This is a genomic window from Acinetobacter sp. AG1, from assembly GCF_001005525.1.
GTDB lineage: Bacteria > Pseudomonadota > Gammaproteobacteria > Pseudomonadales > Moraxellaceae > Acinetobacter > Acinetobacter modestus.
The window spans coordinates 57,672-115,342 of the sequence record NZ_LBMZ01000120.1; the positions used below are offsets into that span (position 1 = coordinate 57,672).

Annotated in this window: 49 protein-coding genes (2 of these 49 cut by a window edge); 27 read left to right on the forward strand and 22 right to left on the reverse strand. The window is 37.9% G+C overall.

Translation table 11 applies throughout. From position 1 onward, the window contains the following. A protein-coding gene (locus AAV96_RS13995) for a DUF3144 domain-containing protein (RefSeq protein WP_046739744.1) crosses the window boundary here: on the forward strand, positions 1-170 show its 3' portion. 217 nt of this gene lie to the left of the window's left edge; the window shows 170 of its 387 coding nt (coding positions 218-387); its start codon lies off the left edge, out of view; its stop codon occupies positions 168-170. A 48-nt stretch (positions 171-218) separates the two neighbouring features. Here the strand turns inward: AAV96_RS13995 and AAV96_RS14000 are convergent, their stop codons facing one another. The 3 genes from AAV96_RS14000 to icd all read right to left on the reverse strand — a co-directional run bounded on the left by AAV96_RS14000 (position 219) and on the right by icd (position 5,427). Next, a complete protein-coding gene (locus AAV96_RS14000) occupies positions 219-2,987 on the reverse strand; it encodes a M16 family metallopeptidase (RefSeq protein WP_046739745.1) in 2,769 nt (922 codons plus the stop codon). Between the two features lie 144 nt (positions 2,988-3,131). Continuing rightward, positions 3,132-3,950 carry a PhzF family phenazine biosynthesis protein gene (locus AAV96_RS14005; protein ID WP_046739746.1) on the reverse strand — a complete coding sequence of 273 codons (819 nt, stop codon included), beginning with the start codon at positions 3,948-3,950 and terminating at the stop codon, positions 3,132-3,134. 220 nt (positions 3,951-4,170) lie between these two features. Next, on the reverse strand, positions 4,171-5,427 hold the full coding sequence (icd, locus tag AAV96_RS14010; protein WP_046739747.1) for an NADP-dependent isocitrate dehydrogenase: 1,257 nt from the start codon (positions 5,425-5,427) through the stop codon (positions 4,171-4,173). A gap of 192 nt (positions 5,428-5,619) precedes the next feature. Between icd and AAV96_RS14015 the strand changes: the two genes are divergently transcribed. After that, complete coding sequence (locus tag AAV96_RS14015) at positions 5,620-6,423, forward strand: pseudouridine synthase (protein WP_046739748.1); 804 nt, start codon at positions 5,620-5,622, stop codon at positions 6,421-6,423. Between the two features lie 78 nt (positions 6,424-6,501). Here AAV96_RS14015 and AAV96_RS14020 read toward each other — a convergent pair whose 3' ends face one another. Then, positions 6,502-7,152 (reverse strand): hypothetical protein, encoded by a 651-nt coding sequence (locus tag AAV96_RS14020; RefSeq protein WP_046739749.1) that lies wholly within the window; start codon positions 7,150-7,152, stop codon positions 6,502-6,504. 192 nt (positions 7,153-7,344) lie between these two features. Next, entirely contained in the window at positions 7,345-9,576 is a 2,232-nt protein-coding gene (locus AAV96_RS14025) for an NADP-dependent isocitrate dehydrogenase (RefSeq protein WP_046739750.1), read from the reverse strand. A gap of 502 nt (positions 9,577-10,078) precedes the next feature. Here AAV96_RS14025 and uraH point away from each other — a divergent pair. Further along, a complete protein-coding gene (gene uraH / locus AAV96_RS14030) occupies positions 10,079-10,465 on the forward strand; it encodes a hydroxyisourate hydrolase (RefSeq protein WP_046739751.1) in 387 nt (128 codons plus the stop codon). Positions 10,466-10,579: 114 nt separating this feature from the next. On the opposite strand, the gene AAV96_RS14035 is transcribed toward uraH, so the two are convergent. Next, the gene (locus AAV96_RS14035) at positions 10,580-12,283 is read right to left on the reverse strand and encodes a M61 family metallopeptidase (RefSeq protein WP_046739752.1); all 1,704 of its coding nucleotides are present in this window, start codon (positions 12,281-12,283) and stop codon (positions 10,580-10,582) included. Positions 12,284-12,453: 170 nt separating this feature from the next. On the opposite strand from AAV96_RS14035, the gene AAV96_RS14040 reads away from it, so the two are divergent. From AAV96_RS14040 to AAV96_RS14080, 9 genes are all read left to right on the forward strand, one after another. Next, positions 12,454-13,773 carry a D-alanyl-D-alanine carboxypeptidase PBP6B gene (locus AAV96_RS14040; RefSeq protein ID WP_046739753.1) on the forward strand — a complete coding sequence of 440 codons (1,320 nt, stop codon included), beginning with the start codon at positions 12,454-12,456 and terminating at the stop codon, positions 13,771-13,773. Between the two features lie 93 nt (positions 13,774-13,866). Then, complete coding sequence (locus AAV96_RS14045) at positions 13,867-15,153, forward strand: NAD(P)/FAD-dependent oxidoreductase (RefSeq protein ID WP_046739754.1); 1,287 nt, start codon at positions 13,867-13,869, stop codon at positions 15,151-15,153. A gap of 122 nt (positions 15,154-15,275) precedes the next feature. Continuing rightward, positions 15,276-15,758: an FKBP-type peptidyl-prolyl cis-trans isomerase gene (locus AAV96_RS14050; RefSeq protein WP_004663295.1), complete on the forward strand. Its 483-nt coding sequence runs from the start codon at positions 15,276-15,278 to the stop codon at positions 15,756-15,758. A 120-nt stretch (positions 15,759-15,878) separates the two neighbouring features. Then, positions 15,879-17,321, forward strand: a complete 1,443-nt coding sequence (locus AAV96_RS14055) for a cryptochrome/photolyase family protein (protein ID WP_046739755.1) — start codon at positions 15,879-15,881, stop codon at positions 17,319-17,321. A 179-nt stretch (positions 17,322-17,500) separates the two neighbouring features. Beyond that, on the forward strand, positions 17,501-18,250 hold the full coding sequence (locus tag AAV96_RS14060) for a hypothetical protein (RefSeq protein ID WP_046739756.1): 750 nt from the start codon (positions 17,501-17,503) through the stop codon (positions 18,248-18,250). Next, on the forward strand, positions 18,250-19,155 hold the full coding sequence (locus AAV96_RS14065; RefSeq protein ID WP_046739757.1) for a hypothetical protein: 906 nt from the start codon (positions 18,250-18,252) through the stop codon (positions 19,153-19,155). Before AAV96_RS14060 ends, AAV96_RS14065 begins: the two co-directional genes overlap by 1 nt. Next, positions 19,142-20,392, forward strand: coding sequence for a glycosyltransferase family 2 protein (locus AAV96_RS14070; RefSeq protein WP_004663300.1), 1,251 nt, complete (start codon positions 19,142-19,144; stop codon positions 20,390-20,392). Before AAV96_RS14065 ends, AAV96_RS14070 begins: the two co-directional genes overlap by 14 nt. After that, complete coding sequence (locus AAV96_RS14075) at positions 20,393-22,240, forward strand: hypothetical protein (protein ID WP_046739758.1); 1,848 nt, start codon at positions 20,393-20,395, stop codon at positions 22,238-22,240. Next, positions 22,218-23,126 carry a hypothetical protein gene (locus AAV96_RS14080; RefSeq protein WP_046739759.1) on the forward strand — a complete coding sequence of 303 codons (909 nt, stop codon included), beginning with the start codon at positions 22,218-22,220 and terminating at the stop codon, positions 23,124-23,126. The genes AAV96_RS14075 and AAV96_RS14080 overlap by 23 nt, the downstream gene beginning before the upstream one ends. A 34-nt stretch (positions 23,127-23,160) precedes the next feature. Here AAV96_RS14080 and wecB read toward each other — a convergent pair whose 3' ends face one another. Beyond that, positions 23,161-24,288, reverse strand: coding sequence for a non-hydrolyzing UDP-N-acetylglucosamine 2-epimerase (wecB, locus tag AAV96_RS14085; RefSeq protein ID WP_046739760.1), 1,128 nt, complete (start codon positions 24,286-24,288; stop codon positions 23,161-23,163). A gap of 2 nt (positions 24,289-24,290) precedes the next feature. Further along, on the reverse strand, positions 24,291-25,505 hold the full coding sequence (locus AAV96_RS14090) for a tetratricopeptide repeat protein (RefSeq protein WP_034601831.1): 1,215 nt from the start codon (positions 25,503-25,505) through the stop codon (positions 24,291-24,293). Positions 25,506-25,733: 228 nt separating this feature from the next. Here AAV96_RS14090 and AAV96_RS14095 point away from each other — a divergent pair, with 228 nt between their 5' ends. Beyond that, on the forward strand, positions 25,734-26,435 hold the full coding sequence (locus AAV96_RS14095) for a VIT family protein (protein WP_046739761.1): 702 nt from the start codon (positions 25,734-25,736) through the stop codon (positions 26,433-26,435). A 118-nt stretch (positions 26,436-26,553) separates the two neighbouring features. After that, positions 26,554-27,597, forward strand: a complete 1,044-nt coding sequence (locus AAV96_RS14100) for an NAD(P)H-dependent flavin oxidoreductase (protein WP_046739762.1) — start codon at positions 26,554-26,556, stop codon at positions 27,595-27,597. 42 nt (positions 27,598-27,639) lie between these two features. Here AAV96_RS14100 and ppk1 read toward each other — a convergent pair whose 3' ends face one another. Both ppk1 and mtgA read right to left on the reverse strand, forming a co-directional pair. Further along, positions 27,640-29,718 (reverse strand): polyphosphate kinase 1, encoded by a 2,079-nt coding sequence (gene ppk1, locus AAV96_RS14105; protein WP_046739763.1) that lies wholly within the window; start codon positions 29,716-29,718, stop codon positions 27,640-27,642. 112 nt (positions 29,719-29,830) lie between these two features. Then, complete coding sequence (gene mtgA / locus AAV96_RS14110) at positions 29,831-30,505, reverse strand: monofunctional biosynthetic peptidoglycan transglycosylase (protein ID WP_004663315.1); 675 nt, start codon at positions 30,503-30,505, stop codon at positions 29,831-29,833. 72 nt (positions 30,506-30,577) lie between these two features. Here mtgA and AAV96_RS14115 point away from each other — a divergent pair, with 72 nt between their 5' ends. Beyond that, complete coding sequence (locus tag AAV96_RS14115) at positions 30,578-31,384, forward strand: rhomboid family intramembrane serine protease (RefSeq protein WP_046739764.1); 807 nt, start codon at positions 30,578-30,580, stop codon at positions 31,382-31,384. Here the strand turns inward: AAV96_RS14115 and AAV96_RS14120 are convergent. Beyond that, on the reverse strand, positions 31,381-33,858 hold the full coding sequence (locus AAV96_RS14120; protein ID WP_046739765.1) for an ABC transporter permease: 2,478 nt from the start codon (positions 33,856-33,858) through the stop codon (positions 31,381-31,383). The genes AAV96_RS14115 and AAV96_RS14120 overlap by 4 nt on opposite strands. Then, complete coding sequence (locus tag AAV96_RS14125) at positions 33,855-34,559, reverse strand: ABC transporter ATP-binding protein (protein WP_046739766.1); 705 nt, start codon at positions 34,557-34,559, stop codon at positions 33,855-33,857. Before AAV96_RS14125 ends, AAV96_RS14120 begins: the two co-directional genes overlap by 4 nt. A 36-nt stretch (positions 34,560-34,595) precedes the next feature. Between AAV96_RS14125 and AAV96_RS14130 the strand changes: the two genes are divergently transcribed. Both AAV96_RS14130 and AAV96_RS14135 read left to right on the forward strand, forming a co-directional pair. Beyond that, positions 34,596-35,225, forward strand: a complete 630-nt coding sequence (locus tag AAV96_RS14130; protein ID WP_046739767.1) for an arylesterase — start codon at positions 34,596-34,598, stop codon at positions 35,223-35,225. A 135-nt stretch (positions 35,226-35,360) separates the two neighbouring features. Next, on the forward strand, positions 35,361-36,203 hold the full coding sequence (locus AAV96_RS14135; RefSeq protein ID WP_046739768.1) for a hypothetical protein: 843 nt from the start codon (positions 35,361-35,363) through the stop codon (positions 36,201-36,203). A gap of 95 nt (positions 36,204-36,298) precedes the next feature. On the opposite strand, the gene AAV96_RS14140 is transcribed toward AAV96_RS14135, so the two are convergent. After that, the gene (locus tag AAV96_RS14140; protein ID WP_046739769.1) at positions 36,299-36,913 is read right to left on the reverse strand and encodes a carbonic anhydrase; all 615 of its coding nucleotides are present in this window, start codon (positions 36,911-36,913) and stop codon (positions 36,299-36,301) included. 236 nt (positions 36,914-37,149) lie between these two features. Here AAV96_RS14140 and AAV96_RS14145 point away from each other — a divergent pair, with 236 nt between their 5' ends. Beyond that, positions 37,150-38,163 carry an alpha/beta fold hydrolase gene (locus tag AAV96_RS14145; RefSeq protein ID WP_046739770.1) on the forward strand — a complete coding sequence of 338 codons (1,014 nt, stop codon included), beginning with the start codon at positions 37,150-37,152 and terminating at the stop codon, positions 38,161-38,163. A 23-nt stretch (positions 38,164-38,186) separates the two neighbouring features. Then, the gene (locus AAV96_RS14150) at positions 38,187-39,197 is read left to right on the forward strand and encodes a hypothetical protein (protein ID WP_046739771.1); all 1,011 of its coding nucleotides are present in this window, start codon (positions 38,187-38,189) and stop codon (positions 39,195-39,197) included. A gap of 25 nt (positions 39,198-39,222) precedes the next feature. On the opposite strand, the gene AAV96_RS14155 is transcribed toward AAV96_RS14150, so the two are convergent. Beyond that, positions 39,223-41,490, reverse strand: a complete 2,268-nt coding sequence (locus AAV96_RS14155; protein WP_046739772.1) for a TonB-dependent siderophore receptor — start codon at positions 41,488-41,490, stop codon at positions 39,223-39,225. Between the two features lie 227 nt (positions 41,491-41,717). After that, complete coding sequence (nfuA, locus tag AAV96_RS14160) at positions 41,718-42,356, reverse strand: Fe-S biogenesis protein NfuA (RefSeq protein WP_046739773.1); 639 nt, start codon at positions 42,354-42,356, stop codon at positions 41,718-41,720. A gap of 154 nt (positions 42,357-42,510) precedes the next feature. Between nfuA and AAV96_RS14165 the strand changes: the two genes are divergently transcribed. From AAV96_RS14165 to AAV96_RS14180, 5 genes are all read left to right on the forward strand, one after another. After that, on the forward strand, positions 42,511-43,128 hold the full coding sequence (locus AAV96_RS14165) for a rhomboid family intramembrane serine protease (protein ID WP_004663327.1): 618 nt from the start codon (positions 42,511-42,513) through the stop codon (positions 43,126-43,128). A gap of 132 nt (positions 43,129-43,260) precedes the next feature. Next, positions 43,261-44,940, forward strand: coding sequence for an arylsulfatase (locus AAV96_RS14170; protein WP_046739774.1), 1,680 nt, complete (start codon positions 43,261-43,263; stop codon positions 44,938-44,940). Next, positions 44,937-45,938: an SUMF1/EgtB/PvdO family nonheme iron enzyme gene (locus AAV96_RS14175; protein ID WP_046739775.1), complete on the forward strand. Its 1,002-nt coding sequence runs from the start codon at positions 44,937-44,939 to the stop codon at positions 45,936-45,938. The genes AAV96_RS14170 and AAV96_RS14175 overlap by 4 nt, the downstream gene beginning before the upstream one ends. A 95-nt stretch (positions 45,939-46,033) precedes the next feature. Continuing rightward, positions 46,034-46,195, forward strand: coding sequence for a hypothetical protein (locus tag AAV96_RS18305; protein ID WP_171249162.1), 162 nt, complete (start codon positions 46,034-46,036; stop codon positions 46,193-46,195). A gap of 202 nt (positions 46,196-46,397) precedes the next feature. Next, entirely contained in the window at positions 46,398-47,525 is a 1,128-nt protein-coding gene (locus AAV96_RS14180) for a helix-turn-helix transcriptional regulator (protein ID WP_046739776.1), read from the forward strand. A gap of 20 nt (positions 47,526-47,545) precedes the next feature. Here the strand turns inward: AAV96_RS14180 and epmA are convergent, their stop codons facing one another. Both epmA and AAV96_RS14190 read right to left on the reverse strand, forming a co-directional pair. After that, positions 47,546-48,529: an EF-P lysine aminoacylase EpmA gene (gene epmA, locus AAV96_RS14185; protein WP_046739777.1), complete on the reverse strand. Its 984-nt coding sequence runs from the start codon at positions 48,527-48,529 to the stop codon at positions 47,546-47,548. Then, positions 48,526-49,593, reverse strand: a complete 1,068-nt coding sequence (locus AAV96_RS14190; protein WP_046739778.1) for a 4-phosphoerythronate dehydrogenase — start codon at positions 49,591-49,593, stop codon at positions 48,526-48,528. Before AAV96_RS14190 ends, epmA begins: the two co-directional genes overlap by 4 nt. 191 nt (positions 49,594-49,784) lie before the next feature. On the opposite strand from AAV96_RS14190, the gene AAV96_RS14195 reads away from it, so the two are divergent. Beyond that, positions 49,785-50,159, forward strand: coding sequence for a diacylglycerol kinase (locus AAV96_RS14195; RefSeq protein ID WP_046739779.1), 375 nt, complete (start codon positions 49,785-49,787; stop codon positions 50,157-50,159). A 61-nt stretch (positions 50,160-50,220) separates the two neighbouring features. Here the strand turns inward: AAV96_RS14195 and AAV96_RS14200 are convergent, their stop codons facing one another. The 5 genes from AAV96_RS14200 to AAV96_RS14220 form a co-directional block, all read right to left on the reverse strand. Then, positions 50,221-50,958, reverse strand: coding sequence for an outer membrane beta-barrel protein (locus tag AAV96_RS14200; RefSeq protein ID WP_046739780.1), 738 nt, complete (start codon positions 50,956-50,958; stop codon positions 50,221-50,223). Positions 50,959-51,111: 153 nt separating this feature from the next. Next, positions 51,112-52,746 (reverse strand): chaperonin GroEL, encoded by a 1,635-nt coding sequence (gene groL / locus AAV96_RS14205; RefSeq protein ID WP_004663351.1) that lies wholly within the window; start codon positions 52,744-52,746, stop codon positions 51,112-51,114. Between the two features lie 60 nt (positions 52,747-52,806). Further along, the gene (groES, locus tag AAV96_RS14210) at positions 52,807-53,097 is read right to left on the reverse strand and encodes a co-chaperone GroES (RefSeq protein ID WP_005144860.1); all 291 of its coding nucleotides are present in this window, start codon (positions 53,095-53,097) and stop codon (positions 52,807-52,809) included. A gap of 189 nt (positions 53,098-53,286) precedes the next feature. Further along, positions 53,287-54,042, reverse strand: a complete 756-nt coding sequence (locus AAV96_RS14215) for a metallophosphoesterase family protein (protein WP_046739781.1) — start codon at positions 54,040-54,042, stop codon at positions 53,287-53,289. Further along, complete coding sequence (locus tag AAV96_RS14220; RefSeq protein ID WP_046739782.1) at positions 54,023-54,961, reverse strand: diacylglycerol/lipid kinase family protein; 939 nt, start codon at positions 54,959-54,961, stop codon at positions 54,023-54,025. Before AAV96_RS14220 ends, AAV96_RS14215 begins: the two co-directional genes overlap by 20 nt. 395 nt (positions 54,962-55,356) lie before the next feature. Between AAV96_RS14220 and AAV96_RS14225 the strand changes: the two genes are divergently transcribed. Both AAV96_RS14225 and AAV96_RS14230 read left to right on the forward strand, forming a co-directional pair. Then, positions 55,357-57,186 (forward strand): phosphoenolpyruvate carboxykinase (GTP), encoded by a 1,830-nt coding sequence (locus tag AAV96_RS14225; protein ID WP_046739783.1) that lies wholly within the window; start codon positions 55,357-55,359, stop codon positions 57,184-57,186. A 466-nt stretch (positions 57,187-57,652) separates the two neighbouring features. Continuing rightward, a protein-coding gene (locus tag AAV96_RS14230) for a tetratricopeptide repeat protein (protein ID WP_046739784.1) crosses the window boundary here: on the forward strand, positions 57,653-57,671 show its 5' portion. 362 nt of this gene lie beyond the right edge of the window; 19 of the gene's 381 nt are visible here — the first part of the coding sequence; the start codon lies at positions 57,653-57,655; its stop codon lies beyond the right edge, outside the window.

Genomic DNA, 57,671 nt, shown 5'->3' on the forward strand with positions numbered 1-57,671 from the left:
AAGATGGCAATGAAATGCGTGATGCCAAAGAGCAAGTCATGTCTTATTTATTGCAACAATTTCAAATGATGTTAGAAGATAACTTTGACGAATATTGCGAGCAGTTTGAAAATTACTTACGCTTCCGTAAAAATGAAGATTTTCATACGCATAAACACGATCACAAATAATCTAAACGTAAAAAGAAAGCCACCTAATGGTGGCTTTCTTTTGGTCTGTTATTTTAAGTCTTGGGCTTTACCATATTGGTCAGCCATCACTTCCACAAACTGATCCAATTTGATGTATTTTTTAATTACAGCATCTACATCTGATTTACTCAACTTTGCAAGTGCTTGATCTCGTTCAGCACGATCCATCAATGTCTTATTTCGCTCTAATTGACCCGTAAGCATACTATGAATATTTCGTTCATCTTCTAATGAAGTCACACGCTTCTTCATAATATCGGATTTGGCTGCTTCAACCTCTTGTTCAGTCACGCCTTTACTTAGCAAATCAGTTAATACTTTATGAACAGATTGAGAAACCTGATCAGAACGACCAGCTGTATAATTCGCAGTAATACTAATTGATCCACTATCTGTATCAGAATCTAGATCAAGATTGCTTCCAAATCCATAAACAAGTGCATTTTTCTCACGTAATTCCTGCGCCAAGCGAGAAGACAATTGCGAGTTACCCATAATATGGCTAAGGATAATGAGTGCAGGAGCATCTTGATGATAAGCACCTACAGGAATAGTCAGGATACTTTGATAACTACCAAACTCACGTTGCTCGGATAGTGCATGGACTTTTTCAGCTTTGAAAGCAACATAAGGAGAAGTAATTTTTTGGTACGGCTGTTTCGTTTTCCATTGTCCAAATGCTTTCTGTAGTGTGTTTTGCATTTTTTTCGGATCGAAATCACCTGTCACAGCAATTTGACCATGATCTGTCACAAAGAATTGATCATAGAATTGCTTCACCTGTGCTTGCGTAGCCGCATTTAACTGCTTCTTCGCAAACTCTGGTTCAAAGTGATAACGCAAATCACCTGGTTGATAGGTTTCAAGTAATCTTGCCAAAGTCATAGATGCGACTACAGCAGGTTCAGTATAAGGTCGATCTAAAGCAGATAAGCTTTGATTTTTTGCCAAATCAAATTCCGATTGTGCAAATTTAGGTTGCTTCATCACATCGACAATAAAGTTTAAAAAATCTTCAAATTTATCTTTTTTTGCCTGAATCCCAATTGTTAAACCATTACCATTTGAAGTGATAGATGCTCCACCACTTGCAGCAATCGCTTTATCTGTAATTTCTTGCAGTGTATGTTTTTCGGAACCACGCAACATCAAATAACTGGTTAAATCTAAGGTCACCCCTTTACCAAACAGTGATTTTTCCGTACCAAAATCTAGGCTAATCGTGGCATAGGTTTTGTCATCGCGTGTTGTGGTTGGGAATAAAGCATAGCGAATACCATTCTTTAATTCGCCACGTTGAATTTTTTGCTCATTTTTTTGCAGTTGCTGCGCAGACTGTGCAACAAATTGAGTTACTTCTTGTTGATAAATAGCAACATCTTTCAAAGGTTCAGGTTTTTCGGCACTTTGATCTAAGGTTTTAGGTTTATCTTGTGCCTTGAGCGTCATCGCTTTCTTTTGATCTTCAGGCGTAGGTAGAATATCTCCCGAAATACGATGAGATGACACTAAAAACTGTTTTAATGTTTGATTGGCATCATTCAATTTTAAATCTTGAATAGCTTGCAAATCTTTGAAGTACTGATCCCATTGTCCGTGTGAAGACACTGCATAATCACTAAGGCGAGAACCCAAAGCAACGGCATCATTTGCAATCGTATCAGCGGTATTTTGAGTAATAGTTTTGATACGTTGTAATTCTGCGTCGGTAAATGCTTGAATATTCTCAACACCATCAATCAACGCATCATCAACTTTCTTTGCATCATGATTCGGCGCATACACCGCACCCATAAAGACCATATTAAAATCTTGGTCCAGCCATGTCGTCGATTGAACAGCTGTACTCACTCCTGTTTCTACCATGCTCTTATACAGCGTACCACTAGGCTGCATGGTATAAAGTGCTGGTGCAAGTGCTAATGCTGGCTGTAGTTGCGTATTTTTTCCATTCATATATATGTGGAATTTAGCAAGATCACTGCCCTTTTGCACAGTGAATTTTCGCTGCTCAACCTTACTAGAATCTAAGACTGGAACTTGAACAGGTGCAGGCACAGTACGTGCAGGAATCGGACTAAAATATTGATCAATTTTATTTAGTACTTCTGATTTATCAAATTTTCCAGAAATGACCATTACGGCATTATTTGGTGCATACCATGTTCTATAAAACTGATTTAGTTCATTCATTTTTATAGACTTCAATTCAGGCAAATCACCAATCGGCAATCGACCTAAATATTGATTGCCATAAGCCGCTTTCCACATCTGGTCCATCAATACTGCAAACGGTTGATCCATACGAATTTCACGTTCACGTTTTACGATTTCGATTTCAGATGGAACAAATTTTTCTTGTAGCACTAATTTATCCATACGCTCAGACTCAAGGTATAGAATTTCATTCAGTGCATTTTTTTCAGGACGAACAATATTTAAATATTTAGTTGAGTAATAATCGGTACTGGCATTGGTCATTAACGTGAATTGGTCCAAACGACGCTGGAACTCTTCACCTTTTACATTTTGTGTGCCTTTAAATGCCAAATGTTCGAGCAAATGAGCAAGACCACTTTTCCCTTTAGGATCGTTAAGAGAGCCTGTTAAATACACTGTATTTACATAGACTTTATTTTCTTTATCATTTGGTGCAAGAATAACTCTGAAACCATTATCTAATTTGTATTCTTCAATATTTTTTTCACTTTTTACGAGTACTGTCTGAGACCAAGACGTTGCACTCAACCCGATCAAACAAAGTGAGAGAGTAAGCTGCTTAAACCGCATTAACATAGATTATCCGAGTTTTTTTGGTGATTTAAATAAAAACAACAAGCTATACTAGATAATGGTTTATATTTTTAATAGTTATGTTTTGAAAAAAGCTGTGTATTTAAACAGCTTTTTTCTATGTTTTTATAGCGGTTTAGTTAAAATTTAGATCGTCAGTTCAGCCTGCATATACAGTTTTGCATAACCTGAAATTTCAATACGATCTTCAGACTCAATAACACACTCTAAAACCCCACCTCGAACTGATGCCTGATATGCGATAAGCTGAGTTTGATCAAGTTTTTCAGCCCATAAAGGTGCAATTGCAGTATGAATCGAACCCGTAACAGGATCTTCATTAATCCCAATCGCAGGAGCAAAATAGCGAGATACACAATCAAACTGACCTTCGCCTCTCGCTGTAATAGCAACATCAGGTTGAGATGCAGTAATTGCAGTACGCAATGCGCCTAATTGCTTTAATTTTTCAAAATCAGGCTGCTCGTTTAATACATCAGCGACTGTTTCATATTCAACAATATACGCCTGACCATTCAGATAAACCGCTTTAAATGGCTTGGTTAAACCATCTCGAAGTTCCTGAGGATACTCAGATATAAGTTCAGCTTTTCGAATAGGGAAATTCATTTTAATCTTGCCGTCTGCTGCTTGGCTAACGATAAAAATCCCCAACTCACGCACATGAAGTTGAATGGTTTTTAATCTTGTAAAATCTTTAAATAATACGAATGCACTTGCCAGTGTCGCATGTCCACAAAAAGCGACCTCATCCGTTGGCGAAAACCAACGAATTTCATAATTTGTCTCATCAATCTTTTTAACAAAAGCCGTTTCAGAAAGATTATTCTCTAATGCAATATTTTGCATGAGATACTCATCCAACCATTCATCTAAGACAATGACTGCTGCTGGATTGCCTTTAAATAATACTTGGGTAAAAGCATCAACTTGATACATTTTCATAGCAACAGACTCTAAATATTTTCAATTATTTTGAACTTTTAGCCGATAAAACATAGATACAGATTTATCTAAATTTACGATACAGTGCATATTTATATGGTTAAAAATCATGTGAAATACACTATGAAAGAACGATATTAACAAACAATACAATAGAACTAAAAAAATGCCGACAAAAAAGGGCGTTACTTAAACACCCTTCTCTTTAGCTCAGCTTTGTTTAATCTTCCATATGATGAATAATGGCTTGACCAAATTCCGAACAGCGCAATAGGGTTGCATTCGGCATTAGTCGTTCAAAGTCATACGTTACTGTTTTCGCTTCAATTGCACCAGAAACACCTTTGATAATCAAATCAGCAGCTTCGCCCCACCCCATATCACGTAACATCATTTCAGCAGAAAGAATAATTGAACCAGGATTAACCTTATCCTGCCCCGCATACTTTGGTGCTGTTCCATGCGTTGCCTCGTAAACTGCTATCGCACCGCCAATATTAGCGCCAGGTGCAATGCCAATTCCCCCTACTTCTGCTGCCAACGCATCAGAAATATAGTCACCATTTAAATTTAGCGTCGCAATAACAGAATAGTCTGCTGGACGCATTAAGATTTGCTGTAAAAAGGCATCAGCAATCACATCTTTAATAATGATGTCTTTACCATTTTTAGGGTTCTTGATTTTAACCCATGGCCCACCATCAAGTAGTTCACCACCAAAGCGCTCTATTGCAAGTTCATAGCCCCACTCTTTGAATGCACCTTCGGTGTATTTCATAATGTTACCTTTGTGAACCAACGTCACAGAAGGTTTATCATTATCTATCGCAAACTGAATGGCTTTACGTACTAAACGTTGTGTCCCTTCTTTAGAAACAGGTTTGATCCCAATTCCACAGCCTTCATCAAAACGGATTTTTGTTACACCCATTTCTTCTTTTAGAAATTTAATAACTTTTTTAGCTTCTTCTGAATCTGCTTTCCACTCAATCCCTGCATAAATATCTTCTGAGTTTTCGCGGAAAATTACCATATCCGTGAGTTCAGGATGTTGCACAGGCGAAGGAACGCCCTCAAACCAACGTACTGGCCGCACACAAACATATAAATCAAGTTCTTGACGCAACGCAACGTTCAGTGAACGAATACCACCACCCACAGGTGTGGTTAAAGGGCCTTTAATTGAAACAATAAATTCTCGTAAAGCTTCGAAGGTTTCTTCAGGCATATAAGTGCCATAAATTTTATCTGCTTTTTCACCGCAATAGACTTCCATCCATTCGATCGAACGTTTGCCACCGTAAGCTTTTAACACCGCAGCATCTACTACTGCTTTCATAGCTGGTGTAATATCCACACCAATACCATCACCTTCAATAAAAGGGATGATTGGATGATTTGGAACATTCAGTGACAGGTCTGCGTTTACTGTGATTTTGTCACCATCAGCAGGAACCACGATCTTCTGATAACCCATTTTGCAGGTTCTCCCTCATGTATTTAGCGATTATAACTATGCCTTCTATGGCATACTTTCGTTTTTATTGCATGAAACAGTTTAGTTCAAAACAGGTTTTTTTGAGATTTATACGGGAAATAACAACATTTTCCCATTAAATAGAAACCTTTATTGTTATGATGCCGCCCATAGCCAAAGCAGTATACTCATATGAAAATAGTTGTATTCAACAAACCTTTCGACGTTTTGTCACAGTTCCGTGAGGATGAAGCTCACCTTACACTTTCTCACTTTATTCATGATCCAGATTTGCGTCTGGCAGGCAGACTTGATCTTGACTCAGAAGGACTTATGTTCCTTACCGATCATGGTGGTCTGAATCAATACATTACGAATCCTGCAAATAAAAAATTTAAAACCTACCTTGCTCAAGTCGATGGTGATGTAACTGAGGAAGCATTAGAACAATTGCGTAAAGGCGTTGAACTTGCTGATGGCATGACGTTACCTGCTAACGCAATGAAAGTAGATGCACCAGAATGGTTATGGGACCGAGATCCACCAGTACGTTATCGCGCCAACATCCCAACAAGTTGGATTGAGCTACAAATTTGTGAAGGTCGTAATCGCCAAGTACGTCGTATGACAGCGGCGGTTGGCTTTCCAACTTTACGCTTAATTCGTACTAAAATTGGTGTAATTGATTTGGTTCGTTTAGGTTTACAACCAGGTGAGCAAACTGAAATCGAGCCTTTGCTTTATCCTGATTTTAAAGATTTACCTGAAGATCAACCTTATCGCTCTCGCTCGTATGTGAAAAAACCAGGCGGCACAGGCGGTAAACCAATGCACCAGAAAAAGAAAGAAGGCGATAAAAAAGATCCCAACAAGAAAAAGTCAGGTACAAAGCGTATTTGGCAAATGGATGAAAGTGAGAAACCACGTCGCAAGACCAATGGTACAACTCGTCCAAATACTAAAGCACCACGTGGGCGTAGCCGTAATGGTCGTTAATATCTTTTAAAGTATTAAGGAGCTATAAAATAGCTCCTTAATAACTTATTTATTTTTCCAAATTTTTATATTTAAGCCTTAAATAGACTGAAATTCATTAAAAAACAAGATAAAAGCCACAACCATATTCACTGGCAATCCAATTTTAACTACCCAATACTCCAATTGATTCACCTCACTAAAATCCTTTCTCCTCGTTAAAAACCATTTCCTTACAATCCAAATATGTGCAGCCAAACATAGTAAAAGAGCAATTATTATAAAAAAAATATTATTTCCCTTTTTAGGATTAGTATCTACCAAAGAATAATCAATTTTTTTATTTTCTCCATTATTTATTATCTCAAAAGACTGAACATAATAAATAACATCTTGATTAGATCTCCCCATGCCTTCCTTATATTTTAAGTTTTGAATTGGTAGGCCTCCTCTTTCAAGTATAGATTTACAATAATTCTCTAAAGATAAGGCACATTCATCTGTATAAAAAAGTTGATCTCCTTTATATATTTTTAAATAATAAGTCTTAAAAAGGCTTTTTCTTTTTACTTTATAATAACTATATATTTTAAATGAAGAATCTTCACGAATAAATTTCTCAGTCCATTTGTAATTAAAGTTTTTATGATAAATACCAACTTGCATTGCCAAGATACCGTAAGTAATTACAAGCAAAGTACAACTTATTAAGATTTCATTCCAGCTCTTACTTTTAACCATTATTTTCATCAAAACAATCTTCTATAATTTTAATTAGTGTTTGAAGTTTTCATCTTTACAACATCATATCCTATTAAATTAATTTCCTTGGTATTTGGGTCTATTTTAATTCAACCATTTGATATTATAAATAAAAAAATACCGATGCTTTCGCATCGGTATTTTACATTACCAACAGGTTTGTTAGTTCTGCATTAAAACTTAAATAGTTTCAAGCGTCGTATTAAGCGTTGAACTTGGACGCATCACTGCATTTACTTTCACTGGATCGACAGCGTAGTAACCACCAATATCAGCAGCTTTGCCCTGTACTTCACTTAATTCAGCAAGAATTTTTTGTTCATTTTCAACCAAGGCTTTTGCAAGAGGAGCAAACTTCGCTTTTAATTCAGCATCTTCATTTTGAGCAGCAAGCGCTTCAGCCCAATACATTGCTAAGTAGAAGTGGCTACCACGGTTATCTAGCTCACCAGTACGACGTGATGGAGACTTATCATTATCAAGCAATTTACCCGTTGCTTGATCAAGAGTTTCTGCAAGTAACTTCGCACGTGCATTATCTTCTTTAAGACCAAGCTCTTCTAAAGAAACTGCAAGCGCAAGGAACTCACCAAGCGAATCCCAACGCAAGTGGTTTTCTTCAACTAATTGCTGAACATGCTTCGGTGCTGAACCACCTGCACCTGTTTCATACATACCACCGCCCGCCATTAACGGAACGATTGATAACATTTTCGCTGAAGTGCCCAATTCCATGATCGGGAACAAGTCAGTTAAATAATCACGTAAGATGTTACCAGTCACAGAGATTGTGTCTAAACCACGTGCTACACGTTCAAGCGTATAACGCATTGCACGTACTTGTGACATGATTTGGATATCAAGCCCCTCTGTATCATGTTCTTCTAGATACTTTTCAACTTTCTTGATCAACTCATTTTCATGTGGGCGATATGGGTCAAGCCAGAAAATCGCAGGCATACCAGAGTTACGAGCACGACTTACGGCAAGTTTTACCCAGTCACGAATCGGTGCATCTTTCACCTGACACATACGCCAGATATCGCCTTCTTCTACATTCTGAGACATCAACACTTCACCAGTGTCTAAATCAGTAATGTTCGCAATACCCGCTTCAGGAATTTCAAAAGTTTTGTCGTGTGAACCGTATTCTTCAGCTTTTTGCGCCATCAAACCAACGTTCGGTACTGTACCCATCGTACGTGGGTCAAAATTACCATTCCACTTACAGAAATTGATCATTTCTTGGTAGATACGTGCGAAAGTTGATTCAGGCATGACAGCTTTACAATCGTAAGGTTTACCATCGGCACCCCACATTTTACCGCCACCACGAATCATTGCAGGCATTGAGGCATCTACAATCACGTCGTTTGGAGAATGGAAGTTATCAATCCCTTTCGCCGAATCAACCATAGCTAATGCTGGGCGATGTTCTTGGCAAGCATGTAAATCTTCAATGATTTCTTCACGGAGTGAAGTTGGTAAAGTTGCGATCTTTTCATAAAGACCTGCCATACCATTATTGACATTAATACCTAACTGATCAAATAACTTACCGTGTTTTTCAAAAGCATCCTTATAGTAAATTTTCACACAGTGACCGAAAACGATCGGGTGTGAAACTTTCATCATGGTCGCTTTTACGTGTAATGAGAATAAAATACCAGCTTCACGGCAGTCATCAAGTTGCTTCTCATAGAAGTCACACAATGCTTTTTTGCTCATGAACATTGAGTCAATCACTTCGCCATCTTGAAGCGCAACTTTAGGCTTGAGAACGATTGTCTCACCGCCTTTCGTGATTAACTCCATCTTCACATTACGTGCACGATCAAGTGTCATTGATTTCTCGCCATGGTAGAAGTCACCTTCTTCCATATGAGAAACGTGCGTTTGTGACCACTGTTTCCACTCACTCATTGAATGAGGATGCTTTTTCGCATAATTTTTTACAGCAGCAGGCGCACGACGATCTGAGTTACCTTCACGTAATACAGGGTTTACAGCAGAACCAAGACATTTACCGTAACGCGTCTTAAGTTCTTTCTCTTCATCCGTTGTTGGATTTTCTGGATAATCAGGAATTGCATATCCTTTAGACTGCAATTCTTTGATACATGCTGTTAACTGAGCAACTGAAGCACTGATATTTGGTAATTTAATGATATTTGTATCTGGATCTTGAGTCAGGCGACCAAGCTCAGCAAGGTTATTGGTTACCTTCTGCTCATCGCTTAAGTATTCCGAAAATTCCGCAAGCACACGTGCTGCAACAGAAATGTCACTCTTGACAATTTCTATGCCAGCTGGCTTAGTAAAGGTCTCAATGATCGGCAGTAGCGAATAGGTCGCCAACAATGGCGCCTCATCAGTCAGTGTATAAATGATTTTTGACTTTCCACCAGCCATATATAGCCCCTTGTGTTTGGTTGAGTTTTTCATGAACGAGCTTTTGGCCCAGTCCATTAAAACCGGTTTGCTTGATTAAGGTCTGAGAGTATCAGTCCTCAACGTATCTCAGTCAACGCAATATCTTGTGATATTGACATTTCGCTACGAAATAATGGTATAAAGCTTACGCTTTGTGACCAAGGAACCGGTTAGCTTAAATAAAACATGAGAGTATCAGCGTTGATTACTTCTCAGTCAATGTAATATATCGTGATATTGACATTTCGCTACGAAATACCAATGCTTGAGTACTTCTGTACGATTAAACCCTACATTTTTTAAAATTCTATTTGCCGACTCATTTCTGCCAAATATTTTATAAAATGCTTAACTATAATAAATTGTTTAAGTCCGTACGAATATTCGACTCAAGTTTCATTTACACTTTTTAAACCTATATTTTGAACAAATGATTAAAATCATTTTTTATTTTTTAGGATTGGTCAGATGTTAAAAAGTTTTGATTCCTTGCGTAGCCATTTTTCTTTCATCTTTTAGCTTTGCGCAAAACCCTTTAAGTGTGCATGTGCTTAACTTAGAAAATGGACTTCCTTCAGCGGGTGTAAAAGTTATTTTAGAAAAACAAGAAAATAACCAATGGAAAGAGCTTAACCAAAGTACAACCAATCAACAAGGTCGGATCACAGCGTTATATCCTGAAGATACTGCCCTTCAAAAAGGTATTTACAAAGTTACTTTTAAAACAGGTGAATGGTTCCAAAAGAATAAGCAAAGCTCATTTTTCCCAGAAGTTCCTGTAATTTTCTCTGTGGATGGCAATCTTGAACATTATCATATTCCACTTTTGATTAGTCCTTATGGATACTCAACTTATCGTGGTAACTAATTATTTTCAAAAAATCTTAATTAAAATTTTGATATACAAATGAGGGAAACTGAATCTGTTCCCTCATTCACACAACGATTTATGCTAACGGTGCGTACAACGCTATCAATTGCATCAACCTTTCAACCAAACCTCTAATTTGGTTTGATCCTCAACTTTTAACTCAACCGAATTCAGAGGATTCTCTCCAGCATGAAGTTCAAACTGTAGGAGCTCATCGCGACGGAATGCATAAACTATAAATGAGCCTTTTTGTTTTGCATACTTCGCCAGCAACTTTTCTGATACTTTAATACCATCAATCGCAATAATGACATCGTTAGCAGACAAACCAGTTTGTGCAGCAGCACTATCACGGCGAACATTTTGCACGATAACACCGTCAGCTTTATCTACCACTTTTAAGCCAAAAGGTAATGCTTTGTCATTTTTAACGATATAGCTCAAACCAAACTCAGGGAATAGTTGATCCAATGGCAATTCATCAGTGGTATTGATCAAATGATTAATTTGTTCAATCCAGTTATCCCCTGTCAATTCATTACACAATTCAAAAATCGTGCGTTCATTGACCTGAATGCCATTTTGGGTATTTTCATACAAACGGCGCATCAAGGCATCTAAGTTTGAACCACGTAAACGTAAGCCCAAGTCTAAACAAAGCGCAACTAAGCTACCTTTGTTGTAATAACTGGTTCCTGCATTATTTGAATTTTCATCCTGACGATAGAATTTAACCCATGCATCAAAACTAGATTCTGAAACAGACTGAATAAAGCGCCCTGGATTTTGCAAATAACGCTCAATCTGTGCTTTAAGCAAATCTAGATAAGATTTTTGAGAAATAACGCCGCTGCGTAATAAAATTAAATCATCGTAATAAGAAGTAAAACCTTCAAAAATCCACAATAAGCTCGTATAGCCTTCTTTGTGTAGATCATAATTCGTAAAATTTTCAGGACGGATAAATTTAACTAACCATGAATGAAAGTATTCATGGCTACATAAGCCTAAGAAACGCTGATAATCTTTAGAGGGTTCTTCAGCTTCATCTATTTTCGGTAAATCATCACGTGGTGTGATCAAACTGGTGCTATTACAATGCTCTAAACCACCATAACTATTGCCCGTTGCCATAGTCATAAAGGTATAGTTTTGAAACGGTGCAGAACCGAACATCTTAATTTCAGTCTGACAGATTTGCTGAATATCAGTTTGTAACCGCTCTAGATTTGTATTGTGTTTACCTGAAATCACAAATTCATGCGGAATACCATTTGCTTCGAAGCTAAAACGGCTTTGCTCTGCCAACTCAAATGGACTATCAATCAACTGATCGTAGTTATCTGTCTTTAAAGTATAGCGTCCTTTCACCAAACTCTTAGCAGTTAAACCTGTTGCAATTTGAAAATGTTTTAATTCATGCGGTAAGAAAATTTCAACTTCACATGGTGATTGTTCTTGATCAAGTAAACCTAAACAAACACAAGCAGGGTTTACATATAGGCGAGTTTGATCAACATAAGCACCTCTTACCGATAAATCATAAGCATACACATCGTATTCAACCGTAATCAACTCATGATCTGTATTGAATAATCGCCAACGGTTCTTTTCCGTTTTCTTAATACTAAGTAACCGCCCTGCTTCATCAGATGCTTTTACTGATTCAATATGTTTTGAAAACTCTCGAATCAAATAACTGCCAGGAATCCATGTCGGTAACCAAAGTTCTTGGTTAGGATTAGCAAGGAAACGAAGTGTGACATGAATAAGATGTTGGCGATAATCGTCAAACTCAATTTGATAGTGCAACATAGTTTTAGATCATAAAAATAGGAACGGTTTCACACAGCTTAGCATTTTTTTACAAAGTCATGCGTAGATGTCTTAATTGTTGGTAAAAGTTGCTGGATTCTGCAACAAAAAAGTCATAGCATGCTTTTTTCGCTTTCCATGCCATTGGATCGGCTGCACTAGGTGTTCTCGTGAAATTTCTCCTCTCGCTCTTTACGTTGTTTAGTCTGTTATGTGCCAATTTAGTACATGCTAATTTACTCAATATCGCTCCTGAAACGGTTGAAGCGCAAGCTTGGTCGATCGTAGATGCTCAATCAGGTCAAATCATTGCTGAACATAATAGTCATGTTCAACGTTCGCCTGCATCGCTCACCAAAATGATGGTGGCTTATATTGCTTTGAAAGAAATCGAAGTAGGTAAATTACGTAAGGAAGAGGTATTAACCGCAACACCTGTGGTGAGCACGGTCATGTGGGATGAATCCCAAATGTATTTAAAAGCTGGTGAACAAATTTCTGTTGATCAACTTTTAGCAGGACTGATTGTCATGTCTGCCAATGATGCCGCGGTTACGCTTGCTGAAAAAATTTCAGGTGGTGTTCCACAGTTCGTTGCGCGAATGAATAAAGAAGCCCAAGCCTTAGGAATGAAAGATACCCATTTTAGTAATCCTGCTGGTATCACCATGACAGATCATTACTCAACTTCAGCAGATTTAAGTCTATTAGCAAAAGCTATCGTAAAAGAGACACCTGAATATTTACATTATTCAAAAATGCCAAGCTTTAGCTATAACCAACGCTTTCACCGTGCAACGAATCTTGCATTAAAAATGGATCCAACAGCAGATGGTTTAAAAACAGGTTATACCAAGGCGGCAGGTTACAACTTGGCTTTAACCGCTGAGCGCCCGACTCTAAATCCACATGTTGATAAGCGTCGTTTGATTGTAGTGGTACTTGGAACACCAAGTGCGGTAAAACGTGCTGAAGTCGCGCATAAATTAATGAATTTAGCTTATACATACACACGCGATGAAGAAGTGATTCCAAAGCAAAAGCTAATTGCTGAACTTCCTGTAATCAAATCGACTTTGAAAATTTTCAAAGTTGAAACTCAACAACCCACTATCGTAACAACATCTTTATACGATCAAGCGACACCAATTGATCTAAATAGTTTTGATTTACTCACACAGCGTATACATTTGCTTGATACAAACCAGCAAATCAAAACCATTGAACCACTTGAAACGACAAAAACACACGTCAATATCAAACTCAATGAACAGCATTTAACAGCGCCATTGACGCAAGTCATGAATTTGGCCACAGTGACGGTTTATCAAAATAATCAGTTAATTCGTAGCCTACAAATTGAAAATAACGTGGAAATTGAAGAAGCGAATATTTTTCAAAAAATTATGATTTGGTTTGCAAACTTATTCTCGTTTTTTTCAACAAATGATGTCAAAGCTGCCAAACTTTATCCTTTAAATCAAGGATAAAAAACCTACTATTTTTATCAAGATTAACCATACAATGTTGAAAAAAGGATGGCATAATCCAACCATCCTTTCACAAAAATAATTAGGTTAATCATGAGCAAAACCTTACATCATATCGTGATTGTGGGTGGTGGCGCAGGTGGTTTAGAGCTTGCAACACAATTAGGTGAACGTTTTGGCAGGAAAAAGAAAGCCAAAATTACCCTAATCGATCAAAATCTCACGCATATATGGAAGCCTCTCCTACACGAAATTGCCGCTGGCTCGCTAAATCCTCACGAAGAACAAACCAATTATTTTGCTCACGCAGAAAAACATGATTTTGAGTTCATCCTTGGAACCTTAATTAACGTAAATAAAGATCAAAAACAAATTACGATTTCACCGCCTCAACTTTCTAAAGAACATACTCCTGTTATTCAGAGTCTCAGCTACGATACGTTGATATTAGCTGTTGGTTCAGTTTCAAATGACTTCGGAACTGAAGGTGTACGTGAAAATTGTCATTTCTTAGATAGTCGCAAACAAGCCGATATTTTCCAACAGGACTTATTCCATCTTTATATTGAAGCGCAAAACCAAGCAACTGAACGTGCCTTGAATATTGGTATCGTGGGTGCGGGTGCGACAGGTGTTGAATTAGCGGCTGAACTAATTGAAACCACGAAGAATTTTTATCGTTATGGGTTAAAGAAAATTAATCCAAAGCAAGTTAAAATTACCTTGATCGAAGCCTCAGATCGTATCTTGCCTGCGCTCAATGAAAAAACAGCTACACATAGCGCGAAACAATTACAAAAAATGGGCATCGACATTCTGACGCAACATAAAGTGCAAAAAGTCGATGAATCAAATGTCTATTTTAGCAACGGTCATGTTTTGCATTCGGACATTACCGTATGGGCGGCAGGTGTCAAAGCACCTAAAGTTTTAGAGTCATTTACAGATTTTAAACGCGATAAAATTAATCGTTTAATGGTCTATGCGACATTACAAACTTATTCAGATCCAAATGTATTCGCCTTTGGGGATTGTGCAAATTGTCAGCTTGATGCACGTCAACCTCCATTAGGACCACGTGCACAGGTCGCAAGCCAACAAGCGACATTCTTGGTAGATGCCATGGCCGCTCGTTTATCTGGCTCACCTCAACCTATGTTTAATTTCAGTGATAAAGGTTCTTTGGTTTCATTAAGCCGTAATCAGGCTGTTGGAGAATTACTCGGTGATGTAAGCGTACAAGGTTTTATTGCAAAAACAATGTATGTGTCTTTGTATCGATTACATCAAGCCAATATTCATGGTTATACCCAAGCAGGAATGCTGACCATGAAAGATTTTCTGACACGTCGTGTACGTCCAAAAATTAAACTTTATTGAGTTGAAATTTTCTATTTCGTTCCCATTTATAACGAAATAGTTTCAAAAAGTGGAAAATAGTCAACAAAATCTATTTTTCACTTTATGATGTACACCTAAATTGATTGAATGGATCAAACAACATGACTGCTATTGCAAATAACCACGTGGTTTCATTCCACTACACTTTAACAAACGCTGAGGGTGAAACACTTGATCAATCTCAAGGTGAACCACTTGCATATTTGCACGGCGCGGGCAACATCATTCCAGGTTTAGAAAATGCACTTCTTGGTAAAACAGTAGGCGAAAAATTTACTGTAACTGTTCCAGCTGCTGAAGGTTATGGCGAATATAATCCAGACCTCGTACAAGAAGTTCCAGCTCAAATGTTCCAAGGTGTAGACAATATCCAAGCGGGTATGCAATTCCAAGCTCAAACTGATGATGGCGTTCAAATCGTAACCGTTAAAGCGGTTGAAGGTGAAAACGTTATTGTTGATGCAAACTTCCCTCTTGCTGGTCAAGACTTAACTTTCGAAGTTGAAATCGTAGAAATCCGTGATGCTAGCCAAGAAGAATTAGATCACGGTCATGTTCACGGTGCAGGTGGTCACCACCACTAATTCATATTTTTGAATTAGATAAAAAAGCAAAGCTTCGGCTTTGCTTTTTCTTCACATAGACATAGATAAAATCATAATTATATTTAATTTCTTTCTAATAAATTTAATGGTTGTTAGCTTATGTCTCATGTCTATCAATTGATTTGGTTTCGTCAAGATTTAAGAATCCATGATCATGCTGCTTTATGGCATGCGGCTCAAACAGGCTCATGTATCGCAATCGTTCTATTATCGCCTGAACAATGGCAACGCCATGATGATGCGCCAATTAAAATTGAATTTTATCTGCGTCAATTACAAGAACTAAAAAAACAACTGGATAGCCTGAATATCCCATTAATCGTTCAAACCATTCCTTTATGGAACGATATTCCCCAATTCTTTATTCGCTTATTAGAACATATTAATTTTCAAAATATTTATGCGAATATTGAAGTCGGTGTTAATGAACTCCAACGTGATGCAAATGTTCAAAAGCTTTTAAATCAGCATCAAAAAGAACTCGTACTGTTACATGATCGAACGCTGTTTCCTTTTGCATCTATCCGTAATCAATCGAACCTACCCTACCAAGTTTTTGGCGCATTTAAAAAAGCATGCTACCAACGTTTACAACATGCTTTACCTCAATGCTATCCAGTACCCAATATTCAACAACCGATTAAATTAGATTTATCTGCTTTAGCTCCAACAGACATTCATCAATTACAAGTCGAATGTGCAGAGAAAATAAAACCACCAATTACGATTCTTTGGAATGTAGGTGAGTCGCACGCTCATAATTTATTGGATCATTTCATCGATCAGAATCTAACGGACTACAAAGTATCTCGTGATCTGCCTTCAATATCAGGCACAAGCCAGCTTTCTACCTATTTAAATATTGGCATACTCTCCATTCGCCAATGTATCCAAGCGTTGTTTCGACAACAGCAAGGTGATTTTGTTATTCAATCTGAAGGTCAACAAACATGGTTAGATGAACTGTTATGGCGTGAATTTTATCAACATATTTTGTTTGATTTTCCACAAGTCTCTAAACACTTACCCTTCAAAGCAGCAACCCAACAAATCAATTGGCGCGATGATCAGGTTAATCTCGAAAAATGGCAACAAGGGCAAACAGGTATTCCAATTGTAGATGCCGGTATGCGTCAGTTACTCGCAACAGGTTGGATGCATAATCGAGTTCGTATGATTTGCGCTATGTTTTTAACTAAAAATCTATTGATTGATTGGCGCATCGGCGAACAATGGTTTATGCAACATTTAATCGATGGTGACTTAGCTGCAAATAATGGTGGATGGCAATGGTGTGCATCCACAGGCACAGATGCTGCCCCTTATTTCCGAGTATTTAATCCAATTAGCCAATCACAAAAATTTGATTCCAATGGAGACTATATTCGTAAATGGGTGCCAGAACTTGCGCATTTAGATGCACAAATCATACATGAACCTTATGCAAAAGATTTATCAAAAAATCTCAATTATCCGAAACCAATTGTTGATCTTAAAACTAGCAGAGCACGCGCGATCGAAGCTTTTAAATCATATTTATAGTCTTAGCCAAGGCTATAAATTTGCTGAGTAATCATTTTTTAATCGCACAAATAAACAATTCATACTGTATGTTACTGTTTATAAAATCATTTCATCAAATCAATAACATAAAACAATCAAAAACCACATTAATATGGTGTTAAGTTAATCAGAAAAGAATTCATTAAAATAAAATAGCTATGCAAAAGAATCCAGCACCAGCACTCATCTTATGGATTATCGCAGCTCAAATATTTATGGGTATCGTTGCTTATGAATGGTTACCTGCGAGTTATAGAGGCAGTTGGATTTTTTTAATTTTGTTATTGGTTGCAGGCGCATTTTTAAATATTGGTGCAGCTTTACTTATGGGTTTAGTTGCATTTCTGAGTATGGCTGTTTATTTTTCGCTTGATTTAGCTAATCAAACTTATATCGAAAGACAGTTACTTTTATTATTTGTAATTCCAATGGCACCGATATTTTTAAGTGCGGTGCGCCATAATATTCAAAATGCATTAAAAAGTTATCGCGCAATCCAAAGTTACGACCGTAACTATCAACATGATATTTTACCTTTGACCGCATTGGCTCACTTTCAAGGGGAACTTCGAAAACTTTTACAGCTCACACAAAAAGACCACTATAAAGTACTTACAACCCAAATTACCAACACCATTCTAATCAGAGAAATGTTAGGAGAAGATGTCTGGAAAGAAACACAAAATAAGATCATGGAAATCTTATCCACTGAACGAGACAGTGTGATTTATCATTTTATTAATGAAGAACTCAGTGAAATTAAAAGTATTGTTATCCACGAACCTGAAAAAAATGAAAATCAGCTTTACCCATTCTTTATTCAACAACTACAAGAACTCAGTGTTTTAAAACTGAAAATTGAACAGCATATTGAACATCTATCTCCTATCAACAAGGAGATTGTTTAATGTCTGTTATTTTAAATATTTGTGGGATGCTGATTAGCGCTTCGCATTTTCCAGATGCAACGCTTCAGAGCTTTTATCAACAGTATTATCATTGTCAAATTGAACGTAGCGCTGATGAGACATCAGCTCAGATTCAATCAGCATCATCAGTCTCGCAATTATTTCCACAGACTTCAACTTGGTGGCCCATATTCACGGTAGACCAATTACAATCCGCTAGCTTCAAAAATCTAATTCAACATGATATTAAGCCTGGGATTATTCTCCCAAATGAATATTTCAGCATTGTTGATTATTATAAAATTAAAAAAGCAGTCAGTCAGGGTGCGATTCCAATTGCTGTCTATCAAATGAAGTATTCAAAATACTTTGCAGCAAAAGCTACATTTTCAACTGCAATTGGCTTGAGACCTTTGGCAGCAATTGTTGAAACAGGATGGGACGAAAACTTAATTGCACAGCCAGCAGGCAATTACATCATTCAATCAGATGATTCTAATGAATTAAATGTTCCTGCACGCATGATTCAACACCGCCAACAATATTTTTATCAAGCAACCACAGATGTCACACAGAATTCTGGCTATCAGATTATTGTGAATCCTCCAGTGGATATGTCGTTGAATAATGTTGCATACCCTCATCTTGGTATTTCTTGGAAATTAAATCATATCAATTATCAAAGCACTACTGATGGCGTTGAAACGAGTATTGTTGGTTATATCATGATGGCCATCAGCACAGTAATTATCCCCTTAGACTATATTCTCTCAGCACCCTATCCAAGCCTGTTAAGTACATTTGGCAGTTCAATTTCGTGGATTTCGCTTTTATTAGGATGTGGATTACTGCTCATTCTTATTATTTCCATTATCCGTAGGAGAAGAATAAATGCCCGCAATTGATGTGCTTTTCCTATTTGGTTTTTTAGGTATCTGGATTCCTCAAGCTTTTTGGGCGTGGCTCAGTTTTCAAGCTTGGAAATATTCAAAAAATGCCGCACGTGAATTAGAAAACCTTCCCATTCCTGAACACTGGCCATTTTTGAGTGTCTTGATTCCTGCTTACAACGAAGGTGTTGTAATCGAAGATACTTTACATGCGATTGCACAACAAGATTACCCAGCCCATGCTTATGAAGTGTTATTAATTAATGATGGTTCTAAAGACAATACCTTAGAAATTGCTGAACGGATGGCAGCAATTTATCCATGTATTAAGATCGTCAATGTTCCCAAAGGAATGGGGGGGAAAGGTAAATCTCGAACCTTAAATAATGGTCTACCACACGCTCAAGGCGAACTGATCGTTGTCTATGATGCAGATAGTACACCTGAACCTGACTGTGTAAGGCTACTGGCCCAAACTTTATTGGCGGATAAAAAATTAGTCGCAGTAAACGGTAAAGTGAGAACTCGCAACTGGCGGGATAGTATCTTGACGCGTTTTATTGCAATTGAGTTTATTTTTTTCCAATGGATTTTCCAAGGTGGTCGCTGGCAGCGCTTTGAACTCTCTACACTCATGGGTACAAATTATGTGATCTGGCGAGATGCACTTGAAACATTAGGTGGTTTTGACGAGAAATCATTAGTAGATGACACTGAAATGAGTTTTAGGATTTTTTTAGGGCAGAAACGGATTAAGTGGGTGCCTTATGCCGTAGGTTGGCAGCAAGATCCGCCATCTCTCAGTGTTTTTATCAAGCAGCGCTCTCGCTGGACGCAGGGAAATTTCTATGTCACTAGTAAATATTTACCCATCGCATTAAGAAAGCCATTTCCAATTGGTGTCGAGATCTTTAATAACATCATGTGTTATGTGCTGTTTGTTCCCGCACTAATTTGGAGTCATATCACCCTAAGCCTAGGTTTACTCGGTATTGCAGGGATCAGTCTAGCTGGTCCATTTACCCTACTCTGGGGCCTATCCTTCTGTTTATATGTCGCACAAATGTGGTTTACCCTCTCATTAGAAAGAGCTAAACCCCAACTATATTTCTTCTCAGTTTTATCTTACGTAACTTATTCTCAAATCTTTTTATTTATTGTGTTTAAAGCTGCTTATGACATGTTGAAAAATAAGATTCAAGGGAACTCTTTACAGTGGTACAAAACTGAACGTAGCAAAGAGAGAAAATAAATGAAAAAAAATCACTTAGATCATCACATGTTAAAAGTTCTACTCGCAAGTATGACTCTCTCTTTGCCTGTGTTTGCTTCGGCTGATACATGGAATACGTGGACTTTTGATAATATTAATACATCAAATAAATACACCATCGAACCTCACTTCTTTTATGTAGGTAAAGGCTCAGAATGGCAAAGTATTCGTTTTACTAGCGAATACTCAACTGAACATTTCACCACACTGTTAGTTAAATACGACGATAAGCTTATCTATAACACCACACTCAATGGTTCAGGTACTTTAGATTTTAATATTCCTGCCAGCCAAAGTGGTTTTCATCGACTGGACTTTATTATACAGCAGTATTCACCAGCAACGTCTCCAGCAGCAGATCGAACCACGTTCTGTAGTGAGGATGTTGATCAAGTCACCTATTTTAGCCACTCTAAAATTGATTATTTAAGACACCGACCTATCTATAAATTAAAAGATTTACCAGATGCCTTATTTAACCCACAAATTGTTCGCCCTACGCCATTTGTAGGTGTTTTAAAATTTAATCAAAAAAATATGAGTGAAGCATCAATGTTAGGGCGCTTAATTAGTGCTTGGAGCGCTGTCACACCAATTCAATGGTATGAACAGAATGCACCAACTGATCAAGCCGCTAACTTTTTTATTGAAATCAGTAAATCAGCAACTCCTTTGCTTAATGGGACTCTGGTACAGATGAGTGCCGAAAATGAGATTCCGACTCTACGGATTCAATATGATCAGCCTGAAAAACTGGCATCAGCAATCAATGGATTATTAAATTCTGACTATTTGCAACAACTGGATACTTCAGCAACATTTTTACCGAATAAACTTGCAGCCCCCAAATGGGCTCAGTTGAAAGACATTAAAACGTTTGCTGATCTAGGCATTAGTGATTTCAGACTCAACCAAGCTGAAAAAAACTTATTTCTATCATTCCCAGCAGTTTGGCAACCCACCGACATTTTACAAGGTCAAATCGCCCTACGTGTGCAAAGTGGTTTATTGGAAGGTTCGAATCTGACCACTTGGATTGATGGCGGACTGGCGGGCAGTTTAAAAACAGCAGAATTAGATTCTGACCCTGTAAATCGACAATTTAACTATTTTGCAAAAACGATTTCAGACAGTACGACCTTTAACATGAAATTAGAAAACTCGGTGATTGTTAATTCACAGTGTTTGCCAACAGCGAAAGGTTCGTTATGGATTGATACTAAAAAATCAACTGTTAAGCTCCCACACAAACTCAAAAATGGTGTTGCTTCACTTTCTATGAGTTTTGCAACACATCCTACGATTGCGATTGATAGTAATTCAGGTAGTTTAGAAATGGCGATTGCTGTGAGCCAAACAGCAAAACGAATGTTGATGACCAATGACCCAGTTCCGCTCAATCTTGTAAAGGTGGATACAGCAAAACCCGAAGTGATCAATATCCAAGTCAATCCGAATATCTACCGTCAGCAAGTCTTGATGCATCCCGATATTATTTATGCACCCGCGGCAGCACGTGGTTTTTTAGTAAGTTTTCATGACCAACGCTTTGATATTGTGACAGACTCTATTGAAGGAGCACAAAACTTCACTAAACTTTGGGAAAAAGTCCAAACCAGTATTCCTAATAACGCGAGTAAGATTTTAATTGCTGAAAATGGGCAGATCTTTACCTTGCAAAAGATTATTGTAGGCAATCAGAAAGCACCTTTAGTTCAACAGTCCTCTTTCTTTATCCTGATCGTGACGATCTCTGCTATCATGATTTTAGCGATCCTGCTGTGGTATTGGCGAAAACGACCGAATGATCAAGAAAAGGCTGAATAAATCAACATCAATTCTCATCGGTTTAGCCACCTCTACATTATTGTTAGTGGGTGGCTGCATGCACCACTTCAAAACAGAGCAATTAGCACCTCAAATTGAGGGAATGTTTTGGCAGCCTGATTTAGCAACCACTGCACCGACAGGAAACTGGGATTTGTTGGGTGTTACTACCTTTGTCCCTCAGTGGTCAGTAGTAGAATCCAAGTCTTGGTTTGATCACGATACTAGTTTTCCTAAATGGGAAAAAAATATAAATCTCAAGCAATTGAATCAAGAGCCGTGGGCAAAAAATATTATTTTAGGTCTAGCTGGTGAATACAATGAAAAAATTGCTCGCTCCAATGTACTGACACTCGCTCAGCATTCTAAAAAAATTATAGAGAAAACTCAGTCAGTCCCATTAAAAGGCTATTACCTCCCCATCGAGGCTGATCCAACGTGGTTATGTGTCGATGATCTCGCTAAAGCAATTCGTATTTTACCTAAACCGATCTGGATCAGTATTTATAGTGCTGAACAAAACCCAAAACACTTTGATGCATGGCTCAAAAGTTGGTTACCACAACATACAGGGGTATTTTTTCAAGATGGTGTTGGTGTAGGCACCCGTTCGCCTAAACAAGCAAGAGCGACTTTAGAAGAATTACAAAAAGAATTTGGCAAAGAAAATGTGATTATTGTCTTAGAAGCTTTTAGGCCCGTTAAAGACGGCAAATTTCGGTCTGCCTATCCTTGGGAAATAATGGAGCAACTGAAAGCATATGAAGGACAAAAGGTTTATATATTTGACGGCCCACATTATATGAGCCGCGCCACAGTATATGTTGTTGCTTTATGGTATCAGTTCAAATATGGATCGCCTTTAAGAACCTCTCCAAAAATTTAAACAATTCATTTACATCATGATTAGAACCGATCAATTATGCTTCAGCAATTTTGTCTAAAATCCGTTGTGAAGCCTTGCCATCTCCGAATGGGTTTGGAGCATTTGCCATAGAAGCATAGTGGCTTGGATCAGTCAGTAATTTTTCGGCCTCAGTCACAATTTTGTGTTGATCCGTCCCCACCAAAATTCCTGCGCCTACGTCTACAACTTCAGGACGCTCAGTCGTGTCACGTAAGATTAAGACAGGTTTATGAAATGAAGGGCTCTCCTCTTGTATGCCACCCGAATCTGTCAAGATAAACTCAGCACGATCAATCACGGCTAAAAGACTAGGATAATCCAAAGGTTTTACTAAATGTATTTGAGGATGCTCTGCGAATTGAGCATAGACCACCTCACGCACTGCAGGATTTAAGTGAACAGGCCAAATAAAATGCACATCTGAATGCTTTTGAACCAACTGCTCAACCGCATGACAAATATTGCGAATCCCTTCTCCAAAGTTCTCTCGTCGATGTGCCGTAATGAGTATCACACGAGCATTGATTGGAAAATTTAAACCGTGTTGTTGCAGATGATTTTGTTCTCGATCTTGTTGATGAATTAAATCTCGACCCAAATAAACTGCATCAACGACCGTATTTCCTGTCACCGTTATTGCATTTGATGGAATATTTTCAAGAAGTAGATTTTGTTTCGATTGCTCAGTGGGTGCAAAATGCCAACGAGTAATTCTAGACACCAATTGTCGATTACCTTCTTCAGGAAAGGGATGGTCTAAATCATAAGACCGCAAACCAGCTTCAACATGCGCAACTGGAATTTTCATTGAAAATGCAACCAAACCAGCAGCCAATACTGTCGTTGTATCACCTTGAATAATCACAGCATCACGTTGCTTTCCATCATTAAAAACTTGTTCTAATTGGCTTAAACCTTGTATTAATAATTGATTCAAACTTTGACCAGCATTCATCATTTGCAAACGTTGATCTATTTTGATTTGAAAAAAATCAATGGCATCTCGAACTAACTCATCGTGTTGCCCTGTAAAGATAACTTCAACTTGAAAACGTGGATCTTGTTGCGCCAATAAAATAACAGGTGCTAATTTAATCAACTCAGGTCGTGTACCAAAGACAATCGATATTAATTTTTTCATTATTAGAAATCCTTATAAAATACCAGTTCTGTACGTGTGTTGTTATAACTCTCAGTCCCGTCAGATAAAGCACTCTTAAAATAATCACCGTAAAGACGTTCTACTCTTAATTTTACGGGGACGTAATTGAATGGTTGCCAAGCCACACCCACACCATATTCAAATAAATTATTGTAATTTTCGCCTTTAGAATCAGCTAAGGTATGCAGTTTGCCATATGTTTGGACTGTCCCTGCTTCGCCACGATAGACGTTAAAACCAGATCGTAATCTTAAATCCGCAATCACGTTATAATCTTCGCGTGAGTAACTCGCGACATTGCCATATAAATCAGTAAAATAATCATTCCATACTGTACGATGTTCGATAGTTGGATTGGCATACCATTCTTGATAGCCTGTCACCCCACCAACCACACTTTCACGAAACTTGTCGCGATTACGATCAATCAAATCGTAACTACCTCCGACCTCAAGGTAAGCGCGAATCGGTATAGATTGCCACGGTTGATAATTTGCACCAACACCCACTGTTACCGCATTTTCATCGATAATTTCAGGGCGCACACCACCTTTTGATTTAGTATCACGATTTAGATTTATAAAACCATATACCTGCGCTCGCCCACCCTCTAAATTTTTACCGTATCGCATTTTCAAGGGGAAAATAAAGTCGTCATAGCGAGACTCATAAGATGGCGCAAAATAAATATCTTTAAATGTTGACTTAACTGTTGAACCACTTAAATTCTGCACAGCTTGTTGTGCTTTATTTGAAATTTCACTGTCAGAGGATGTGCTCAAGTTTTTAAAAATAACCAATGCTTCAGTATTTCTATTTTGTTGATTGAGCAAATATGCTTCTTGTAATTTTAGCTGTTGATCTTGAGGATCAAGTAATTCCGCTTTACGAACACTTTGAATTGCCTCATTTGACTTCTTCAAACGGATTTGCAAATACGTTAGACTCTTCCAAACTTTAATATCTTGTGGCGTAAGTTGTGTAAGTTCTAAAAGAATTTTCTCCGCTTCTTCAGGCTGACTCTGTTCAATTTTATAAAATTTATCCCAACGATCGTAAATAGGATGCCCTGGTTTATACGCCGCATCACCTTCTTTCACAAAATCAGGTTCAGCACTGATTACATGCTGTAGTGGCAATATAAAACCTAAAATAAATAGTGTATGACTCAGTAGCTTTTTTTTCGAATTATTCATCATAGATCTCAACTCAAAATACCAACTCGATGGCTGATACAAAATCAATTTCACACATATATAAATGTTAAACTATTCACATATCATAACTAAATCATCATCACGCTATCGTTAAAATAAGTTACTTTATAAGTAAGTTAAGTTGATGAATCGTCATAAAATTCTGCTCATAATGATTCATCTATTTGTCCCAATAATTACGTTTACATATATAAAAAGAGAGTCATTATGTCTTTGTCACACCACCAAGAACTTCATGTCATACAACGCTCAGGATGGCTGCGTGCTGCCGTGCTTGGTGCAAATGATGGCATTATTTCTGTCACAAGTTTAATCATGGGGATGGCAGCCAGTGGTGCGAGTTCGCAGACACTCTTGATCACCTGTATTGCTGGACTGATCTCAGGTGCAACCTCGATGGCGGCTGGAGAATATATTTCGGTAAAATCTCAAGAAGATATTGAAAAATCAGACTTAAGATTTGAAGCAACTGAACTTGAAAAAAATCCGCATGCAGAATTGAAAGAACTGACTGAAATTTATATTTCGAGAGGTCTAAAACCTGAATTGGCACATGAAGTTGCCACACAACTCACCGAACATGATGCACTTGGGGCACATGCCCGTGATGAAATTGGCATACATGAAAATACTGCTGCGAATCCTATTCAAGCAGCGCTCTCTTCTGCTGCTTCCTTTTCATGTGGTGCTGTACTTCCTATGCTTGCCATTTTACTCAGCCCAAGTTCATGGGTCGCTCGCTCAGTTTTAATTACAGGTATCGTCTCACTAGCATTATTGGGAGCGTTATCCAGTTATTTTGCTCGAACATCGATGCTAAAAGGTAGTTTACGTATTACTTTATGGGGTATTTTAGCCATGGCATTTTCGAGTTGGGTCGGCTCATTGTTCCATGTGACTGCCATTTAATTTCTATGTGACTCGGTATTTAAAAAGATTAGTATTCAATAATTAAATACCGATTATTATTTGCAGGGCTTTTTGTTTTTACGTTATGGTGATGGAAAAGCTAAAGAGTATATAAATCATGTCAATTTTAGAATTATTAGAAATAAAGCATCCAATTTTTCTTTCCCCAATGGCTGGTGTATCAACACCAGAGCTTGCTGCTGAAGTTTCTAATCAAGGGGCTTTAGGTTCTTTGGGACTTGGGGCAAATTCAGCAGAGGCAGCAAAACAACAAATTATTAAAACTCAAGAACTGACTGACCATCCTTTTCAAGTTAATTTTTTCTGCCATCAATCAGAACAACTCAATCCAGAAGTTGCTCAACAATGGATTAACTATATTCGTCCTGAATTTGAAAAATTCGGAGCAGAACCTCCGACTGAATTGAATTGTATTTATCCAAGCTTTTTAGATAATGATGATTTCCTGAATGTTGTACTTGAAACTCGCCCCAAAGCTGTGAGTTTTCATTTTGGAATTCCTCACCCTCATCAAATTGAAGCATTAAAGCAAGCTGGAATTATTACCATGGTTTCAGCAACCAATCTCATCGAGGCCAAAGCAATTGAGGCGGCGGGTATTGATATTATTATTGCTCAAGGGATTGAAGCTGGAGGACATCGGGGTATTTTCAATCAAACTTTTGATGCAGCAATTAAAACCAGTGATCTCGTACAACTCATCTCAACACATTGTAAATTACCTGTCGTAGCTGCTGGCGGTATTATGAATGGTGATCAAGCAAAATCGATGTTGAAATTAGGTGCTGCTGCTGTTCAATTGGGTACAGCATTTGTGCAATGTAAAAGTTCGAGTGCGAATGCAGCCTATCGAAAAGCTTTATTCAGTCAATCTATTACACAAATCAGTTCAAGCTTATCAGGTCGTCCAGCACGTGGTTTATTGGGAACTTGGCACACACTGATTGACTCACCAAATCGACCTCAAACGCCAGCATATCCTTATACTTATGATCTAGCTAAACAACTAATGAGTATTGCAAATACCCACCAAGATTTTAGTTATGGCGCATTTTGGGCAGGGAGCAATGTGGCACAAATTAGAGAGTTGGAAGCTGCCGATTTAGTCAATCAGTTGGTCTTAGAAATTAAAACCAACTAATCTATATCTACAAAAAACCGACCTTAAAGTCGGTTTTTAGATTTATTTAATCGCATCAAGTAATGTGTGTTGCGCGTTGTGCGGTTGCTCACCCTGAGCCGGTTTAGCACGATCCCAGACACCATCACCTTGTAATAACCAAGCTTGCTGATTGTCTTTTAAGTAATTCATTAAACCTAATTGATAAATACGCTTTTTCAATGCAGGATCTTCAATCGGGAAACATGCTTCTACACGATTAAATAAATTACGATCCATCCAATCTGCACTTGAACAATAAATACGAGGATTACCATTGTTACTAAAATAATAAACTCGTGTATGTTCCAAGAATCTTCCCACAATTGAACGAACACGAATATTCTCTGACAAGTTCGGGAGACCCGGACGTAAGCAACAAATTGAACGAATAATTAAGTCAATTTGTACGCCTGCTTGCGATGCTTCATATAGCTTATTGATCAGTTGGACTTCGGTTAACGCATTCACTTTTACAATAATCTGCGCCGATTTACCCTCTTTGGCATTCGCAATTTCTTCATCAATATAGTTAATTAGTTGAGCATGTAATGTAAATGGTGCATGTAATAACTTTTTCGGTTTTGCCATTTTCCCCATGCCCGTAAGCTCTTGGAAAATTCGATGTACATCTTCACACAAATCTTTATCTGTAGTCATTAGACCATAATCAGTGTAGATACGTGCATTCGTGGCATGGTAGTTCCCTGTACCCAAATGTACATAACGTACTAATTTATTATTCTCACGGCGTACGACTAAAATCATTTTGGCATGTGTTTTATAACCAACGATCCCATAAACAACCACAGCGCCAGCTTCTTGCAATACATTTGCAACTTCAATATTTGATTCTTCATCAAAACGAGCACGTAACTCAATCACAGCAGTGACTTCTTTACCATTGCGTGCCGCTTCGGCAAGTACTTGAACAATTTCTGAGTCTGCACCACTACGATAAAGTGTTTGTTTAATTGCCAAAACTTGCGGATCACGTGCTGCTTCACGCAATAATTGAATTACAGGTGCAAATGACTCAAATGGGTGATGCAATAAAATATCTTGCTTTTGCATCGCAGCAAAAATACTTTCAGTCTTCTTAAATACTTTTGGAAGGACTGGTGTATGTGAGTCATAGCGTAAATGTGGACGTTTAAAATTAGAAAGTAATCGCGCCAAATTTACAGGACCGTCTACGCGATAAAGCTGTTCTTCTTCTAAATCAAATTCATCCAATAAATATTCATAAATATGCTTTGGACAATTATGCGTAACTTCTAAACGAACGGCACGTCCAAAACGACGTGAACTCAACTCACCTTTTAAAGCTTTTGCTAAATCTTCAACATCTTCATTTAAGGCTAAATCGGCATTACGCGTTACACGGAATTGATAACAACCTGTTGCCGTCATACCAGGGAATAGGTCTGAAACATGTTCATGGATAATGGCAGATAACATGACATGATGTTCTTTACCATCCGTAAGCTCATCGGGTAAACGAACCACACGAGGTAAAGAGCGAGGCGCTGGCACTACAGCAAGATCAATCTGACGACCAAAAGCATCTTTACCTTCCAGCGTTACAATAAAGTTCAAACTTTTATTTACTAAACGTGGAAATGGATGTGCTGGATCAAGACTAATCGGTGTTAAAACGGGTGCAACTTGTTCTTGGAAATATTTTTTAATCCATGCCGATTGTGCTGGAGTCAATTCACCACGACGTAAAAAGCAAATATCTTCCTCACGCAATTTTGGTAAAATTTGTTCATTTAAAATACGATATTGTCGTTCAATCGCAGCATGTGCTGTTTTAGAAATTTGATCAAGCACTTGCTTAGGGGTCAAACCATCTGGTGTACGACTTTCATTGCCTAAAGTTAATTGCTCCATCATTCCTGCAACACGAATTTCAAAAAATTCATCTAAATTTCTTGAAAAAATAAGCAGGAAATTCATTCTTTCTAATAGTGGATGGAGAGGATCAACTGCTTGCTCAAGTACGCGTAAATGAAAATCGAGAATTGAAAGTTCACGATTTATATATCGATCATTATAAGTATATTCTGTTGGCGTTGTTGTCGTCACTGCAGTATTCATACTGAACCTTGTCGCTTTATCATTCATCAAAACACGGTTTAAGTATGCTGCAAAATTATGTCAATTTGGTAAAAAAGCCCAAAAATATTGAGCTTTTTTTAATTTATCTGAATTATTGTGGGATTTGTGTACTATTCATATACCTTAAAATCACACGCTTACGAAACTGTAACTTATGATCATTGCGATGGTCTTGATAATACTTAGGATTTGGTAGTAAAGCAGCTAAAAAAGCAGCTTGCTCACGTGTTAAACTTTTCGAGCTCTTACCATAATAAAATTGTGCAGCAGCTTCAACACCATAGATATTTTGACCAAACTCGACCGAATTCATATAAACCTCTAAAATTCGACGTTTTGACCACATACGTTCCATCATCCATGTAGCAACAGCTTCCTGCCCCTTACGAATAAATGAACGCTGATTATAAAGGAATAAGTTTTTTGCTAGCTGTTGAGAAATCGTGGAACCGCCTGCAACGACTTCCCCTTTTTCATTATTACGCTCTAATGCAAACTGAATCCCAGCCCAATCGAAACCATGATGATGAATAAATTTAGCATCTTCAGCAGCTAGAATTGCATGCTTAAAGTTATCACTAATATCATCATAATCACGCCAGTCTTGTTGAATTGGCTTAAAGTCAGTCAGGTAATCCCAACGCATAAACATCGTTGTTTCAACAGGCTGCGTTCTCCACCACACCAAGCTACTAAAAATCCAAAGCTGAATGAGAAGAATGATACCGATAATCAACATCACTGCACGTGCTAAAAAGGCTTTCATTAAAGCGCATCACTCCTTGGGCAACAAATTCATGCTAAGCTATTTTTATATCGTAATAACTTGCATAAACATATGACTGAAACCACTCCACCACAAATTACTCAAAAGTTGCAAATACAGATATGGTGGTTTACAGCATTATTAATTGCCATCAATGTTGGTTTATTTGGCTGGCAAATTCTTTCAGGTGTGAATATTACCGACCCTTCCCCTATGGATGCAATTACTTGGGGAGCAGATTTTACACCACTCACCTTCTCCGGACAGCCCGAACGTCTGTTTAGCAGTATGTTTTTCCATTTCGGTCTGATCCATTTAATGCTGAATATGTGGGCATTGTATATTTTCGGGAGTGTTGCTGAACCACTTTTTGGTCGTCGTTATTATATTGCGCTGTATTTTCTAGCAGGTTTAATGGGTAGCGTTCTTTCTAGTTATCTCAGTATTCAGGACGGCTATGAATTATTACAACATTTCGATCCCAAATTACTGCCACATATCAGTGCTGGTGCATCTGGTGCTGTGATGGGTTTAGGTGCTGCGCTCACAACTGTTTCTTTATTTCCACCTTTACCCCAACAACGTTTTTGGTTAGATAAAAAGTCATTATTATTAATTATGGCGATTAACCTTGCCTTTGGCTTTACTGTTTCAGGTATTAATAATGCAGCACATATCGGTGGAATGATCATGGGTGCTTTACTTGCAGGCTCTTGGTATTTCAGTCATAAAACTCAACATCGAGTTATCTTACAAATCATTGCACTGGTTTTAGGTGGTTTATTAACGCTCGGATTTTATGTTTACTGTAATGAGTTAAGCACAGGTCTTAATTCTCTTTGGAATGAAATCCTGCGCCAAAACCAGTTAAGCTTTTAAGATTGATTGATCTCTCTCAGACTTTGTAACGGTGGGATATCACATAAATAACTGAGTCGATATCGACCAATCAACATACATACCAGCATCATACTGAGCGGTAAAATTAACCAAATTTCAGGATGAAATTGGATTGCCATTTGCATCTTGTAACTGGCAATCGCACTAATCACTTCAGCAAAAAGACATGCTAAAATTCCTGCCATCAAACCAATAAAACCAATTTCTAAACTGAGCATCTGTTTTAATTTATTTTTTGCGACACCAAAAGATCGTAATAACGCCACTTCTTTACGGCGCTCATCCATTAAAACATTTAGACAAGCAATAAGAACCAAAACTCCAGACAATCCAACCAATATTGCCAGTACTGTCACCACCTGAACCAATGTATTCATTAGGCGTTTCACTTCATCTAATACACGCCCCACATCAATAAATACGGTATTGGTAAATTGTTCAATCAAGCGTACCATTTTCGGCTGATCCGCAGTAGGGACATAAAAACTGCCTAAATAGCTTCCTGCATTTTCATCCATGGTTTTGGGCGAAAAAATAAAGAAAAAATTAGGGCTAAAACTTTCCCACTCAACTGAACGTAGGTTAATCACTTTGGCATCCAATGATCCTTCAGGCAAACTAAAACTCAGCTGATCCCCGACTTTGATCCCTAACTCACTAGCCAATTCTTCTTCTACCGACACTTGTCCAACTTGGGTGAACTTTGGATTCCCTTGAGTAATAAGATTATCTTTTGGATAAAGTTCCGCTTGCGTCAAATTTAGTTCACGGCGTAAGGAATTATTCTGTTGAATCAATTCAGCACTGAAAGCCTGCCCATTTTTAGCAATTAAGCGACCCCGAATATTGGGATATAGGGGTGTTGATTGCCAATTATTTTGTTCAAGCTGCTGTTTAAACTGTGGCATATCAAATGGCGGCAGACCATAGACAAACTGATTCGGTGTACCTTCAGGCAATTGTTGCTGCCAACGCTCTAATAAATCCGTTCTTAAAACACTTAGAACCGTTATTAAGCTGAGACCTAAAGCAAGTGCTGTAATTTGCAAAGCTGTCTGATGTGGGATTCGAACATAAGCAGATAAGGGATGTTTCAACTGCTTAATTGCTTTCAGTAATGACCAAATCACAGCAAATAGAGTCACACAAAGTACTAATATGGCAGATAAGACCAATAGGCTTAGCTTTAGATTATCACTCAAAACTAAACTAAATATGACCAAACTCGCAATACCGACACTAAACATCATAATATAGGATTTACGTGAACGCTCTTGCTGACGAATGACACGAATTGGTGGCGTATTCAATAACTCCCAAATGCTTGGCAAAATGAAACCAATTAACACCATAACACTGGTAAAAATTGCAATTGGTAAAGCCATGAATAGATCAACAATCGCAAAGCTGAGTTGTAATTGTGGAATCAGTTGCAGCATCAACTGCAACAAACCATAGCCTAAAATGATTCCAATAAAACTTCCAATCAAAACTGATAAGGCACTGACAAGTGCAAGCAATATCATATAAGTGACTAATATCTGTCTTTTACTCGCACCGAGACAACGCATCAAGGCAATATGATCCTGATTTTGTTGCACATAACGTTGACTGGTTAAAGCAATTGCAATCCCACACAGTAGAATGGTTAAGAGGTTGGCAAGCTGTAGAAAGGTATCCAGATTTTCAATAGGTTTCATCAAACGGGTATTGGACTGACTCGCATCACGTAGTTTCAGTGTGCTTTGTTCACTATTCTCTGCTTGTTGATTATGAGGATCAGCTTCAAGCTTGGTTTCTTGTTTAAAGATGGTCTTAAATGTTTCAACTTGTTTTGGCTCACCTGCCATCAACAGACGATAATCAATACGACTCCCAACCTGAATGGCATTCGTTTTCGCAATATCTGCTTGATGAATAATCACGGTTGGTGAAAAACCTGAAAAGCCCAACTCCTGATTAGAATCATGCTCAATAATGCCTGTTACTTTAAATTTGCCATCAGCAATTGCAACCTGATCCCCCACTTTTACTTTTAATAGATCAATTGCTCTTGGACTTAACCAAACTTCACCTTGTTGAATAGATTTCGCTCTCGGTTGGATCTCTAGTTTACCGCGCAGCGGAAAATGCTCATCGACAGCTTTGACATTGACCATCACAAATTGATCTTGGGTATGTGCCATTGATCCAAACAAAGTGACAGGTGCCTGTTTTAGATGAAGTTGTTGAGCCTTTTGTATCCACTTTGATTGGATAGGGTCATTATCAGACAAAACTAAATCTGCACCCAGCATTTCAGCAGCTTGCAATGAAACGGCATTTTGAACTTGAGTATTACTAAATTTTAATGCGGTGGTGGCACTTATGGCTAGAGACAGGGCAATAATCAGTAAATATAACCCTCCTGTGCGGAAGCTTTGTAAAAGTAGTGGTTTGAGAACTGAACTCATACACCCTCCTGCACTTTTATAATTTCTTGGATTTGGCCGTCAAGCAATTTGACATGTCGTTGACACAAGGCTGCCAAATTTTGATCATGCGTTACAAGGATTAAAGTTGTTCCGAGTTCTTTGTTTAAATCAAATAACAGTTGCTCAATTTCTGCTGCGGTTTGCCCATCCAGATTACCTGTCGGTTCATCTGCAAAAATAATCTTAGGCTCAGCAATTAAGGCCCGTGCAAGCGCAACACGTTGTTGCTCACCACCCGATAAAACTTTAGGCGTTTGCTGTGCTTGGCGAACTAATCCAACACGCTCTAGCCATTGCAATGCCTTATTTTCAGCTTGCCTAAAATTAAAATCAGGCTGAAGACGTAAGGGTAACATCACATTTTCGAGTGCACTAAGCTGTGGTAAAAGCTGAAAAGATTGAAACACGAAACCAATATTTTCTAAACGAACCTGAGCACGCTGCTCTTCAGTTAAAGTATGCACCGCTTGTCCACAGACCCACAATTCGCCCATACTTGGTCGATCAAGTGTTGCTAGAATACCTAATAGAGTGGATTTTCCAGAACCTGAACGACCTGTAATCGCAATCTGTTCCCCCTGATAAATATCTAAATCGATATTTTTTAAGATGGTTAATGTTTGCTGATTAATGTGGATATTTTGTGTAACTTTTTGGGCAGAAATAATCGGCTGTGGCATGATGTCACGTATCCTTTAGGACAAATTTGAAGTGCAATGCAAATATCTAAAGTTTTATTTTCGCTATCCAAAACATTTGGAATCATCACGATTTGCTCATTACCCGCTTTCGCATCAGCAAAGACTATTTTAATTTTGGGTGACAGTCTCAGTGCAGGTTATGGCATAGATGCCAAACAAGGCTGGGTAAACCTATTACAACAGCGTTTAGATCAACATTATCCGAAACAGCATAAAGTGGTCAATGCAAGCGTCAGTGGTGAAACTACAAGTGGTGCTTTGGCAAGATTGCCTAAATTATTGCAAACTTATCAGCCTGAAATTGTTGTAATTGAGTTAGGTGGAAATGATGGCTTACGAGGTCAACCCCCTCAAATGATTCAAAAAAATTTAGCACAATTGGTACAACTCAGCCAAAAACAGCAAGCCTCTGTTTTACTATTCGGCATGAAAATACCACCCAATTATGGGACAGCGTATAGCAGCGCTTTTGAAAAAAATTATAAAGTTGTAAGCCAGCAATATAAGGTCAAGTTATTGCCTTTCTTTTTAGAAGGGGTCGCTGGACATAAAAATTTAATTCAAAACGATCAAATTCACCCAAATGCTAAAGCCCAACCTATTCTATTAAATTTAGCTTATCCCTATATTAAAGGGGCGTTGTAAATATCAAATTCTGCCGTATTGCATTAATGAAACGATTGCTATCATTTCCTACAGGGATAAAATCTCAGTTAAAATCATATCGTTAACCAGTTTAGCATTGCGTCCTGCAAGTGTGTAACGAGGCAGAGGTTTTTTATGAAAGCATTAAATGAGTTGAAGAAGTTATTAAAGGCATATAGATCATATAGTCTTGATCATTTAAAAAAGTGTTTGGAGTTTGATCAAAAACATATTTTAGTGGCTTTGAATAGTAATGATGTTTTTTATCCACATCATATCATTGGTATGTCTATATCATTTGCACAAATGGCATTTAGAGAAATAGAAAGTCATAATTTAGATTCACATGCAATAGATCATTTAAATCGTTCATTGATGTATATGGATGTTGCTGTTGAGTTACAACTAAATGATTTTAAGAGAAATCCTATTGATAAAATGAATGTACATAGATTTAAAAAATACTTCTCAGCTTTCTCAGCCTTACTTTTCTGGGCTATTTTGCTTGATAATAAGAATTTAGCAAAAAAAATGGCTAGACAAGTCGAATTTTGCTTAAAGCAAAAGGCTATATCCGATTTCCCTCTAAGCTATGATTATTTCTCTTTGTGGTCTTATTATCATTGGATTAATGAAGCTTTGCCTTTTGAGCTACCTATGAAAGGTAGTTTTCAATATTTAACAGAAAATTGGTCTAAAGACTCCATATCTTTGTCTCCTTCTTTGATAGAAATATCGGAGTTACATTGTGAAGAATTGATTGATAATGATAAACGTGAGTATCCTCCAAAATTTATTAGCCCTCCTTTCACTTTGTTGCCTTTAGAAATACATGTGATTAATAAATTACGTTTATTAGATGGTCTAGATAAAATGGATGTGGATCATCCTTTGATGAAGACACAATCAGCACAAATTACGAACTTTGAAATTGTAGAGGATGAATTGCTTGAAAGGATTCAAATTAATCTGTTGTAAACGATTAGAGCTATTTAAAATAGTAGATTAACATGATGTTAATCTACCGAGTTTTTTTCATTAACGGAACGATGAACATAGTTCCCTACAGCATTTTAAAAATCAAAGAATGTCACTTCACCTGTCTCAAGCGAGTATTCTGCGCCAACAACAATCATTTTGCCTTTTTCAATCAAACCCTCTAATACAGCTGAGCCATGACGTAGCTGATTCACCGAAGCAAATACATTTGACCGTACTGCATGCGCAGACAATTTTTTCAAATCATCCTTTAACTCAGTTTGCATTAAGATTTCAACAGATGGGCGTACACGATTTACGATTGACATCAAGTTTGAAGATGGCGCTTGATCAGGATGTTTAAGTGTATCAATCGTTGCTTGAATCGCACCGCAATGACTATGTCCTAATACAACAACCACAGCACAATCATAACGTTCAGCAGCAAATTCAACACTACCAACCTGAGAGGGTGCAACAATATTTCCAGCAACTCGGATAACAAACAAGTCACCTAACCCCTGATCAAATACCATTTCCGCAGGCACTCGAGAATCAGAACATCCTAAGACGATTGCAAAAGGATTTTGTTCACTTGCCATTTCAGCACGCTCTTGGTGAGTGAGCAATTTTTGCTGGGTCGTTTCCCCTTTAACAAAACGAGCATTACCAGATTTTAAACGTTCTAAGGCTTCTTGAGCGGTGAGCATGCGTACATCCATCTATGATTGACATGAAAAACTAGTTTAATGTGGGGATGCTAGATTGTCACTGACAAAAATAAAAACTCTCAGACAATTGAGTGTCCTGATATCAAGAAAAATAATGGAAAATTAATCATTTCATTGGCAAGAATTTCCATACATCTGTAGATTATGCAAATGACTCCACTCCAAACTTCTACAATAATCAATTGGTTTAAAAATAAATCAAGGATAGAACAATCATGACCAAAACACTGTTTTCAACACCATTCCGAAAAACGATCACTGCCACTTTGCTCTCATTCAGCTTAGCAACAATTGCTGTAAGTTCTACTCAAGCTGCTGAAATAGAAATGAGTTTCCAAAATGTATTACAACAAGAACGTGCTTGGGCTGGCTTACAGACCAAGACTTTAAAAGTAGGAGATATTAGCTGGTCATATAGTGAAGGTGGTCAAGCAGGAAAACCTATTGTTATTTTAATCCATGGTTTAGCAGGTAGTCGTGATAACTGGAATCGTGTCGCACATGCATTAACCGCAAATTACCATGTTATTATCCCTGACTTACCAGCGAGTGGCGAAACGCAAGTTCCTAAAGACTTTGATTATTCAGTTCCGAATGTGACTGAAAAATTACGTCGTTTTATCGAAGCCGCAAATTTGACTGGTCCAGCACATATTGCAGGTCACTCACTTGGTGGATCGATTGCAATGCTCTATGCAGGTCAATATCCTTTTGAAACGAAAAGCCTGTTCTTGGTCGATGCTGCTGGTGTCTACAAAGCGGCAACAACGCCTTATCTAAAAGATCCGAACCATGTGAAAAACATGATCGTCAGTAAAAAAGGCGACTTCAATTTCTTGATGCAACAGGCGATGTATGCTCCACCATTTATTCCAAAAGAAATTGCTCAAGCACAAGAAAAAATGATGATTGGTCAAGTTGAGCAAACTCAAAAAATGGTGGATCAAGTGATCGCACTCAATAAACTATTTACTCCAGATTCTTTTGCTCTGCTTGCAAAATCAATTGATGCACCCACCCTGATTTTATGGGGCAAGCAAGATAAAATTATTAATGTCGAAGTGGCACCTGAGTTAAAATCATTATTGAAAAATGCGCAAGCACCTGTGATTTTAGATAATGTGGGACATATGCCAATCTTGGAAGCAGATCAATTGGTGGTTCAACAATATCTACCTTTCTTGAGCAAAATCCAGACACAAAAGCCTGCAACTACACCATCTCCATAAGTTTAGTAAGAATTTGAGGTTTTATGTCTAAACATCCAATGATAGAACAGCTAATTGATGCACAACTTGATTTTTTAGATCAAGAGTTTTCACAATCAGAAACCATTCAATATGAGTTTAAGCAATTCTATCATTGGTTACGGTTGCAACAGCTACAACATATTTGGTCATTTGAACAGATTTTTAAACTGATCGAAAAGCAAATTCTAGCAACGCCCGCAAGTCCATTTCTAATTGAGCAAATTGCTGAGCATATTCGTTTTGCTTTGATTCATCCGCTGAACGATAGCACCACAATTGAAGAAGTTATTTCTGTATTGACCATCGACTCAATTGCACAATACGTCGCAGGAAAAGCTGGACATCGGCAACGTTTAATTAAAACTATCGTCAATAATCCAGCCTTTTCAGCGTTGATTACACAGCTTATACAACACTCAATCCAAGATTACTTAGATAATTCGGTCATGTCTAAACGCGTTCCTGGGGTAGGACATTTCATGAAAATGGGCAAATCCGTTTTAGAAACCGTTACGGATTCCAACCTAAATGAAACCATTGGTCATTATCTGCAAAAGAATATTTTAAAAATTAGCCAAATGAGTGAAAAAGTTTTGAATCAACATTTTAATGATGACAAGCTCTATCACTTCCAAGCAAATCTTTGGCATAAAATCAAACTGATGCCAGTTTCAGTATTACGAAACTACTTTGAAGTCCAAGACCTACCTAAAACCGTGGGATTAGGTCATGAAATTTGGGATCATATTCGCCAAACGCCTTACTTAAAACAGCAGGTTCATGATGGGGTCTATGCGTGGTACGCAAGAAACCAAGAGAGAACTTTCGATTTGTTACTGCGTGATCTAAATATTGATGAAGATTTAATTCAGAATGAATTAAATAATTTACTTACACCCATGCTACAGCAAGTGATTCAAACTGGGTATTTAAGACAACGTGCACGCGCACATCTAGAAAAATTTTATTACTCAGAACAAGTCAATGAAATACTAAAAAAACAAGGCACTTAAAGTGCCTTGTTTTATCGCCGTTTGCTTAGAATGAATATTTTAAACTTGCATAATAAGCCCGACCCGGTTCGTTGTATGTTTGACTGATTGAATTACTATCTCTTAAAATTTGTTTATCAAATAAATTACTTACACCAAGACGAGTGCTGAATTGACTGTTAAATTTATAGCCCATATTTAAACCGACTAAGCTATAACTTTTTACATCACTTGGCTTAATCGCACTACTTGTACCACCTGAACCCACACCTGCTTCAATCCTATTTTCTGCGAATTGACGTGATTTTTGACGACCATATTGAGTGTAAACAAAATTCACATCCAATTGATCCGTGATGTCATAATCGAAAATTGAGTTAATCGTATAGTTTGGAACAAGTGACAAAGGATTTCCTGTTTTCTTGTCCTTAGAGTCCATCATATAAGTGAAATTGTTGGTCCAGCGGATATTGCCATAATCTAGCCCTAAACTCCCTTCAAACCCTTGAATCAATGCCTCTGGTGTATTATCCCAACGAAGAATATTCCAAGTCGTTTGCGTAACGCCGCCATTTGCATTTGTACTTGAACCGTTCACAGTCCCAACAATGTCTGTTCCAGCAACAATCTTATTTTTATAATCATTTCTGAACCAAGCTAAGCTGGCATTCACAACATCTTTTTGGAATTGAATCCCAATTTCTTTGTTGATTGAAGTTTCTGGTTTTAAATCGCCATTACCTTGTAATAAGCAGCGCGAAGCAATATTTGCAGGACAACCATTACCATTGGTACTTAATAAATAACCTTCAGCATTTTGGTACATATTCGGGGCTTTATAGGCTTTGGCAATCCCCCCTTTCAAAGTAAAATGATCATTTAGTTTTTGCGTTATGTTTAAACTTGGGCTCCAGTTTGAGCCTGATTTACTGTGATCATCAAAACGTAAACCGACCACAACATCGGTCATATCTGTAACTTTGAAATTATCTTCAATATATGCCGATGCAATTCGTGATTCCATTTTACTACGATCACCTTTTGCAAGCTGATCGCCATAGCCAGCACCACTTTGATCCTTGCCTTGTGTTGTGGAAGTCTGATCAGTGAATTTATCTTCCACCCACTCGATACCCAACGTCATTGCTTGTGGCAGATAATATTCAAGTGGAATATTTAGCTCGCCATTTAATCTTAACGTGTCTAGTTTAGATGTAACACGATCATTTAAATTATTAATTTTTCCTTCAACACTTCCTGCTAAACCCTCTGGAAGTCTTTTATTACGCGTTTTATCGTACTGTGCAACGAATTTGCTTTTGCCCCAATCCCAATCTCCCTCATGAGTTAGCGCCAAGGTATCTCGATACATGGTATTGGTTTCTTTCCCGATAAGTTGAGAAAGAATTGGGTCGGTTTCTGCATTTGAATTTAATTGAGAGTCTCCAGAATAAATATTGCCTTGGCGACCAGAAGAAATATCAAGCAATACTGTTTGTTCATCAGTTGCTTGCCAAGCTAAGCGCCCAGCAATATCTTTATTTTTAACCCCTTCTCGACCAGCAGCCTGACTGCCAATTGATTTATTAATATCTACTGAATCTGCATCAGTTTTATTGTAATTACCATATAAACGATAAGATAAAATGTCTTTAATGATTGGGCCACTTAGATTGAAACTTGCTCGAGTAGAATCGCCTTCTTTGGAATCTTCAGGTTGATTGCTATATAGCTCAACGGAACCATGTGTATCATTCGTTACTTTCTTAGTAATAATATTGACTACACCACCTGCCGCTCCAGAACCATAACGAGCTGCTGCTGGACCTCGTAAAACCTCAATAGACTCGATTGCTTCTACTGGCACCCAATTTGAATCTCCCCGCGTATCACGCTCTCCTTTCCAACCATAGCGTACAGAGTTACGTGAGGAAACAGGCTTTCCATCAATCAAAATGAGTGTATTCTCAGGCCCCATACCACGAATATCAATTTGACGATTATTTCCACGCTGACCTGTTGCACTATTCCCTGTTAAATTAACGCCTGGCATACGACGAACGTATTCAGAAATATCATTACGTACTGGAATTTTTTCTAAATCTTCGGCAGTGATCTTAGAAACTCCGAGAGATTGTTTAATTTGTTCCTCTGCTGTTAGAACAATTGTCTCCAGTTTAACAACATCATTTTCATTTGACTTTTCAACCAATCCACTTTGATTAACTGTAGTTTCTGCTGCATATGCAAACGTCATCATGCCACTCAGAATTGAAGTCGCGAGTAATGTATGGCGTGCTATTTTATTAGACATATTCCCACCTAATTAAGATAAATCATAAGATTTGCTAAAAAACTACGCTAGATTCTAACAAAAAAACAATAAAACTCAATATAAATGATAATAATTATTATTTATATTTTCATTATTTTACTCAGCTCCTATATTCATGAACATAATGATTAAATAAAATTTGATTAAATAAACAATAAAAAAAGCCCTATTCAGGGCTTTTATAATGCAATAAATTTCAAGTTTTATTACTTGAAGTACGCACCTTCTGACTGAGAGTGATCAGTTTGGTCAACCACACGCTTTAATTCTGGGACATGCTGTTGTAAAGTCGTTTCAACACCTTGTTTAAGGGTAACATCAATTGCTGAGCAACCTTGGCAACCACCACCAAATTTTAACACAGCTGTAAGACCATGCTCAGGATCATCTTTCACTTCAACTAAACTACAATTACCGCCATGACCTTCTAAACCTGGATTGATCTCAGATTGTAAAATATAGGTAATTCGTTCTTCAATTGATGCATCTGGGCCAACACGTGGCACTTTCGAATTTGGTGCACGGAAAGTTAATTGACCACCAAAACGGTCTTTGTTGTAGTCAATGACAGCATCTAATAAATATGGAATGGATGGTGTATCAACATAAGCAGGAAAATCAGGATATTCCTGTTTGTAGTCTGTTGGTACTACTTCATCAGGTGCACTATATGCCATACAACATTCTGCACGCGGTGTACCTGGATGCTCTACAAAAACACGAACGCCAATCCCTGGAGTATTTTGCTTTGATAATAAATCACTTAAATACTCTTGCGCAGATGGAGTAATCAAAAGGTTGGGGATTTCTTCTGCAATGGCAGTGTTGGTGTTCTCAGTCGACATAACAATATTCCTCAAGCTGATGTCGTTATCTTAACCGAAGATGGAGTGTAATAAAAAAAAATCAACCATTTTTGTAGGAATTCTATGCAAGATCATTGTTTATTAAGTTTTTAATGGCATTATTGCTGAGACACTGATCAATTTTAAAACATTTATGTTACATCTACCCTTTAGTCATACTGTGACACTGATCATCATTACAGTTGCGATTTCCTTGTTAGCCTTCTCAAATCAAACGGTGATGAATCGTTTAATTTTTTGGCCACCTGCACTGCAACGTGGGCAGTATGACCGCTTTATCACACATGGTTTTGTTCATGCTGATGGTACTCATTTACTCTTTAACATGATCACGCTGTTCTTCTTTGGCAATATTATAGAAAGCTTTTATCGTCAGTTTTTTTATGACACAGGCTTTGTCTTATTTTATTTAGGTGGGTTAATTGCAGCAATTTTACCAAGCTATTTAAAACATCGACATGATATTCGTTGGGCAAGTTTAGGTGCGTCTGGTGCTGTTTCTGCAGTGTTATTTGCTTATATTCTGTTTCAACCATGGAAGCTCATTTTCGTTTTCTTTATTCCCGTTCCAGCCATTATTTTTGCCATTTTATATGTCGCTTATAGTATTTGGTCTGGCAAAAGAGGCAACACAAATATCAACCATAGCGCTCACTTATGGGGAGCAGCGTATGGTGTTGTCATGACAATTTTATTAGAACCTAAAGTGCTGCCACACTTTTTAAATCAACTTACTCAAATACCATTCTAATTTTTATCATACATGCCCCTTTTTTGGGGCTTTTCTTTTTTTAAGATTAATAATCAAATTTTAATTATTTTTATCATAAAAATCATCGCTCTAAACTCGCAATAATTCTTCTATAAAATTAAGTCGATTCTAATGTCTCATAATAGTCTCTTTAGCACACTTTCTATTGCATTATTTAGCTTATCAATTTCAGCGTGCAGCAATGATTCTGAGAATTCAAATACTGTGGTTGAAACCAAGAAGCAACCCAACATTTTATTCATCATGGCCGATGACTTAGGCTATTCAGACTTAGGTGCTTTTGGTGGGGAAATTCATACACCAAATATTGATGAACTGACCCGAGCAGGTCGTATTTTAACGGATTATCATACTGCCCCCACCTGCTCACCGACACGCTCACAATTGATTTCGGGGACTGACCATCATCTAGCGGGAATTGGTGCGATGGCTGAACTCACACCTAAGCATCTAAAAGGTCAACCCGGTTATGAGGGCTATTTGAATGAGCGTTCTCTCTCTATTGCAGAAGTATTGAAAGACAATGGCTACCGAACCTATATCAGTGGTAAATGGCACTTAGGCTTGACCGATGCAACCAATGCACATGCTAAAGGATTCGATCACTCATTTACATTATTGCAAGGCTTAGACCTACATTTCAAACAAGCACCGAGTACCTATAAGCGTGAAGCCACTTATACCGAAGATGGTAAGCAAATTCCGATTTCATCCTTACCCGATGATTTCTTCTCTACCAATTACTTCACAGACAAATTGATCAGTTATATCGAGTCAGGTAAAAACTCAGGCAAGCCATTCTTTGCCTATGCTGCTTACACCGCACCGCATTGGCCTTTACAAGCACCCGCTGAATATCGTGACCGTTATCGCGGTGTTTATGATGCAGGCTATGATGTGATTCGTGATGCGCGAATTGCCCGTCAAAAACAGCTTGGCTTAATTCCAGCGAATTTTACTGCGGCTGAACCAATTGCCACACAAAATGCACCACAGAAATACGGTAAGTGGAATGAACTTTCAACCGAGCAAAAAGCGCTTGAAGCACGTAGAATGGAAATCTACGCAGGTATGGTTGAAAATTTAGATGCCAATATTGGTCGAGTGATTCAGTATTTAAAACGTAATAACTTATATGACAACACTTTAATCTTCTTCGTTTCAGATAATGGCGCGGAAGGCTTTATTCGTCGCAGTTATGGTGCCGAATCTGGTTTTGATAACAGTGTGAATAACGTAGGTACATCAGGCTCTTATCACTATGTTGGACCACGTTGGGCGGAAGTCAGCGCTGCACCATTCCATCTATGGAAAGATACTGCGGGTGAAGGTGCAACCACCGCACCTGCAATCGTGAAACTACCCTACCAAACCAAGGCTCAAGCCACGCATCATGGTTTTGCCTCAGTCTTGGATGTGTTCCCAACCGTGCTCGACTACGCAAATATTGCCGTCCCACAAGGTCAATACAAAGGCCGTCAAATCAATACGCCAAGTGGCTACTCATGGAAACCGCTACTCGAAAATAAAGCTCAAGCCACTCGCCCAGTCAACTTTAGCTTTGCCGATGAATTACATGGCAGTAAATATGTCCGTCAAGGGGACTGGAAAATTGCATTACAAGGCACTTCTGAATTAGGCACAGGAACTTGGGAACTATACAACTTGAAAAATGATCGAGGTGAAACGCAAAACCTTGCTCAGGATAATCCAGCCAAGTTACAAGAACTGGTGAATGTCTATAACCAATACACCCAACAAAATGGTGTTAAGGAATATTTCCTTAAATGAAGTGGATTATCTTTTTAGTTTCACTCAGCAGCCTGTCCCTTGTGACAGGCTGTAGCAAAGTTAAGCCTACCACCACTCACTCACATGCACAAAACAGCACCGAGGCTCAATTGGGCTCATTACAGCAATGCCAACAGTATTCAGGTTTACCTGTGGCATGGCAAAAGAGTCAAACGGCTGGAATGGTCTGGATTCCTGAAGGTTCATTTCAATTGGGATCAAATTTGGCCTACCCTGATGAGCTGAATTTTGGAAAATCTCAACGTCAGGTCAAAGGGTTTTGGATCGATCAAACCGAAGTCACAGTGGCTCAGTTTTCCAGTTTCATCAAAGCGACAGGCTATATCACTGATGCTGAAAAACAAAAGCAGACGGCAGTATTTTCGCCTGATGTAAATAACCCCAAACAATGGTGGCAACTGAAAGCAGATTACACTTGGAAAACGCCAAATGGTACAACAGGTCGAGCCCCTCTTGCCTCTGAGCCAGTTCGCTATGTCACTAAAAATGATGCCGAGCACTATGCCGTTTGGTTGGGTCGGGATTTACCTACAGAGCAAGAATGGGAATATGCCGCCAAAGCAGGTTCGAAAAGCGATACTCCTTTACACCAAGCGCCACAAGATGCTCATCAACACCCACAAGCGAATTATTGGCAAGGTGAGTTTCCTTTCCAGAATAGCGTTGAGGACCATTTCCAAAGCGTGGCGCCTGTCGGCTGTTACCCTTCAAATGCTTTTAAGTTATTCGATATGATTGGCAATGTCTGGGAATGGACCTCTTCTGCTTATCACGGCGCACATGATCAACACATGGGTAATTATGCAGAACTGCGTCAACAAAACAGCACCGCAACGCAATATGTACTCAAAGGCGGTTCTTTTCTATGTGCCTCCAACTTTTGCGCCCGTTATCGAAACAGTAGTCGTTATCCACAAGAGTTTGATTTGGCAGCAACCCATGTGGGATTTAGAACTATTTTACGTACAGTCGAATGATACAAATCTCTATTAAAAACATGCGTCATTACGCTAGTAGAAAAGTTTGGATCAATTTAAAGTAAATAAGAAGGCAATAAAAATAGGATGTAATGATGAAAATAATACTGCTTTGCTTCAGTACTTTAATTACATTTAGCTTATCTGCCTGTGCCGTACATACTCCTCATGGCAGTGTGATTGTTGATCCAGACAACCACCATGATAGTCATGGTGATTTTTGTCCTCCAGGACAGGCTAAAAAAGGGCGTTGTTAAATTCAATCTCGCCTAGGCTTTAATAAGGCTTAGGCATTTTTTATCAAATGATAAAGTTCGTTCAATTTTTTTCTTTCAAACGATTAATCTCATCAAATTGTATAAATAAAACTAGAATATATTTCAGTTACTGATTTCATTTAATTAAAACCCATATAAACTACATGGAAATGTATTCTATTTATTTTAATGAGATTTTTGAATGGATCTAAGCCAACAAAGCACTGTCATGGAAATCTTAAATAAGGTGCAGCATGCTGATGATTGGATTATTTTATTAGAACAACTGAATCAACATTTTAATCTTCAAGCCTCTCAACTACTCGCAGTTGATCTTGAAGTACAAGCGCTATCTTTTAGTGTTCATCATGGCGTTGATTTTGATGAACATCAACTTGAACAAGCCGCACTGAAACAAATTCGTTTAGATATAGATGATGATCCTCGCTTAAACAAAATGTTATTGGCTCCAATGCAAGGTTGGATGCATTGTTTTCAACATTTCGCAGAAGATGAAATTATTCAAACTCAAGTCTATCAACAAGTTTTAGAACCTCTAAATTTACGTTTTTGTTCAGCAATACAAATTCTTTATGATCATAAAGTTTGTATCATGCTTTCATTTTTGACTAGCCCTGAACGAGGTGCTTTGAGTTGTTCTGAATTACAACCGATTTATGAATTATTACCGATACTAAAGCAGAAAATTCAACAATATCGACATCATTTTGAATACTCGACAATGACCTTACTCGGTTCACAATTAATTCAAAAAATGAATCAGCCAATTGCGATTATTAATTTGAATGGCGATATTCTTGAATTGAATACAGAAGCAAAACAGCTATTGGAAAATAGTAAATTGATCCAAATCAAACAACGTCGTTTTGCATTCAATGAAAGTAGCCAACAACAATTCGAGTTAAACCTGATTGAGCTAGAACGCCAACATAAGCGCCATCATGACTTAAGCTACGCTGAACGTAGTAAAATTATGATGGTTGATGATCATTTATTCTTAACACTGGATTTATTAAGTCCAGAAAAAACACACAAGATTTTTGGTCTACGTCCAGTTTTACTCGCCACATTTTCTGGTTTAAAACATAAACCTAAATATCAACGAGAAATATGTACTCAACTTTTTATGTTCACACCTGTAGAACACAAAATATGTGAGCAATTACTTGAGGGTAAAACCACCAAAGAAATTGCTCTCTCACACGATATTCAGGCTGATACTGTCAAAAAACATCTACAAGCGATTTTCAAGAAAACCAAAACACATCGACAAAGTGAGTTAATTCAATTATTGATGCAGTTTTTATAAGCGTGTAAAGATCAAAGTTTCTAAGCAATCTCCGCTGGGAAAGTAATCACTTGATCAATTTTCATCTTATTCATCGCAACCATCAGTAAACGATCAATTCCAAGTGCAATTCCTGAACACTCTGGCATGTGTGGTAAAGCTGCTAACAAATGTTGATCTGTTGGAATGACGGGTAATCCTTGTTGAGCACGTTCGATATTATCGGCGTCAAAACGTTCAGCTAAAACTTTAGCATCTAAAAGCTCATCATAGGCATTGGCAAGCTCTAAACCCTCAATATATACCTCGAAGCGTGCTGCGACTAATTCACCATCCTCATCTGTTTTTACCTTAGCCAACGATGCCATTTCAGGCGGAAAATCAGTTAAAAATACAGGTGCATCAAAGCCTAAACTTGGTTCAACGAAATGCGAAAACAATAAATCTATATAACCCAAGCGATCATTTCCTAAATCAAGATTGAGTCCTACACGATTCGCAGTTTCTTTAAGTTGCTTTAAAGTCGCTTGTAAAGGATTAATATCTAAACGATCTTGGAAAGCATGCTTATAACTCAAAATATACGGACGGACTTCACCAAAACGATGCGCCAAACACACTTCTAGTAAATCTGCTGTTTCATGCATTAAACCTTTTAAATCTAAATCAGGTCGATACCATTCTAGCATGGTAAATTCGCTATTATGCTTACGCCCATGCTCATCATCACGGAATACTTTACAGATTTGATAAATTGCTCCGCTACCACTGGCCAATAAACGTTTCATTGGAAATTCAGGTGAAGTCTGTAAGTATTGAGTATTTAATTTGCCATGAATATGACGTTGTACTTGTACAGATGCCAAATGAACATCGGTTACAGCAGCTTGAGACAAAACAGGCGTTTCAACCTCTAATACCTTACGCTCCACAAAAAACTGACGAATCTTTTGATACATCTCTGCACGTGCTTTTAATGCCTCAATAGAACAAGTCGGTTGATAGGATTTCATATCTTGGCTCATGCTTTTGGTCCACCGTGTGCCGCCCATTCACGGCGTAAAGGATAGTTTTTACGAAGTAAATCAAATGCTTTTTGTTCAACTTTAGCATTTTGAACATAAGCTCTTAATTGTTTGTCATCTTCAGCAATATCGTAAATTTGTGACAGATGCTGCTTAAGCGCAGCTTTTAAATCCTGCTGCCCAAAATATTGTTCTACCTGAGGCAATTGACTCTCAAAACGCTTTGAGGCTTCATAAGAAAATTTATCGCAAAATGCCTCATAAATCATCTGCGTTCCTCTCGCTTTGCCTTCAAGGCTATACCCTGCAATATGTGGGGTTGCTAAAGCCAATAAATCCAGCAATTGCGCTGGAATCTCTGGTTCAAACTCAAAGACATCCAAGACAACTTTACGATTATTTTTTTTAATATCGTCCATCAATGCAGATTGTTGAATCACTGGGCCACGCGCACTATTAATCAAAATTGCGGATGCTTTCATTGCAGCAAACGTAGCATCATTGAACAAGTGTTGTGTTGGATAATCACCAGCTAAGGTTAAAGGAACATGAATTGAAATCGCATCTGCCCGTTTTAATAACTCATGAAATGAAACATTTTCAATATGACTTAATTGCACATAAGGGTCATAGCCAATCACATTCCAGCCCAACAATTGAGCCATCACTGCGAGTCGACTCCCTACATTGCCTAAGCCAACAATTGCTAATGTAAAAGCTTTCTCTTGTTCTAATAAGTCGATATTCAAATGTAATAAAGCAGTAATCACATATTCAGCAACGGCTTGCGCATTGCAGCCCGCAGCATTACTCCATGCAATATGCTGCTGTTCCAAAGCTTGAATATCTAGATGATCTGTACCAATTGTCGCACTACCCACAAATTGAATCTTGGTCTGATCAATTAAGGCATGATTCACTTTAGTCACGGAGCGAACTAAAAGTGCATCGGCATCTTGAACATCGTTATGAGTCAAGGTGCGCCCTGCTTTATGCTGTATTTCAGCAAAATCTGCAAAAAAATAATCGGTAAATGCCAAATTTTCATCTGCGACAATTTTCATGCAATACTTTCCATCGATTTGTATGTGCTTATTATCCTTAGCGCAAAGTAAATTGACAAATCAAATCTGAATGTTCCAATTAAAATGGCGAGAAACACTACATTTTTAATGCAATCATGCGACTTATTGCCAATCCTCTGTCTTATTTTTAATTTTATAATAGTAGTGTTTTCTTCATAAGCAGTTTTATTATGACGCCTTACTCTCCCTATAAAGGCAAAAGTGGTATCAAACGTATTTTTAATGCAACAGGCTATTCCCTTGCAGGGTTTAAAGCTGCATTTAGCCACGAAGCCGCTTTTAGACAAGTCCTTTTGCTTAATTTAATTTTGATCCCAATCAGTTTTTTTGTTCATGTATCAGCATTCGAACAAGCACTCATGGTTGCTGTTTGCTTACTCGCAATCATTGTTGAATTATTTAATTCTGCGATTGAAGCTGTAGTTGATCGTATTTCTTTGGAAAAACATCAACTTTCTAAAAATGCTAAAGATATGGGCAGTGCTGCTCAATTTGTTTCTCTTGCGATTATCTTTTGTACGTGGATGATTATTTTACTTAAATAACCATGATCAGAGAGAATTTATCATATGTCGATTTATTCTCTCATTTACCATCAAGTTGACCTTAAAAAGCAAGACCAATTCCGACTACTGGCCCCTGTTGCACAGTATCCCATTTAAAGGCACCATCTTTGTAATCTTGTGATACGTAACGATAACCCACTCTAAAGTTGATCGGAGTGGTCCATATATTTTGACGATAACCTAAATATGCTTGTGCAATTTGGGTCTGCTCAATCCCATACGTATATTGTGCGGCTAAATTCCAAGACGAATCCGTATTATATTTTATCCGTACCCCACCAAAATACTCAGCCCAACTTTTTCCAACTGAAACTTGCGTACCTAAAGCAGATAATTCTGCTTCTAAATCTGTATAATTAAAACCTAAGGTCGGTTCGATAACTAAACCTTTTGCATCAGCAAATTGTTCATAAGCTCGATAATAAATACCTAAATTACTTAAATTCACTTTGGTGGATAATGCAACAGGAAAAAGGAGTACATCTTTTTTTTCCTCAGTTTTTACATATTGAATATCTGAAAAAACACCCCATTTACCTTTATTTATTTCAAAATGCCCCATCAACGCTTTGTCTAGAGCTTCAAGCGTATCTTTAAATGGTTGATCAACTTGATAATTCAATCCTTGATAGCCAACTACTCCATCAATATCTGCTGCAAAGCCATAAATATTGATAAAGAATTTAGTCTCCCCATTCAATGAATCTTTAATACTTTCAGCATAAGCTGGACAGCTCAAGAAACCACAACCGATCAAGAAATAAAAGAATTTATTCATTTATAGCTCCAATAATTTGTTTTCTATTCAATTCTTAGTTTTATAAATATCAATCAGATTATTAATAACCTGTTAATTAGACTTTTTCTATTCAACAAACGTAAAAAATCCCTGCATTAGCAGGGATTTTTTTAATCTAGGAAGAAGATGTAATTACATCATTCCGCCCATTCCACCCATACCGCCCATATCTGGACCAGCTGGTTTGTCTTCTGGAATGTCAGTAATCATGCATTCAGTTGTCAACATTAAACCAGCAACAGAAGCTGCGTGCTCAAGTGCAGAACGCGTTACTTTAGCAGGATCAAGAATACCCATTTCCAACATATCGCCATATTCACCAGTTGCAGCGTTATAGCCGAAGTTACCTTCACCCGCTTTAACTGCATTGATTACAACTGATGGCTCATCACCAGCATTCGAAACGATTTGACGAAGTGGCGCTTCAATCGCACGGCGTAAAATGTTGATACCCGCAGTTTGATCTTCGTTTGCACCTTTTAAGCCATCCAATACGTTTACAGCACGTACCAGTGCAACACCACCACCTGCTACAACACCTTCTTCAACTGCTGCACGAGTTGCATGAAGAGCATCGTCTACACGATCTTTCTTCTCTTTCATTTCAACTTCAGTTGCTGCACCAATTTTGATGACTGCAACACCGCCCGCTAATTTAGCAACGCGTTCTTGAAGTTTTTCTTTGTCGTATTCAGAAGTAGATTCTTCGATTTGCGCACGGATCTGTTGAACACGTTCAGCGATTTGTGCAGCATTACCCGCACCATCAACAATTACAGTGTTTTCTTTAGATACAGTAATTTTGTGTGCAGTACCCAAATCTTGAAGAGAAGCTTGCTCTAAAGACATGCCGACTTCTTCAGAAATAACAGTCGCGCCAGTCAAGATCGCGATGTCTTGAAGCATTGCTTTACGACGGTCACCAAAACCAGGGGCTTTAACCGCACATACTTTGATAATACCGCGCATGTTGTTCACAACAAGTGTAGCAAGCGCTTCGCCTTCAACATCTTCAGCGATGATAAGAAGTGGTTTACCTGTTTTAGCAACAGCTTCTAATACAGTAATCAATTCACGGATATTACTGATTTTTTTATCAACAAGAAGAATGAACGGATTTTCAAGTTCAGCAGTTAAAGTATCTTGCTTGTTCGCGAAGTATGGAGAGATATAACCACGGTCGAACTGCATACCTTCTACAACGTCTAAAGCGTCTTCGAAGCCAGAACCTTCTTCTACAGTGATAACACCTTCTTTACCTACTTTTTCCATTGCTTGCGCAATCAACTTACCAACAGTTGTATCAGAGTTTGCAGAGATTGAACCCACTTGTTCAATTGCTTTGAAATCATCAGCAGGTTTTGCATTGGTACGGATATTTTCAACAACAGTTTTCACTGCGATGTCGATACCGCGTTTTAAATCCATTGGGTTCATACCTGCAGTTACAGATTTGATCCCTTCATTTAAAATTGCTTGAGCAAGTACAGTTGCAGTTGTTGTACCGTCACCCGCGATGTCATTGGTTTTAGAAGAAACTTCACGAACAAGTTGAGCGCCCATGTTTTCAAACTTGTCTTTTAAAGAAATTTCTTTCGCAACTGTTACACCATCTTTAGTGATGTGTGGTGCACCGAAAGAACGGTCGATCACAACATTACGGCCTTTAGGACCTAAAGTTACTTTTACTGCATCTGCAAGCACGTTAACGCCTGCGATCATTTTTGAGCGAGCTGAATCACCAAATTTTACGTCTTTAGCTGACATGTTAAACTCCGAATCTTTTTAAATACTGAATCTGAAAATAAATTTGAGTTATGTGTCGAGTTAGCCTTCAAGCACAGCTAAGATGTCCGACTCTTTCATGATTAAGAGTTCTTCACCACTTACTTTTACTGTTGTACCTGCATAAGTACCGAACAATACTTTGTCACCAACTTTAACGTCTAAAGCACGAACGCCATTGTCAGTAATCTGACCATTACCTACTGCAATGATTTCACCTTGAGAAGGTTTCTCAGCAGCAGAACCTGGAAGTAAAATACCACCAGCCGTTTTAGTTTCTTCTTCTACGCGACGAATCACAACACGATCATGTAATGGACGAATGTTGCTCATATTTAACTCCATCAGACTTAGTCTTATTGATTAATGTGTGTCGCCAATTCATGGCAACACATATAAAATTTTGATATGCCACTTTTGTGGGGTTAAAAAAAATGGCTTCAAGGGGGAAATTAAAAAAAAATCTATTTAAAGATGTTTTTTTCAACACAATCACATGATCTTGCCGAATTAAGCACCATTTCATGATCGAAGAAAGATTTTCTGTTTTTCATCAAACCAATAATGCTCAATTGTTCCGTCATCTAAAATCACGTTAAAACTATTTGAGAACCCAAAACGCAAACGATTTGAAGTTGCTGTTCCAGCATGAATATCTAAAATAGGATGGTTAAATCCCAATTGAAAAATTTGATTTAAATCATGAACTGCAACTTTGTGTAGATGCCCATGTAATAAACCAAACAACCCTGTCTCACCCCAACGTTCTAATGCAATTTTAGCAAGCACAGGACAATCTTTATCTCCATGTTCATTTGGGAAGGTATAAAAAGGCTGATGGAAAGTGACCAATTTTATTTTATTTGTGGGTGCATTTTTTAGCTTGGTGTCCGTTTCATGAATTTGCTCAAGGGAAATATGCCCTCGGGTATGATATCTCCGACGAATACTATTCATGCCAACAATATAAAAATGCTCAGTTTCTAAAGTTGACTCTAAACGGCCAAAAAATGCTTGGTAACGTACAAATGGAGAGAAGAAGCGATTCCAGACATGATAAAGCGGAATATCATGATTACCAGGGACAACAAGATATGGGATATGTAAAGAATCTAAAAACTGACGGCAATCATAAAATTGCTTAAAACGCGCACGCTGGGTTAAATCACCACTGATTATAATTGCCTCTGGGCGTTTTTGTTGGCAAAACAGTTGTATCGCTTGAATACATTCTTCACGCTCAGTACCAAAATGTAGATCAGATAGGTGTAACAACATTTGGAACCATCACTTTCAAGGCTGATTTTTTTACTGAGAACGTTAAAGGTGGTTGCATATCCACTAATTCCCCATCGACTGCAACAGTAAGTTTGGCCTTTTTACAGTCAACCTGTATTTGTTCGGCACAGAAAGAATAGACGTCCGATGCTTGATCGATTTCCCCTTGAACAAGTTTCCATAACATTTTTAATAAACTGATTCGGTCACTTTTAGCAACAACAACTCCAGCTAACTTGCCTTTTGCAGCACATTCGGCAACTCTTAATTTCATATCCTCTAATTGCAACTGATTATTACCAAAGAATATTAACGGAGTAGCTACAGGATATTTTTTCCCATCCACTGTGAGTGCGAGTTTTAATGATTTATGTTCACGCAATAACACATCTAACGCCGAAGTATAGGCATGTAGAGGAAAGCGCCCTAAATACTGGTTATAAAGTTCACGCTTCTTAATGAATAAAGGATACAAACCTAAACTGGCATTGTTCAAATAAATTTGATCATTAATCGTTGCAACATGAACTTCGCGTGGTTGACCCACTGCGATTATTTCTGCTGCTAGAGCCACATCAATCGGAATATCTAAAGCACGTGCAACATAATTAAACGTACCTAAGGGCATTATTCCCATTGGAATATTGGTATGCATTAACTTTTTTGCTACGGCATTTAATGTACCGTCACCACCTGCAGCAACAACTACCCCACGCGCATGTTCCTGTTGATGTCGAGATAAAACATTACTCATCATTTCATCAAAATTAATGTGCGGATTTAATTCAAAAACCTGAATTTCAAATCCTTTCTGACTCCAAAAAGCCATAAGAGCTTCATACTGGTCTTCTTGCTGTGCTGCATGAAAGCCAGATTTTTGATTGTAAATTATGGACAAGGGCCGTAAATTCTGAGTCATACATAACAGCCTTAAAGATAAATCACCAGTATTTTTGTTTATAAAATCAACAATTAAAAGTTTGTTTATGTAAATTTTGGATGAGCATTATTCAATTTATCAATAATAATTCTCAAAAAAATAAACAAACCTATCCAATTGTTTTTAATAGTAATTTAAAATAAAAATAATACACATAAAAAAATTACATATAGGACTAAAAAATAATCAATTTACGTAAAAACAATATGTTACCCATAAATATACACTTTTAGATTAATACTCTATCAAACACGGTAGTCTTATTTTTTTTACGATTTTATGCTTTAATACAGCCACTTTTTTTACTTCATCTATTTTCATTGTCATCCAATGAATAGAATTGTACGTCGTACACACTTTAAAAAGGCATCACCATGACCCAAGTGAACGCACCAGAATTCGTTCGTCACCCTAAGCTTATTGCATGGGTGGAAGAAATTGCAAAATTAACCAAACCAGCAAAAATCGAATGGTGTGACGGAAGCGCGGAAGAATATCAACGTCTGATCGACTTGATGATCGCTAACGGCACCATGCAACAACTTAACCAAGAAAAACATCCTGGTTCTTATCTTGCAAATTCTGACCCTTCTGATGTTGCTCGTGTTGAAGATCGCACATATATCTGCTCTGAAAATCAAGAAGATGCTGGTGCAACAAACAACTGGGTTGCGCCTGCTGAAATGCGTGCGAAATTAAACTGCTTATTTGATGGCGCAATGGAAGGTCGTACCATGTACGTAGTTCCTTTCTCTATGGGTCCTTTAGGAAGCCATATTGCACACATCGGTATCGAATTAACAGATTCACCTTACGTTGCTGTCAGCATGACAAAAATGGCGCGTATGGGTAAAGCAGTTTATGACGTATTAGGTACAGATGGTGAGTTTATCCCATGTGTTCATACGGTTGCTGCTCCATTGAAAGATGGTCAAAAAGATGTCGCTTGGCCATGTAACAATGAAAAATACATTGTTCATTACCCAGAAACTCGTGAAATCTGGTCTTACGGTTCTGGTTATGGTGGTAATGCTTTACTTGGTAAAAAATGCCTAGCTTTACGTATTGCTTCTGCAATGGGTCGTGAGCAAGGTTGGTTAGCTGAGCACATGCTTATTTTAGGCGTAACCAATCCACAAGGCGAGAAACACTACATCGCTGCGGCATTCCCTTCTGCGTGTGGTAAAACGAACTTTGCCATGTTGATTCCACCAGCAGGTTATGAAGGTTGGAAGATTGAAACTGTAGGTGACGATATTGCTTGGATCAAACCAGGTGAAGATGGTCGTTTATATGCAATCAATCCAGAAGCGGGTTTCTTCGGTGTTGCACCTGGTACAAATACCAAAACCAACCCGAACTGTATGGCTACGTTAACTAAAGATGTTATCTATACGAACGTTGCTGTAACAGATAACGGTGAAATTTGGTGGGAAGGTCTTTCTAAAGAAGTTCCAGCAAACTTAACCAACTGGAAAGGTCAGCCTCACGTTGAAGGTGAAAAAGCGGCTCATCCAAATGCTCGCTTTACGGTTTCAGCTGGTCAATGCCCTTCTATCGATGCTGACTGGGAAAATCCAGCAGGTGTACCAATCTCTGCATTCATCTTTGGTGGTCGTCGTGCAGATACAGTACCTTTGGTATCTGAAGCTTTTGACTGGGTTGATGGCGTTTATAAAGCTGCAACAATGGGTTCAGAAACAACTGCTGCTGCTGTTGGTCAACAAGGTATTGTTCGCCGTGACCCATTTGCAATGCTTCCTTTCGCTGGTTATAACATGGCTGATTATTTCGGTCACTGGTTACAACTTGGTCAAGAAGTTGGTGCAAAAGCAGAAGTTGCTGGTAACAAATTACCAAAAATCTTCAATGTAAACTGGTTCCGTCGCGATGCTGAAGGCAACTTCGTATGGCCTGGTTTCGGTCAAAACATGCGTGTTCTTGAGTGGATCATTGATCGTTGTGAAGGTCGTGCTGAAGCGACTGAGACCCCAATCGGTTATGTTCCAACTTACGAACAGTTGAACTGGACTGGTATTGATTTCTCTAAAGAGCAATTCAACACTGTTACAGCTCAAGATAAAGATCAATGGATCAAAGAACTTGAAAGCCATACTGAGTTATTCACTAAACTTGGTGATCGCTTACCGCAAGCACTTAAAGATCGTCAAAATGAATTATTAGCAGCTGTTAAATCTGCTTAATCACTCTAGTTTCCCTCTTGATTAAAGAGGGATTCAGGGAAATTTGAAAAGGTCGCTTCGGCGGCCTTTTTATTTGGTGGATTCCGTAACGATGCACAACACATTTTTAGGTAGTTGAGAAAGCAATAGTTCTACCCCAACCAAAGAAACACCATAAACCATCAAAGTGGTGACACGTCGAAAATCGAAGATTTTGTTTTCATCATGACTAGAGATATCTTAAATAACAGACCTGCCCAACCCTATAACTAATATGCTTATAACGGATATACCGTCTAACTAAATCAAGTAATTTAGGCTATTGATCTGATATTTTATTATCCTTGTTATTTTTATTATTTGTTGATAATTTTAAGTTCAAATAAATCAATTATTTTAATTCCATTTTAATCAATCAGGTATCTTATGCAGCAGAATTTGGAATCTTATGTGTCACTTCTACCGCATAAGAGCAGTTAGGTTCGCTATGGAGACTGAAGATATCA

Excerpts from the sequence above, each read along its gene's own strand:
- AAV96_RS14000 (WP_046739745.1), bottom strand. The coding sequence starts at position 2,987 with ATGTTAATGCGGTTTAAGCAGCTTACTCTCTCACTTTGTTTGATCGGG.
- AAV96_RS14005 (WP_046739746.1), bottom strand. The coding sequence starts at position 3,950 with ATGAAAATGTATCAAGTTGATGCTTTTACCCAAGTATTATTTAAAGGC.
- icd (WP_046739747.1), bottom strand. The coding sequence starts at position 5,427 with ATGGGTTATCAGAAGATCGTGGTTCCTGCTGATGGTGACAAAATCACA.
- AAV96_RS14015 (WP_046739748.1), top strand. The coding sequence starts at position 5,620 with ATGAAAATAGTTGTATTCAACAAACCTTTCGACGTTTTGTCACAGTTC.
- AAV96_RS14020 (WP_046739749.1), bottom strand. The coding sequence starts at position 7,152 with ATGAAAATAATGGTTAAAAGTAAGAGCTGGAATGAAATCTTAATAAGT.
- AAV96_RS14025 (WP_046739750.1), bottom strand. The coding sequence starts at position 9,576 with ATGGCTGGTGGAAAGTCAAAAATCATTTATACACTGACTGATGAGGCG.
- AAV96_RS14035 (WP_046739752.1), bottom strand. The coding sequence starts at position 12,283 with ATGTTGCACTATCAAATTGAGTTTGACGATTATCGCCAACATCTTATT.
- AAV96_RS14045 (WP_046739754.1), top strand. The coding sequence starts at position 13,867 with ATGAGCAAAACCTTACATCATATCGTGATTGTGGGTGGTGGCGCAGGT.
- AAV96_RS14050 (WP_004663295.1), top strand. The coding sequence starts at position 15,276 with ATGACTGCTATTGCAAATAACCACGTGGTTTCATTCCACTACACTTTA.
- AAV96_RS14055 (WP_046739755.1), top strand. The coding sequence starts at position 15,879 with ATGTCTCATGTCTATCAATTGATTTGGTTTCGTCAAGATTTAAGAATC.
- AAV96_RS14060 (WP_046739756.1), top strand. The coding sequence starts at position 17,501 with ATGCAAAAGAATCCAGCACCAGCACTCATCTTATGGATTATCGCAGCT.
- AAV96_RS14065 (WP_046739757.1), top strand. The coding sequence starts at position 18,250 with ATGTCTGTTATTTTAAATATTTGTGGGATGCTGATTAGCGCTTCGCAT.
- AAV96_RS14070 (WP_004663300.1), top strand. The coding sequence starts at position 19,142 with ATGCCCGCAATTGATGTGCTTTTCCTATTTGGTTTTTTAGGTATCTGG.
- AAV96_RS14075 (WP_046739758.1), top strand. The coding sequence starts at position 20,393 with ATGAAAAAAAATCACTTAGATCATCACATGTTAAAAGTTCTACTCGCA.
- AAV96_RS14080 (WP_046739759.1), top strand. The coding sequence starts at position 22,218 with ATGATCAAGAAAAGGCTGAATAAATCAACATCAATTCTCATCGGTTTA.
- wecB (WP_046739760.1), bottom strand. The coding sequence starts at position 24,288 with ATGAAAAAATTAATATCGATTGTCTTTGGTACACGACCTGAGTTGATT.
- AAV96_RS14090 (WP_034601831.1), bottom strand. The coding sequence starts at position 25,505 with ATGAATAATTCGAAAAAAAAGCTACTGAGTCATACACTATTTATTTTA.
- AAV96_RS14095 (WP_046739761.1), top strand. The coding sequence starts at position 25,734 with ATGTCTTTGTCACACCACCAAGAACTTCATGTCATACAACGCTCAGGA.
- AAV96_RS14100 (WP_046739762.1), top strand. The coding sequence starts at position 26,554 with ATGTCAATTTTAGAATTATTAGAAATAAAGCATCCAATTTTTCTTTCC.
- ppk1 (WP_046739763.1), bottom strand. The coding sequence starts at position 29,718 with ATGAATACTGCAGTGACGACAACAACGCCAACAGAATATACTTATAAT.
- mtgA (WP_004663315.1), bottom strand. The coding sequence starts at position 30,505 with ATGAAAGCCTTTTTAGCACGTGCAGTGATGTTGATTATCGGTATCATT.
- AAV96_RS14115 (WP_046739764.1), top strand. The coding sequence starts at position 30,578 with ATGACTGAAACCACTCCACCACAAATTACTCAAAAGTTGCAAATACAG.
- AAV96_RS14120 (WP_046739765.1), bottom strand. The coding sequence starts at position 33,858 with ATGAGTTCAGTTCTCAAACCACTACTTTTACAAAGCTTCCGCACAGGA.
- AAV96_RS14125 (WP_046739766.1), bottom strand. The coding sequence starts at position 34,559 with ATGCCACAGCCGATTATTTCTGCCCAAAAAGTTACACAAAATATCCAC.
- AAV96_RS14130 (WP_046739767.1), top strand. The coding sequence starts at position 34,596 with ATGCAAATATCTAAAGTTTTATTTTCGCTATCCAAAACATTTGGAATC.
- AAV96_RS14135 (WP_046739768.1), top strand. The coding sequence starts at position 35,361 with ATGAAAGCATTAAATGAGTTGAAGAAGTTATTAAAGGCATATAGATCA.
- AAV96_RS14140 (WP_046739769.1), bottom strand. The coding sequence starts at position 36,913 with ATGCTCACCGCTCAAGAAGCCTTAGAACGTTTAAAATCTGGTAATGCT.
- AAV96_RS14145 (WP_046739770.1), top strand. The coding sequence starts at position 37,150 with ATGACCAAAACACTGTTTTCAACACCATTCCGAAAAACGATCACTGCC.
- AAV96_RS14150 (WP_046739771.1), top strand. The coding sequence starts at position 38,187 with ATGTCTAAACATCCAATGATAGAACAGCTAATTGATGCACAACTTGAT.
- AAV96_RS14155 (WP_046739772.1), bottom strand. The coding sequence starts at position 41,490 with ATGTCTAATAAAATAGCACGCCATACATTACTCGCGACTTCAATTCTG.
- nfuA (WP_046739773.1), bottom strand. The coding sequence starts at position 42,356 with ATGTCGACTGAGAACACCAACACTGCCATTGCAGAAGAAATCCCCAAC.
- AAV96_RS14165 (WP_004663327.1), top strand. The coding sequence starts at position 42,511 with ATGTTACATCTACCCTTTAGTCATACTGTGACACTGATCATCATTACA.
- AAV96_RS14170 (WP_046739774.1), top strand. The coding sequence starts at position 43,261 with ATGTCTCATAATAGTCTCTTTAGCACACTTTCTATTGCATTATTTAGC.
- AAV96_RS14175 (WP_046739775.1), top strand. The coding sequence starts at position 44,937 with ATGAAGTGGATTATCTTTTTAGTTTCACTCAGCAGCCTGTCCCTTGTG.
- AAV96_RS18305 (WP_171249162.1), top strand. The coding sequence starts at position 46,034 with ATGAAAATAATACTGCTTTGCTTCAGTACTTTAATTACATTTAGCTTA.
- AAV96_RS14180 (WP_046739776.1), top strand. The coding sequence starts at position 46,398 with ATGGATCTAAGCCAACAAAGCACTGTCATGGAAATCTTAAATAAGGTG.
- epmA (WP_046739777.1), bottom strand. The coding sequence starts at position 48,529 with ATGAGCCAAGATATGAAATCCTATCAACCGACTTGTTCTATTGAGGCA.
- AAV96_RS14190 (WP_046739778.1), bottom strand. The coding sequence starts at position 49,593 with ATGAAAATTGTCGCAGATGAAAATTTGGCATTTACCGATTATTTTTTT.
- AAV96_RS14195 (WP_046739779.1), top strand. The coding sequence starts at position 49,785 with ATGACGCCTTACTCTCCCTATAAAGGCAAAAGTGGTATCAAACGTATT.
- AAV96_RS14200 (WP_046739780.1), bottom strand. The coding sequence starts at position 50,958 with ATGAATAAATTCTTTTATTTCTTGATCGGTTGTGGTTTCTTGAGCTGT.
- groL (WP_004663351.1), bottom strand. The coding sequence starts at position 52,746 with ATGTCAGCTAAAGACGTAAAATTTGGTGATTCAGCTCGCTCAAAAATG.
- groES (WP_005144860.1), bottom strand. The coding sequence starts at position 53,097 with ATGAGCAACATTCGTCCATTACATGATCGTGTTGTGATTCGTCGCGTA.
- AAV96_RS14215 (WP_046739781.1), bottom strand. The coding sequence starts at position 54,042 with ATGTTGTTACACCTATCTGATCTACATTTTGGTACTGAGCGTGAAGAA.
- AAV96_RS14220 (WP_046739782.1), bottom strand. The coding sequence starts at position 54,961 with ATGACTCAGAATTTACGGCCCTTGTCCATAATTTACAATCAAAAATCT.
- AAV96_RS14225 (WP_046739783.1), top strand. The coding sequence starts at position 55,357 with ATGACCCAAGTGAACGCACCAGAATTCGTTCGTCACCCTAAGCTTATT.